Source organism: Bacillus sp. L_1B0_5 (genome assembly GCF_000836715.1).
GTDB lineage: Bacteria > Bacillota > Bacilli > Bacillales > Bacillaceae_G > Bacillus_A > Bacillus_A thuringiensis_S.
Window position 1 is genome coordinate 1 of sequence record NZ_JXIS01000116.1, and the last position, 57,671, is coordinate 57,671.

Consider the following 57,671-nt stretch of genomic DNA (forward strand, 5'->3'; position numbering starts at 1 on the left):
AGTAAAGGTTATAAATTTTGTTCATAAGGATACTTGAAGAAAAAGTGATATTCTTCATACCTTGATGAGAAGGATATTTGAATTGAAAAATGTAATAAAAGAACCCGTTTGTTATAAACGGATTCTTCTCACAAGATTTGCAAGAAATTCAAGGTAACTAGACCGGAGCACTTATTGAATTTCTTGTGATAATACTGTATGCAAAGGAATCAATAAGGTTAAAAAAATTTAAACAAAATCCTTATTTGCTAATAAATAAAAAGAGCGCACTTTTATATGCACTCTTAGTAAGATAGGCGAATGTCTCATGAAATGCAAATCTAAAAAGTTGTAATCAGATTTTCACGAGTGAATTTTTAATATTGTATGCTTTTCTTGGAGTTATGGAGGCTGTCATTAAAGGAAAGAGACAAGTTGGATTAGATGAAATTGGTATACATACATGAAGAAAGACGTACGGGTATCTTATGTACATGCAAACAAAAAACATAGCATTATTCAATCACTCGTGAGAGAAGGTCACCTTACGTTATATAGGTGTAAACCAAGATGCAATGGATAAAGCGATGACTAGGTTTAAAATCTAATCATTGCTTATTTCGTTTTAAATTTAGGAGTATCGTCAGCATTAAAAAAACGCTATGGGCATGCAAGATTTTATGCAGTTTTTCGGCTAACCCAGTAACAAACGAGAAACCTAAGCTGTGTCAGAATAGAAATGTTTAAAAAACGCATAGATTGATAAAAGGGAAAGGCTAGTCCCTTATGAGAATAAGGAATAATAACATTTCCATTACTATTTTCTTCTATATTTATATATAATTAATCTATATTTTATATATAAATAGGAGGGAATTTATGACTACAAATAAGGACTACATTCGTTATATTCGGGGAAAAGTAGGGCACGATTTAATAATTCTTAATTTTGCTGGAGGTATTGTTTATAACGAACGAAATGAAATTCTTTTACAAAAACGGGGAGATAGAAATGAGTGGGGTCTACCAGGTGGTGCTATGGAACTTGGGGAATCTCTTGAAGAAACCGCTAAACGAGAAATATTTGAGGAGACAGGATTAAATGTTGAGGTTGAACATCTTATAGGTGTCTACTCTAAATATTCTGGTGAGTTTCCGAACGGAGATAAAGCTCAGACTATCACTCATTGTTTTCAATGTAAGCCAATTAGCGGAGAACTTACCGTAGATGGTATTGAGACTTTGGATTTAAAATATTTTCCAATAGACCAAATACCAAAATTATTCACAAAACTACACGAAGATGCCTTAGAAGATTGGCTTTCCAAAAGAAAAGGTGTATTTAGATAAAACACTTTCAAATTAATTATCCATAATCTTTAACTAACGGGCGCTTTAATTGAGTAAGAAAATAAAAACTTTTAACTGCCGCTAAAGATAATTATGTTAATGATCTAGTGATGGCGGTTCTGGTAAGGACAAGAAGAGGAACGTATAAAAATAGAGTTGTAGAAATAGAAAGGGTGGATTCCTTGAGAGAGAGTAAGGGTCCACCTATTTTTTGCTATCGATAATGAGACGTATGTAAACTTCAGATGAATATGTTATACAATAGATTTAAAAAGAGATGGGGAGAACAATGTGTATAAACTATCCATTTAAACCAAAATCAAATTACTATTTAGTACCAGGACAATTTTGGACTATCCCTTTAGATAACAGGAAATTTGCATGTGGTAGAGTAATTGAAACAGCCCCAAATAATAGAAGGGGATTTTAATTTTTATGATATTTAAAATTTGCTTTTAGATAATGCTTTAAGTTAAGTCTTTACAATTAAGCCCATTAAACGAAAGCCTTTAAATATAGAGCGTACAACTTTCATGAAGATGCCCCCTAAAAGAAATATTAAGTATGTATTATTTCTTTTCTTTAACTTCGTATTTAGCTTCAATAAAATTTAATAATTTACCTTTTGGATCATCATTTTCTTATATTCCCTTATCGTATTGTATAATTGATTACGAGTTACTCTTTCTATTTTGATGTTCCTCTACTTTCTTATCATATACCTTAGAGAAATCATCCTTGTTTTCTTTAGCTAATTGGTAAACTGCTTCTTTCCACTGTTCTCTATCCATGCCTAACAGGTGGGGGAAACTATTCGCAATAACTACACTAACTTCTTTTACATCTTTACCTTTTGCTTCTAATATTGGTTTTGTACCTTTTCTTGCATCCTCTACCCCTTCTAAGATGAGTTTATGCGTGTCTTTATACTTATCAGGTACTTTTACGTTCTCCATTCGGTCTAAAGCTTCATCCAAAATACTTACTGTTTTGAATACCTCTTTATACTTTTCATCACCTTTTTGTGCATAACCTAAACCTATTATTATGTCATCCTTATTAAAGTTAAACTCTAGTAATTGCTCATAAATATAGCTTGGATACTGTGTCTCAGATATTGTAGTTTTTAACATTGCTTTACTAGTTTCTTCAGTCTTAGGAGTAGAATTTTTATCTCCTAGCCCACAACCGAACAATAATAGAACTGGTACTGTTAATGCTATGAGTTTCGTGGTTTTCATTATGTATTCCCCTTTCGGAAAGAATTGTAATTAATTAACATATTGTACCATGACATAAATTATGAATATTAGATATACATATTTCCTATCTTTACCGTGGAATTCATTTATTGTATTAATTAAGAATATGATACACATGCTTGAAAATGAAAATAAATTTATAGCTCGTGAACTGAACAAATACAAAGAAAAAGAAATATTTATATTTTCATCACCCTGTACCATCCATTTTGTCTAAAATATGGGTAGTCAAACCCACACATTAGTACACAATTGGGAACATAATCAGTATATTAAGAAAGAATGTGGGAATTATCTAAACAAACTTGCTAACACCTATAAGAAATAGACATAAATTATCGCTGATATGTCATCTTTAATAATAGCCATAAACAATTAGAACACACTAATACCAAGGAATCATAAAAACATTCTTAATATACATGATACTAGTATAAACTCTATATTTCTTTTAATAATTTAAGGTTATATCTTTTCTTCATTAGCCGCTTTTAACCACGCTTCGTAGAATTCTGTAACTGATGCATATCGTTCTGCTCGATTGTTATTTACAGCACGATACGCTACCTCATATAATTCCTTACTTGCTTCCCATTTTATAAAGGAACGATCTTTTTCACCGCCTAAAAGTGAGAACGCCATTGCTCCCATATTAAATACATTTGTTCTTTCATCAATTATAGCGTTTAGTTCAAATTCCTCTGGTGACATAAAACGGGAGGAACCCCAAAGCCGACCCATTTTATTTATGTAAGGTTTCTTACTGTATAAATCTATATCACAAATTTTTGTCTCGTTTGTATTGAAATTATATAAAATACTACCGTCATAAAAATCTATCGCTACATAGTTTTTCTTTTCTACATAAGTATGGAAAGAAAAAATGGAATGTAAGGAATGAATTCGTTCTATAGCAGATAAATGTCTAAATTTATAAAATGGAGAGTTTGGATTTTTATATTTTTCAGGAGGTGGGAAACGCCAATGCGAATGAAGACATTCACCATCAAACCAATCGAAAATTAATACATATCCAGATTGAACTGGCAAATGATCAATTAGTCCTATGAGCGAGTCATGCTTTAATTCTTCATAGATAGTAACTGAATTTTTTAGCCTTTCAATAGCATCACCCGATGTTCCTTCATATGCAATTGTTTGTGCTCCTGCGTATTTAATAAATTTCTTATGACCATCTTTTTCTATACCAAAACTTATATTACCTGAATCTTGTTGGTCAAAAACTGCAAATACGGTCCCTAATTTAATAAGCCAATCAAAATTATGATATTCTTTTAATTGGAATGTTACGTTATTTAACTGAATTTCCACGGAATTATCTTTCATAGATTACCTCACATTTCATATAATTAAGTTGTACATTCCACTATTCGACATATTTTATGGAAATCCTATGTTAATAATATAAAATTTTATAAATATAATGATAAACACTTATAAAGAGGTGAATACAATGAATCAACAAATTGTTATTAAAGCATATCAAAAAGACTGGGTTGAAGAGTATATAAAAGAAAAAGAGAAATTCTGTTCCTTGTTAGGACAAGAAATAATTGCTGTTGAACATATAGGAAGCACTGCAGTAGCAGGATTAGGAGCTAAACCTCTTATTGATATGATGATTGGCGTAACAGACTTGCAAATAACTGAAAACTGGATTGAAATTCTATCGGAAATTGGATATGAGTTTGTTCCAAAAGAAGCTACGAATTGGCGTTTTTTTAGAAAGGGAAAATGGAGAGCGGGTACTCATCATTTGCATGTTTATATTTATAATAGTTACGAGTGGAGAAACAATATTTTATTTCGTGACTTTCTAATAAGCCATGAATGGGCACGTAAAGAATATAGAGAATTAAAAGAGATGCTTGCTATTACATATGCTTTTGATCGTGTTTCATATACAAAGGCGAAAGCGCCGTTTATTCAAAATATAATAAAGTTAGCTAAAAAAAATCAATAGTAATTGATATTGAAATTCTCATTTTATTTTAATCTTTTTCTCATGTTCTTTTCTTTTTTATTTGATAGACTGCTTGTTACAAAGCCTTTAGTTAGTAAGGGGATTAAATAAAATGGAGAAGATATTAAGAAATAAATATTTGCATGTGTGTGTTAAAATTATAGGCATTACTATTATTATTTGTAGTGTAGAATTGCTATTTATTAATGTTATGTACGGCAATGCACTGAATGTAAAAGGATTAAATAAAAAATTAGGCTCTTTTGGTGAATATGGGGCGATTATCGCTGCTTCACTATGGTTTTTACGGCATATATGGTTGTTTTTAAAGAATAAAAATATACAAGGATTTAAAAAAGTTAAAGAAATATATCTATTCGCCAAAAAGTTTCATGTATTAATTGGTTACGCTGTAATAGCTGTTACGATTACTCACGGTGTTTATTTTTTAATAAAAGGGAGTCGTCATATTTTACTCATATACAGTGGTATATTTTCTCTATTAGCTATAATTGTACTAGGGATTGTTGGGTTTTATTTACAGCGAATAAATAATAAAGAAAAATTTGTGATGTATAAAAAAGTGCATCAAATCATTGTAATTATTTTTGGAATAGGATTATTTATTCATTTAATCGTCTAGGAGGAACTACTGTTGCAACACATTTTAATTATTGAGGATGAGGAAAGTTTAGCAGATTTTTTAGAATTAGAACTAAAATATGAAGGGTATCAAGTAGATATACAACTTGATGGGAGAAAAGGATTAAGCGCAGCACTTGAAAAGAATTACGATCTCATATTGCTGGATTTAATGCTGCCTGGATTAAATGGACTAGAGGTATGTCGTCGACTAAGAGCTACTAAAAATACACCTATTATTATGCTGACTGCTCGTGATAGTATTATGGACCGTGTGACAGGTTTAGATAGTGGAGCTGATGATTATCTTCCGAAACCATTTGCAATTGAAGAACTGTTAGCACGTATGAGAGTGATATTTAGACGAGAAGAACATAATGAAAACAAGCAGGTTTCATTTCTTACATTCAAAGATTTGCAACTTCAGATTGAATCTCGAACTATAACTAAAGGAAATGAAGAAATTGAACTTACAAATAAAGAATTCGAGTTATTGCTTATGTTTATGAAAAATATTAATCGCGTACTTACTCGTGATATTTTATTGGACCAAGTATGGGGATATGGTGCAATTGTTGAGACAAATATCGTTGATGTATATGTTCGTTATTTGCGAAACAAGTTACATAGTGTAGATAAGGAGGAGTATATCCAAACAGTCCGTGGTGCGGGATATATAATGAAATGATAAAAAATATTGTGTTTCGAATTCGAAATCTACCTATAAAGTGGAAACTAATACTTTGGTCCACTACACTAGTATTTATTTTATTCATTTTATATAGTGCATTACAGTTTATTGTAATTAATAAGTGGACTATAGATTATGAACAGAAACAAATAAATAGGCAAGTGACGGAAATAGCGGCATATTTCCAAGATAAAAATGATACCCTTTCGAGTAAAACATTTGAAAATAGTAAAGAGTTTCTAAACAATATGATTGATAAGCATCAAATGATTCGTATTATTGACATGAATGGGGAGCCGATTATTACTGTTTCACGAGATTTTAATGAAACGTGGATAAAACCGAAGCAGGTTATAAAAGATGAGTCATTTATAAAAAGGCATTTAGAAGATCGAATATTAGTTAAGCGCATACCAATAAAAACGAAAGACTTTACTGGCACTATTGAACTTACGAAAAACCTAGAGATATTTGATCATTTATTAAAAATTATTTTAGTGGTAATGGTTATTGCTGGAATATTCGGATTGATATTTAGTTTTTTAGGCGGGATACTTATAACGAAGAAACTATTATCAAGTGTCCAAAGTATAACAGATACGATGAAACGTATTAAGAAAAATGGACTAAATGAACGAGTTCCAGTACGAGAAAATAACGATGAGCTTGCAAAATTAGCACTTCTTTTTAACGAGATGATGGATGAAGTAGAAACTTCTTTTACACAACAGAAACAGTTTGTTGAAGACGCATCTCATGAATTAAGAACACCGTTAACAATTATTCATGGGCACTTAGCGATGTTAAATCGATGGGGGAAAAGTGATCCAGCAGTATTAGATAAATCTCTTCAATCTAGTTTAAAGGAAGTAGATCGTTTAAATAAATTAGTTTCAGAATTGCTAGAACTATCAAGAGCTGAATCTGAACAATTGCATCCAATAGCAGCTGAGCCAGTCCATGTAAATAGCGTATTAAAACATGTTACACAAAACTTTGTAGTACTTCAAAGTGATTTTCAATTTGATATGAAATTTGGGGATGATGCAGCTTATGTGTCAATGCCATCATCTTACTTAGAACAAATTATTATTATCATAATGGATAATGCAGTTAAGTATACAAAAGAGATTAATAAATATATTTGCATAGAATCTAGTTTACAATCAGGGAAAGTTAAAATTTGTGTAATAGATCATGGAGCGGGAATACCTGAATCCGATTTACCATTTGTTCTTAATCGGTTTTACCGAGTTGACAAAGCGAGAAGTCGAAAACAAGGTGGTAACGGGCTAGGCTTGTCTATTGCCAAACGACTTGTAGAAAAATATAACGGAGCTATTCAAATAGAGAGTAAAGAAAATGAAGGAACAATCGTTACGATTACATTACCTTGTATAATAAAATAAGCAATCAAAGAAGGGATGCTTTTTGCATTCCTTCTTTTTTTACGATCAAATCATTTTGTTTATTTCGAAATTTCTAGTACATTAAAATTATTAAGGGGGAATAATAATGAAAGCTATCGTACATCAATATAAAACTGGATTTGACGGTGTAGAATATAAAATATCACCTGGGAGAACACTTAATGATGGGGAAGTTAAAGTGAAATTAAAATCAGCAGGTTTAAATCATCGGGATTTATTTATTATGAATAATAGAAAAGAAATGCGATTACCTTTAATCTTAGGATCAGATGGTGCAGGTATTGTTACGGAAATTGGAAATGGTGTTTCTGATAACATACTACATACAGAAGTTATTATTAATCCTAGTATTGGATGGGAACATGCTACTGAAGTACCGGAGTTACCGGAAGTGCTAGGTGGACCAAAAGATGGAACGTTTGCTGAATATGTAATTGTACCAGCTGAAAATGTAGTAGAAAAGCCGTCATATCTTACTTGGGAAGAATCAGGTGTTTTATCTTTATCCGCATTAACTGCATATAGAGCGCTTTTTACAAAAGGTAGATTGAAGTGCGGCGAACACGTTTTAATTCCGGGAATAGGCGGTGGTGTTGCTACTTTTTCCATGTTATTCGCGAAAGCAATCGGCGCAAAAGTGAGTGTTACTTCAAGGGTAGAGAATAAAATGGAACTTGCTGAAAAATATGGTGCAGATATTTCGTTTCATAGTGCCGGAAATTGGGGAGAGAGCTTACAAGGTGAAAAAGTAGATTTAATAATAGATAGTATAGGTCCGGCAACTTTTTTGAAATATTTTGATGTATTAAAACCAAATGGAAGAATCGTGAATTTTGGTGCAAGCTCAGGAGATAAAATTGAATTACCATTACGCGCATTATTTTATAATCAAATTGATATTATGGGAACATCCATGGGTAGCCGTGAGGAATTTAATGAGATGATAAAGTTTATAGAAAAACATCAAATTAAACCAATTATTGATAAAGTTTACTCGTTAGAAGAAGCAATTAGTGCGCTAAGCCGTATGGAGATTGGAGAACAATTCGGAAATATTGTACTTCAAATGAATTAAAAAATATGATTTTGCAATTAGTATATTTAAATGAACATGTTATGTATCCAAAACAAGAAAAAATACGAACCGCCTTATTATAAAGGCTTACCGGCTTTATACATAAATAGCGTATAAAATTTGTTTTATAATTGTCACATGAGTAATAGTAAAATGAGAATTAGATGAAAAAAGTTTAAGCCTATTTTCATAATGGTATTGTATACTGTGTAAATCAAGAACACTTGTATGTAAGGAGAGAGTTTAATGAATTACACAGTATTTCAGTGGTTTAATAATTTTGCTGGTTCATCCAAACTATTAGATACGCTAATGGTTGCTATTACAAATAGCGCTGCATACGTAGCCATTCTATTTATGCTTATCTTATGGTTTAATAATGGAAAGAAAGAGAAAGCAATTAGAAAACAATATACAGTTTTATATACGACGCTTTCGGTTATTATTGCATTATTAGTAAATGTTCTTATACACGCGGTATATTACCATCCGCGTCCGTTCGTATCACATGATGTACATCAATTAGTACCACATGCAGCAGATTCATCATTCGTTAGTGATCATTCTGTACTTGTATTTTCAATCGCCTTCGTATTTATTCTTAGAGGAGAAAAACTGAAATACATCGCGCTATTATGGGCAGTGCTAGTCGGTATATCACGTATGTACGTAGGTGTTCATTATCCTTTAGATATACTTGGCGCAGCATTCTTAACACTTATTACGAGCGCTTTAGTAATGCAAAGTACACGTATGTTTGAACCAATAGCGAAACTTGTATTCAAAATGTATGCATTAGTAGCGAGACGAATTCCTTTCTTAGCGAAATATAATCATATCGCGTAATTTTCTTATAAAAAGTTCCCCTTTGGACATCCGGAGGGGAACTTTTTTATAGTAAATACGAAAAGAGTGTAGAGTGCTATACATTCAAGTTTTATTAATGAATATTCAGAAATTTCACGCACCGTATTTTAAATAAAAAAATAAAGACACAAAATAGCAATAGTCAGTTTCGCATTGTTTTAAAGGAATTAAAAAGAAAACTTCGAAACATATAGTATTGCAAACAAAAACTACAAATTTCAAACCATATCTTCGTATAAATCAATCCAAAAAGAAAGGAGATAAATATGCAAAAACTTCAAACGAATAAAGGCGCTCGATATATGATGATTGCTTTTATTGCTTTGTTTCTTATTATGATTTTGCGTATATTCTATATCCAGGCAGTAGGAGTCGTGCATAATGTGAATGTAAAGGATCTTGCGGATGAACAACATAATAAAAAAGGTGTTTTAGAAGCGAATCGTGGCACTATCTATGATCAAACCGGAAAGGTGTTAGTACAAGATTCTACAACGTATCGAGTTGTTGTGAATTTAAAAGGAAAAGATAAAGTGAAAAATAAAGATGAAACCGCACAACAATTAGCTGATGCGCTTGAAATTGATAAAGAAGAAGTATTAAAAAACTTTCATGAAGGACGTACGCAAGTTGAAATTGGAAAAATCGGTCGGAACTTATCTAGGGAAACGAAAGAAAAAATTAATAATTTAAAAATACCAGGTGTATCTTTTATGTCGGAAAAAGCAAGAGTGTATCCAAATGAAGACTTTGCATCCTATATACTTGGTTTTGCTAGACCAGATAATAAAGGGAATACGGAAGGGAAATTTGGACTCGAAAAGAGCTTGGATAAATATTTGCGCTCTACAAACGGGAAAATAGAATATGTGGGTACACGAAGGGGGATTCCGCTTACGAATGATATAGGTAAAGTAGAACCTGCTAAAAATGGGAATAACGTATATTTAACGCTTGATAAACAAATTAATAGCTTTTTAGAAGAAGCGATGAACAAAGCGCAAGAACATTATGATCCTTCTATGTTAATTGGAATTATTGCTGATCCAAAAACAGGAAAGGTTTTAGCGATGTCTAGTAAACCTAGTTACAATCCTAATGTAGGTGATATCGAATACTTTTTAAATGATCCGATTGCAAATGCATATGAACCAGGTTCAACAATGAAAGTTTTTACGTTAGCAGCTGCCATTAATGAAGGTGTATATAACGGAAAAGAATATTTTCAATCTGGAAAATATTCCGTTGGTTCATCTGATATAAAAGACCATAATGGTGGATTTGGATGGGGATCAATTACATTTGATGAAGGTTTTGAAAGGTCATCAAACGTAGCTTTTTCTATTTTAGAAGATCAGTTACTGAAACCAAATAAATTTAAGCAATATATAAATAAATTTGGATTCAATCAAAAAACAGGAATAGATTTACCTGGTGAAAGTAAAAATACTTTATTATTAAATACGCAAATTCAACAAGTTACAACTTCTTTCGGTCAAGGTTCTACAGTTACTCCGATTCAATTAGTCCAAGCGGCTACTGCTATAGCAAATGACGGGAAAATGATGCAACCATATATCGTTGATAAAGTTGTAAATCCAACAAACAAAGAAGTTATTATGGAAAATCAACCGAAAGAAATTGGGAATCCGATAAAAAAAGAAACAGCGGACAAAGTTAGAAGCTTAATGGAGCGTGTCATAACATCTTCAAAAGGAACTGGTACAATGTATAAAGTGGATGGTTATCCAATTGGAGGTAAAACAGGAACAGCACAAATCCCGAATCCTGAAAACGGCCGATATATGGAAGGGAAAGAGAATTACATTTTCTCCTTTTTAGGAATGGCTCCAATTGATGATCCGGAGTTAATCGTATACTTAGCTATTAAGCAGCCAAAGTTAAAAGGAGATGAGTATGGAGCTCAGCCTCTTGCTGAAATATTTAAACCTGTTATAAAAAACAGCCTTGAATATTTAAAGGTGAAACCGTATACAGAAAAACAAATAGCTGATGCAACGAAGCAATCTCAATTAAAAGTACAAAATTATGTAAATCAATCGATGGGTACAGCAGAGAAAAGTGTAGAAAAAGAGAAGCTACAGCCAATAATTTTAGGAGAAGGAAAAATAATAAAACAATATCCACAGTCTGGCGAGGTCATGAGTGAAGGTGATCGTATATTTTTATTAGGGAATAACGCACAAATGCCAAATGTAAAAGGTTGGTCCATGCGTGATGTTATGTATTTCTCTAAGCTTTTAAAATTAGATTTGAAAACTTCTGGTACGGGTTATGTAACGAGCCAAAGTATTGAAAAAGGACAAGATTTACAAGAAGGAGATACACTAGAACTAGAATTAGAACCGCCGTTACAACCGTTAACAGAGGCGAATACGAATTAATCCAGGCATTTGGAAGGAGCTATATGAAAATAGCTCTTTCTTTAGAGTTGCAAGTAATTTCACGCACCGTAATTTTTAGAAAAAATAAAAAATAAACGAATTAACAATAATACGTTGTTAAATATCTGATTATTTTTTATTTACAGTTAAAATTATTTGTGATAATATGGAAAAAATCAAATGCAGTGAAGAGAATAGTAAATAAAATGAATTTTTCACAGAGAGCTCCATGTAGCTGAAAAGGAGTAAAAATTCTTTATTGAATCAAGCCTCTGAGCAGTACACCGGAACCTGATATGAAGGGGGTGGTGTGACGGGAGCTCCCGTTATAGAGCTATGGTATAAGCATGAATGAGAATGCAGTACCTGATAAGGTTAATATGGTGACATATTAACAAACTAGGGTGGCACCGCGATGATAAATCTCGTCCCTAAGATTAAAAGTCTTGGGGGTGGGGTTTTTTTATTGTTTTAAAACAATTTGGAAAGCGGGGGCCAAAAATGAAAAACTTACTTAAAGATTGGAAATATCCTTTATTACTACTGTCCGGAGTTGGTATTGCGAATTTAGGGGCATGGATTTACTTAATAGCACTGAATGTACTTGTCTATAATATGGGTGGCTCAGCCTTAGCTGTTGCTACTTTATATGTAATAAAACCATTAGCCACTTTATTTACAAACGCTTGGTCTGGGAGTATGATTGATCGTTTAAACAAACGGAAATTAATGATTCACCTCGATATATATCGTGCGTTATTTATCGCTATTTTACCTTTACTTCCGTCACTTTGGATTGTTTATGTATTCGTATTCTTTATAAGTATGGCCAGTGCAATTTATGAGCCAACTGCTATGACGTATATGACGAAATTAATTCCAGTAGAGCAAAGACAACGTTTCAACTCATTACGTACTTTAATAGGATCTGGTGCATCATTAATTGGACCAGCAGTAGCGGGGGGATTATTAATTGCAGGTACACCAGAGTTTGCTATATATATGAATGCTATAGCATTTCTCTTATCAGGATTCATTACATTACTTTTACCTAATCTTGATAAGAAAGAAGCTTCGGATACAACAAGTAATACATTATCTCTTACAGTATTAAAAAAAGATTGGAACACTGTTATAAATTTTAGTAGAAAACATGTGTATGTCGTATGCGTGTACTTCTTATTTCAAAGTATGTTCGTATTAGCAACCGCTACTGATTCACTTGAACTATCGTTTGCGAAAGAGGTATTACTACTAACAGATAGTGAATATGGTTTTCTAGTTAGTATAGCTGGTGCAGGATTTATTTTAGGTGCCATAACAAATACAATTTTGTCAAAGAAATTAGCACCTTCACTTCTAATTGGAATAGGATCATTATTCATTGCAATTGGTTATTTAATTTATGCTTTTTCAAATGTATTTTTAATAGCTGCTATTGGATTCTTTATTTTATCTTTCTCTATGGCATATGCAAATACAGGATTTTATACGTTTTACCAAAATAACGTTCCCGTTCATATAATGGGACGGATCGGAAGTATATATGGACTTGTTATTGCGTTAGTAACAATCTTTATTACAATAGTATCTGGTGTTGCGACTCAGTTCATTTCTATACAACTTGTAGTTATTGTAGGTTCATTGATCATGTTATTTATTACTATCGTCTTGTGTGTGTTTACGTTATTCCCATCACAATCTAAGTTGTATTCTACTGAATCAATAAAGTGAAACTTTAATCAGGGGGGCATCCCCCACTGATTATCATCCCTCACCAATCGGGCTTTTACGGGCAGCAGGGTCCCCACTTAACTTCTTTGCTTTCGCTAAATTTTGAGATGGGGGTCCTACTGCCCACAAATAGCGGAATACATTCGAAATGAACTTTGTGTTCTCATTAACAATTTATCGTATTTAATAAAAGGGTTCTTTCCCCTTTATATGGAAAAATTAATAAGGGTAAAGAACAATACCGAAAGACAAGGGTGGTTGTCGTGATAAAAACAAAAGATGAAATTAATAAAATTGTAAAAGAAATACAAAAGAAAATAGATTTCTCTGGGGTAGTTTTAGTAAAAAAAGAAAAAGACTTAATCTATGAAAAAGCAATGGAATTGTAAGAAATGTAGGCGGGAATATTTTATTATTAATGCCTTTAGGATTTTTAGCACCAATCTTATGGGATAAATATACGAAATTCAAAAATACTATTTTATTAGGATTTACTATATCAGTTAGTATTGAATTGCTACAATTAATTCAGTCTTTATTTAGTGGAGTGGGACGTATTACTGATATTGATGATGTAATCTGTAACGTTCTAGGTTCTATTTTGGGATATTGTATTTATAAAATCTTTTTAAAAATGGCTAATAAATGTAACATTCGAGTGTTAGATAAAACTAATTCTAAAGGTGTAAAATTAGTTGATAAATAGGAGTTTAAACTAGTTATTAAAGGCGTACGAGTAAAAAGTACGTCTTTTTATTTTTATAAATAATGCTTAAGGCTGATGAGGAATCACATTTCCCATCTTACAATTGAAAGTAGCTATCGTATTTCAAGTATGGAATGAAAAGGGGAGAATATAATTTTTAAAGATAAACAAGTTTATGGGAGGATTCTAAATGGATATTTTACTTGTTATTCTTATTATTGTTTTGATGCAAAGTAAAGAACGAAAAGTGAAAATAAACCGTATTTGGCTCATTCCGGCTTTGTTGTGCTTTGTAACAATCCAGTCCATTATTCATGCGGGACAAATAACTTTGTTGCAAGGACTACTGTTTGTTGTAATGCTTGGAATCGGCTTAGGTCTTGGAATTATACGAGGAAGAGCTTTAACATTTCGAGTAGATAGTGAAACAGGTCATGTACTACGAAAAGGAAATTGGGTAAGTACAATAATCCTTCTTGTTATTTTAGGAGCAAAAATTATAATTAAACAAAGTATGTTTTCTGGTAGTACACACCAGACATTAATGGTTGTAACAAACGCCTTTTTATGTATTACATTAGGCACCGTGATTAGTAGATGTTATTATATTTGGAAAAAATATAATGAATTAACACAAAAAGCGTAAATACATTCATCCCTTGTTTAACATTGCTAAGAACGGTAATACTAATTAACATTGAACTTTTATAACAAGGGATGATAATATGATATACATTTACACAGACTTCGGCGGCACACATACAACTTCACTTGCTGCAGCGTATCATTTAAATAAATTACCAACGGATCGTAAGTTAACGAAAGAAGAAATTTTGAATGTAGATTACTTTAATAAATTGAAAACAGAAGATATGGGAAAAATTATTTTTCATGGAATTGATGAACATGGTCATCCTGTATATACGATTGGATGTGGCGCATCAAAAGTTGTTGTACCTGCGATGAAGCATTTAGGAGAAATCTTGCAAAAACATTATCAAAGTCATGAAAAAATTATTTTTTCTAATACATCACCAACCGTACCTTTACCAATGACTTTTGGTGGTCTGTTTTCTAGAAGGTTCCATATCGATTTTATTGGCGTACCGTTACTCGTATGGGGAGCAAAAATTTGCTGTGATAATATACAAAGGCTTGTTAGTTATACAAAAGAAGCTGGACGATTAACGAATGATTATGTTGTAATTTTAGATAATGAAACTTTTAAATAGTATATGATAAGAAGAAAATCGAGCAAATTCCTTGATTTTCTTTTTTATTTGTGAAATAGACAAGAAATAGTCACATTTAATATGCATCTACTATAGCCAAAACAATAAAGTCCTGTTACTATTACAGGGATATTCTCTTTTTATAACATAAATATATAGAAAAATTAGAAAAGAGGAATTGAATTAAGGGAGGAACAACATGAAGCGTGTTGCTTGGATTACTGATAGTACAACTGCGAATTTTAAAACAGAAGGAGATAACTTTGTTATCCCAATCGAAGTTATTATTGATGGAATGTCGTACAAAGATTGTGAAGAAGGTGTACGTGAACGTGTTTATAATGCGTTAAACGAAGGTAAAACAGTCACTACTTCACAACCTAATATTGGGGAAATGGTAGAGTTATTTACGAAATGCAAAGAAGAATATGAAGAAGGATTTGCAGTTGCTATTAGCGGAAAAGTAAGTGGAACCTATCAAAATATGAAGCTAGCTGCAGAAATGGCAGGTTTTCCATTAACGGTATTAGATAGTGAAACAACAAGTTATCCAATGGATGAACTAATTAGAAAAGCGAAATCGTTATACAATGATGGTATGACTTTACAAGATATACACAAAACATTAGTAGATGAAAAAAGAAGACCTTTTCATGTATTCCCAAAAAGCTTAAAAGGTTTATATGCAAGTGGTCGTGTAAAGGGCATTCAATTTTTACTTGGAAGTTTATTAAGTGTTAACTTAATATTAGAAGTAAAAGGTGGAGAGCTTTTACTTGAAAAGAAAGTTCGTAAAATCCAAAAATGTCGAGAATATATTAAAAATGAACTTGAAAAAGAATTACCAAAAGTACTTCATATGTTCCATGCTAATGATAAAGATGGAGCCGAGGAATGGATTGCAGATATTAGACAAGCATTCCCTGAAATGGATTTCAAATTATATCCATTACCAATTTCATTTGCGGTTCATGCAGGTGAAGGAACAATAGCAATTAGTTATTAAAGTAAAACCCGTGAATTATTCACGGGTTTTTTATTTAATTAAAATGAAATTAGAATACAGAAGCTTAGGAATATTGGATATAAAATATGATAAATACGAGGCATAAGCAAGTTTACAATTTTCATGTCAACACTACAAACTTGACATGTTTATTAAGAAAGAGTGAGAATGAAAATATAACACTTATCCGATACATTCAGGGGATATTAGAATTGGATTTATTTTTAAGGGGGATGTTTAATGAAAGCGGAAATAATTATCAGAAATTTCTTTAAAGAAGTGCGTTCAGGGATTAATCCAGATTTTTCAAATCGATATATGGCAGATAAAGTATTGGCACATCAAGTTATATCTGAAGAGGAACAAACAGTATACAGATCGCCGAAAGACTACGCTGAGCATGTAAGAGAGATGATTGAAGTATATGGGAATTTTTCTTTAGAAATTCAAGAATTATTAGTACAAGATAGTAAAGTATATGTACGCTGGAAACAAGTAGGTACACACATAGGAGAAATAGATGGGTATGAACCTACAGGTCTCCCTATAATTCAAATAGCAAGTGCAGTGTATAGAATAGAAAACGGGAAAATTTCAGAGTATTGGATTCAAATTGATAGATCAGGAATTCAAAATCAATTAGAATACAATAAAAATATTCAATAAATTATCTTTAAGAATAATAGGAAAAAGCATAAAAACAAGATTTTTAAAACGATTATTTCTGTTACATAAAGGATACAAATCAATGTACTTTTTTACTGAAAGATTCATTCAAATTAATAAAAAGAGAGCTTTTTTTAATAAATCTTTTAAAATATGCTCTCTTTTATTGTTTCTATGTGTACTGACATCAGTTTGATGTAACATTATTATACAGTAACAAGAAATATAGGCATCTGTTTATGAACCAAAAAAAAAATAGCGACAATGGTTCATATGGTTTAAATTCGGTATACGCTAGTTAATAATGAAAATAATAGAATCAATTTGTAATGTCTATTTCGTTTTGCACTGTAAATCATTCATATTGAGTAATAGAATTGTAGAAATATATAATAGAATATTCGCACTAATATTTATACAGCTACAATCTATTTACATATAAGGTTATTAGGGTTATATTAAAAATGAAAGAGAAAACAATAGATGGAAGGGGATGTTTTTTATGTTTAAAAAAGCAGCACTAGGGATTTCATCGTTAGCAATCACAGCGTTCGTCGGATTAGGAATGGCAACAGAAGCTTCAGCTGGACCAGCAGCACCACTTACTTCACTAAACGTCGTACAAGTAGAGTCTGAGCTAGGCGGGGTAGAAACAATTAATCAGAACAGCTTCAGCACATCGCGTAACCACGGGGGAAAATACTTATATATTACAACGAAAGAAATGGGCTATGGCCAAAACCCATTTGCTAAAATGAATGGTTCTAATGTAAAAAGTATTGATTCCACTATAATTGGCGGAAGACCAATCGTTGGCTGGTATTATAAATGGGATGCTTCTGGACACCAACAAGGAACTTTTGAGTACCAAAAGACATCTATAAATGCACCATTTAATACAATGCGTACATCAATTTATATCCAATAATTTTGAAAGCGTTCGCACATATAGAATAGTAAAAAAGGTACTTCTAGGAGTACCTTTTTTGATTTGAATCACGTTCATCTATATTTACAATCCTGATTTCACAGCAAGAATACTACCCATAAAACAAAATCCTTAAACGTCTATAAAATTAATATGAACGCGTAGTACAAGTCCACTACAGTTAAAGTACGTAACTTTACATATTTCAACTCAATGAAGAAGGAAGAAACTGTAGTACTTACGCCGCAGTTTTTAAGTCACCCATGAACTCACAGTTTTTAGATATATAAACATAAACGTACTACCTGCTCCTCTTTTTTAAATTTAAAATTAAAAAAGAGGAGCTAAACTTATATAAGCTTAGCTTGATGGGTATGTGGCGTAACTTTAAAATTAATTACATCTTTTTCATAACATAAATAATTTTGTATAGGGAGATGAAAGGATTTTTTAAAATAATAAAGAAGTATGTATAAACAAATATATAAATGGTAGTTATATGGATCTCGGACTCGTTATTCCCGAGAAAAAAGGAAGTCACTATTTTTTTGACGAGTATTGTCAAAAGGATATAGAACTTATATTAGAGTACAAATGGCTAGGGTTTAGCTTGTATGAAATTAAAGAACTGTTTCTTTATAAAAATTTAGGGAAATCCTTAGACTATGAAAAGGATAATTTTTATCAATCTTTATTTAAAGTAAAATATGAAAAGATTGAACAAGAAATAAAAACTTTAGAGGAACGAAAATGCAAATTAAAGGAAGTGTTACATAATTTATCTATAGAAACTGAAATTTCGAGTTCAATTTTAGGGGTAGATTTAAAAGTACTTCATTTATTTAAATGTGTTAAGTGTAACGGAAATTTAATTCTTGAAGATGGCATTATTAATAAGAATAAAATTATTGAGGGAAAGTTAATTTGTAATTGTGGTGAAAAATACACGATTATTTCAGGGGTTTTAACAGCGGGTAACTCATTGAAAGCGTATGAAAAGAAATCACTTGAAGATTCTATTTCGGATTATATTCATGAAACTGATACTGCTTTTTTGGAAAATGTTCAAAGAGGAGGGGAATGGGCGAAAAAGAAACTAATGCAATTAGATTTAAATGAAAAAATACTACTTGATTTAGGGTCTGGTATTGGGTTCTTTTTACGAAATATTTATGAAGAACTACCGGAAGAGTGTTTATATATTGCTGTTGATCGAGATTTGAATAAACTTTTACTTTTAAAAGATGTAATTGAGAGAAGAAACGTGAAAAGAAATATGTTATTTATCTGTGCCGACTTTCTAAACATACCTATTCAGAATAATTCTGTTGATATTGTAATCGATCAATCAGGTACAAGTAATTATAGTTTTGAACATGAGGAGTTCTTATTGTGCGAATTAAATTCCCTTTTTAAACACAATTGTTATTTATTAAGTTCATTTATTTTATTTAATAAATTTAGTATAAATAGCCAAATTGCACCTAGACTCAGAGAGAATTTTACATCTGCAAAAGTAACAAAAGAAATCGAAAATTTACAGTTTCAATCTATTGATGAAAGTACTTCAAATTATTTGATACGAGGGGGAAGGTACGAGGATTTCTTTGTTCAAGGAGAAGAAATTTATACATATTCATTTTTCGGAAAAAGATGGGGTTAACCCCATCTTTTATTTATTTCCCCTTAAAACTTTTCAAATAGTACATATTGCTATTGGGTTGACCCAAGAACTTACAATGTACGTAACACAAAGTTAGGCAGGGGGAAAAGTGATGGGAAGTTTACGATTACATATAGAAAATAAAAAAAGAAACCAAGAACTAAGAAATATTTGTTTATATTCAATTGCAAAAACAGTATCACTATTTGGTAGCTCTATTTATAGTTTTGCATTAGGATTGTATATTTTACAAATAACCGGATCTGCGTTAAATTTTGCAATTTCGCTCATATTAGGAACGATTCCAATGATTGTTATGAATCCATTTGCCGGTGTCATTGCTGATAAGGTTGATAAAAAGAAACTGGTTATTTGTATGGATTTACTAAGCGGATGCTTATTAATAACTGTTTATATATTAAGCAGCTATTATGGATTAAACTTATTCATCATTTATACTACTACCTTTCTTATGACAGTATTTACAACTTTTTTTGGAATAGGTTTAGAGGCCGTAAAACCGAATATGGTCACTAAAGAGCGGTTAATGAGTATTAATTCTATAAGTAAAATTATCGATTCTATATCTTTAATTCTAGGGCCTATGTTAGGGGGGATTGTTTTTGCAGTCTTTGATATTAAAATTTTTATAATTATAAATGGTATTTCATTTATCCTTTCGGCTATTTCCATATTGTTTATTAACTTTAAATTGTTTGAGCAAAACATAAATGAGGAATGTTCAATTAGAGAAATTAATTTTATTGAAGATATAAAGGAGGGATACTCTTATTTATTGGAGCGGAAAAGCTTAAAAAATACTTTTAGTATTTTAATTTCTCTTAATTTCTTTTTAGGCTTTGCTGTAACTATTCCGTTGCCATACATTATTAACACAGTTCTCAATCTTAGTTCTAAGCAATTTGGTATGATTCAAGGGACTTTCCCGATAGGTATGATAGTTGGTGCAATATTAGTAAAAAAGATAACTGATTGTTTTTCTTATTCTTATCTATTGAAAAAAATAAGTTTTATGTTGGCAATTTTTATGATAGTCTCTGGAATACCTGTTTTATTTAAATCTATTGTAGTAAATAATTTGGTATATGTTACTACGTATTGCATGATTATGTTCTTTTTAGGATTTATGATAGCACAAATTGATATTCCTTTAATGTATTTCATGCAAAATGAGATTCCTGAAGAATATAGAGGAAGAGTTCTTAGTATTGGATTAAGCATAGGTAAAATAATGCAGCCAATAGCACTTGCAATATCAGGACTATTATTAAATTACATTCCAGCCTACACGCTTCCTATTGCAGGGGGGATTGTATTTTTTATTTTGAATAAAATTTTAGCAAATAAGTTAAATTTAGAAATTCATTCAAAAGATTATAGTGTTTAACGTAACTTAAAAAGCGCAGGATGCTAATCCTGCGCTTTTCTATCGTAATTCAGCGGTTTTTCTAATGACAATCTTATCAATATCATCTTCTTCATCACCAATAAATAATCCGCGTTCTTTTAAATATGCTTCAAAATATAAATCTGCTTCAGCGCGTTCGTCATATGGCTTTACAGAGAGAACGAAACCTAATTTGTTTTGTTCTTCTAAGTGAGAAGTGGAGATGTAAGCCGGTACATTATGGCGTAAAAAGAGTTCTTTAACCGGAATAATCATATCTTTCATTAATTTCGTTAGCATACCCATTTCAAACTCGAAATTAAAGCGATCTATACTAGATAAATCAGCGAATACTACACCGATAAAACCTGTATTAAATACTTCTTGATATTCTACATCTTCGTCATGGCCGCCGTAAAAATTCTTTTCGATTAAATAATTTACAAAATAAGCAACGCCATCACTTTGTTCAAATGGTTTCGTTGAAAGAACAAAACCAATTTTCTTTTGTTTATGTAAATACACACATGACATGTATGCTGAAATGTTATGTTCTTTAAATAAAGCACTTGTTGCTCCTGAGAGACCATCTAGTACGTGATGAACAATTTGAAGTTTTTTACGAGCGAAATAATAGGATTTCTTTTGTAACTCCAATGTATCAATAAAGACAGAGCCGATAAAGCCTGTATTTGAAATAATAGGTGCTTGCTTTTTTCTTCCTCTGCGCTTTAATGGAGCCATTGTTAAAATCATCCCTTCATGTACGTTTAAAATAAAAAAAGAACGTTTGTTCGTATATTTATATTTTACTATTAAAACGCTATAAAGTAAAGGGTTTTTGATGAAAATATAACAAAAAAGACACCTTATAAAAGGTGCCTTAAACGCTGTAAGGAATAGGGTTTACCCTAACTATTTATATTATGATACAGAAACAATCTCTTCTGTATCTTCTACATCTAAATGACAGTCCATAGTACGAACATCTTGATCTTCATGACTTCCGAAATAAATAGTAATTTTCATATGTATCGCTCCTTTATTCTAGGAATACCTAAAATAATTACTAGTAATGTTAATATTTATTATATACCACTTTTTTCATTCCGACAACGTTATATCATTTTTAATTATTTTAAACTATTGAGCACAATTTAAAGAGGTACTTTTTATAGAAAATGATAAATTTCTAATATGTTATATTTAATATAGAAGAATTCGAGTGTTACTTTTTATGAAAAGGAGAACTATTGATGAATTATAAACAACTACTAATAGATAACTTTGCATTTAAAACTTCATATGTCGCACAATTTGTGCCCGGAATGAGTATAAAAAAAACGAAAGATTATATTGCTGTTGATTGTGGATTACCTGCCGATACATTTAATATCATCACTCTACTAAACAATAATTTAACGGAAGGGATCGAGAAATTATATAAAGAGGTAGAATACTATTATCAAAGAAATTTTCCAATGAGTGTTTGGTTATGGGATGAGGAGAAAGAGCGGGATATAAAAAGCGAGTTAATTAAAATCGGTTTAAAAGAAGCGGAACAGAATATTGCGATGGTAGTAGACTTAAAAACAATTTCCCCAACAATAAACATGCCAGTAAGTTTTACTATTCAACAAGCATCTTCACCTGGACAAATAAATAAATTTGGAGAAACGTTAGCTGATCTATTCGGCACATCAGAAGAAGGTATACATGTACAAGCATTCTATAATCAAATTTCTAATCTTGATTTATGGAACAGTGAGAATATGAAATTATTTTTAGGATTTTATGAAGGTGAAGTCGTAACTGTTGGTTCATTGATATATTCAAAAGGTAGTATTGGTATTTATGACATAGCAACTAAAGAAGAAATGAGAGGACGAGGATTCGGATCTACTATGTTCAATTTCCTTCTGCAAGAAGCACAAAAATTTAAAAATACGTATTGTGTATTACAAGCTTCACCAGATGGAATCAATATTTATAAAAAATCAGGATTTCAAGCTATCGGCAAAATGACTGTATTGGAAAATCGACATTTAATTGAGTAAATCATTCAAGTTAAATCGTCTTTATATAGGAGCTTATAAATTGTTATGAAAAAGATATATCTCGTTACAATAATTTGTGCCTTTATAGTAATAAGTATCTTTGTTTTTCAGAAAATAAATGAACATAAGTATACTAAAGCTATTAATCAATCAAATCATATAAAAAATATCGCACATAGAGGTGCTTCTGCGTTCGCACCTGAACATACAATAGAGGCATATCAATTAGGCCAACAAATGAATGGAGATTATATAGAAATTGATCTCCAAATGACAAAAGATGGACATTTAGTGGCTATGCATGACGAAACCTTAAACCGTACAACAAATGGTACAGGGCTAGTGAAAGAGCATACATTAGAAGAAATAAAGCAACTAAATGCAGGTTCTTTTTTCAACGAAAAATATCCGAACTTAGAAAAGAAAGAATTTGAAAATGCTAAAGTTCCAACATTAAAAGAAATTATTGAAACGTTTGGGCATAACGCACACTATTATATTGAAACAAAATCACCTAATCAATATCCAGGAATGGAAGAAAAATTATTAGAAATTATTAATCACTACGAAATACAGGATAAAGTTATTATTCAATCGTTTAGTGAAGAAAGTCTGCAAAAGATTCATAGCTTAAATAGTAATATATCTTTAGTACAATTATTACCATATAAAAAAGCAGTTCAATTAACAGAATTAGAGATAGAAAAGTATAAAACGTACTGCATAGGTCTTGGTATGAATTACAAATATATTGATTCAGATTATGTAAATAAAATAAAGAAAAACGGATTAGAAGTTCATCCATTTACAGTAAATAATGAAAAAGATATGAAAAAGTTACTTTCATGGGGAGTCGACGGGATGTTTACTAATTATCCGGATCGTTTACATTCCATATTGGATTTGAAAAGTCATGAATAAGAAGTGTTATTCATAAAGGGAAAATTTACACAACCTATATATTAGGATTAATAATGCAAGATGGCATGTTGCATATAAAAAGAAAATACCAAAAACCGCAACTAGAAGACCTGGGTTGCGGTTTTTTTATTGCTTCGATTTCAGTTTACAAAGTTTGAAGCTAGAAATGAAAATCTTTTTAGATGAATTGGCTTCTTATGTATTTGTACTTCGTTTCGTTCTAGGTATATGTACAACCCATGAGACGAGTTTTGCATATGATAATAGAAAAGGAGATGTTGCATATTGAAATACCACACTAGAAATGTAAATAATCTGAATAACTTAGCGGATAATACGAAAGCTGCAGCTTTTAAGTGGTATCAGTACTGTATTGACAATGGAATTGAAGTATTAATTTATGAAACAATCCGTACGGTCGAGCAACAACGTGAATATGTTCGTAAAGGAGCATCACAAACGATGCGATCATATCACTTAGTAGGACAGGCATTAGATTTTGTTCCAATTCAGTCGAATGGTACAGAAGATTGGAATGGCTATAATAAAGAACCGTGGGCATCAGCAATTCGTTATGCTAAACAAATTGGTTTTGAATGGGGCGGTGACTGGAAAGGATTTGTGGATAGCCCGCATTTGCAATATAACTACAAAGGGTATGGAACGGATACTTTTGGAAAAGGTGCTCAAAACGTAGCAACTCCTCCCATGTCGAATGATAGTGTAGGGGTTGCTTATATTAACGGTAGTAATGTAAATTTACGAAAAGGACCCGGTACTGGATATGGCGTTATTCGTCAATTAGGGAAAGGAGAGTCCTACAAAGTATTTGGACAATCAAATGGCTGGTTAAATCTAGGTGGCGATCAGTGGATTTATAACGATCCATCATACATTCGTTATACGGGAGGAAATGTACCAGCAACTTCACAATCATCAAACGATGGTGTAGGTGTAGTTACTATAATCGCGGATGTATTGCGTGTTCGTACCGGCCCAGGAACAAATTACGGCATTGTGAAAAACGTGTACCAAGGTGAAAAATATCAATCGTTTGGATATAAAGATGGTTGGTATAATGTTGGTGGAAATCAATGGGTTTCTGGTGAATATGTTACGTTTGTAAAGTAAAAATAAGAGCCGTCCTGCTGGGCGGCATTTTATTTTAAATATTCATAGGACGAGCATTCATAATATCATTTGTGATACATAGAGTATAATTTTTCATTCTAATAATCAGAAAGTAATCAAAATGTAATTAATTTCAACTACGCTTTTTATATTTTTTTGATACACTGGCTACGAGGGGGATACCAATTAAGGTCGGTAAAAACCAAAACCATATAGGCGGAAGTAAATTTATAATGGGAATATGGATGCCGACATTTACTAAAAGTGCGGTGACTGCACCAATATAAGAACCTAACATGCCTCTAATGTGGTGATGGAGCCAATTTTTCCAACGTTTTTTTCGTGCAAGGTATCCATAAATTGCAAATGAATAAGAGAAGATTGCTACATAAAATAAATATGCGATTTTATCCCAGTTGATAATGGATAATATTATTGCCGTAAGGGTGATGACAACATAGGATGCATGATATATTTCGCCCCATTCGGTATGTTTTCCTTTCTTTTTTTTGGCAACCATCGCTACAATTCCAGTGATTAAGCATATTGTTCCAAATAGTATGTGTATGGTTAAAAGAATGTTAAAAATGCTCATAATAATTCCTCCTTTTTTATTTTTATAGTATTGCAGTATAGGAGAAAAGTTGAAAAATATAGTTAGTTCGGCTTAATATATTGAAATAAAGGTATTCCTAGAACAAAAACCAATGATTTAAATGTTTTCTCAAATTTAGTGAGATGATTATTATGTTAAATGAAGGAGAGACTTCTATGTTTACATCTATTACATATTTACAATCGGGCAATGACAAGCAACAAAAAATATATGATGTTTTGAATAGCCTAAACATAATGGAGGATTTAGCTTTATATAATCCCGTTCTTTGCGGGACAATCCCCATAAGAATTGATACTCCTCAATCTGACTTAGATATTGTAATGGAAGTATATAACTTTGATGTTTTTGAGCAGGAAATGAGATCTTTATATGGTTCTTATGGAGGGTTCAACATAAAAAAGAAAAAAATTAAAGGTACTGAATCGATAAAGGTGAATTTTGAATTCGAAGGTTTTGAATTTGAATTATTTGCTCAACCTAAGCCAGTGCGTAATCAAAATGCATATAGACACATGATAGTGGAGCACATGCTATTAATGCAGCATCCGCATATAAGGGAAGAAGTTATTCGCTTAAAGGAACAAGGTTTAAAAACAGAACCTGCTTTTGCTCAAGTATTAAATATTGACGGAGATCCTTATGAAAAACTTATTTTATTAGGGCAGGAAATGAAATTGTGGTAAATAAGATACGTAAAAAATCCTCCAAAAACAAAAGAGGATTTTTTTATGCTGTTAACTTACGAATTAATTCACTGAGCAATTTAATACCGTTAGTCATTTGTTCTGGTGAAGCATATCCATATGATAAACGAATGTACTGATCTGATTCTTCTTCATAAATACGTCCTGGGTTTAAAAGAATTCCTTTTGATAAAGCCTCTGAAAATAGTTTTTTCATCGGAATGTTATGTACAACCTTTAGCCATATAAAAAATCCACCACTAGGAATATCCCACGATGCAATATCTGCACAATATTTATTTAAAGCTCGTATCATTATTTGTCTTCGCTCTTTCAGGTGCATTCTTACGTTTGCTACATGTTCTTCATAAAAACCTTCATTTATCCATTCAGCAGCTACTCTTTGAGATAAAGAGCTGGATCCATAGTCTGTTTGCATTTTTATATCTGACAATCTATCAATAACGGGTTCTGGTCCGATTATCCATCCAATTCTAAGTCCTGGGCTAAGTGTTTTAGAGAGACTACCAATATATAATACATGTCCATGTTTATCCATCGACTTTAAAGGAGCTGGAGGTGATTCATCAATCCATAACTCTCGGTATATATCATCCTCGATGATAGGCAACTGCTCCTTTTCACATATTTTTAATATTTCTTTTCTTCGCTCTTTGGACATCAATATCCCCGTTGGATTTTGAAAACAAGGGATTGAATATAAAATATTATTCTTTTGACTATATTTAATTCGTTTTAATAAGTCGTTAGGTAAAATACCGTGATGGTCCATTGATATACCGGATAAATTTATATTTGCTGATTGATAAACATGAAGTGAATATAAGTAAGAAGGTTGTTCAAGTAAAACAGTTGATTTTCTATGTAATAGACCAATCGATATTAATTGTAATGCTTGGAGTGCACCAGAGACTATTAATATAGAATCCGGTGATGCATGTATTCCAAATGATCTTACATATTTGCTTATTGCTTCACGTAACGGATAAAAACCTTTTTGTTCTTCGTATCCGAAATAATCTAATTCCTCACTGACGTTTTTTATTATAGATTGCATAGTTTCGAGCGGGAAAAGATGAGGTGCAAGTTCACCTTTACTAAGATGGATAAGCGTTTTATTTGCTTCTGCTTCATTTATTTCTCGCACCATTAACTTACTTGGCTTATGAATACCGGCTTTTACATATTCACTCCAATCGGGCGGAGGATTAGTTGCTAATAATGACCATGTATTATTCATTACAATTGTTCCTGCTCCGATTTGTCCTTGAATTAAACCATCTGCCATAAGTTCATCTAGCGCAGTAATTACAGTACTTCGATTTACATTAAATAATTTTGCTAACTGCCGCTGACTAGGGATTTTACTTCCAATTGGCCATTCTCCGTTTTCTATTTTATCTTTCATATAGTCTATTATCTGCCGATATTTGGGCATTTTTTTATCGGTTGTCATATAAAAAACTCCTTCGTTAATTTAAAAGATCCAAAGTGGTTGGTTTTTCCGATAAATAACTGGTTGAAGACATTGTATCAACTATTAAATATGATGAAAAGAAATAATTGGTAATTTAAAAATGGTTGGTTTTTAGGGAAGGAGAGAAAATATGCATAATAAAAAATGGGATTTACGCATTATATGTGCTCACGCTTTTACAATTCTTATATGGGGAACTGCTTTTCCAGCAATTCGTATGGGGCTTGAATCTTATACGCCTGAACACCTTACTTTACTACGCTTATTAATCGCCTCATTTATACTTTTGTTATTTTCATTTATATACAAACTACGACTACCACATTTAAAGGATATCCCAGCAATTTTCATATTTGGTGCTCTAGGATTTACTATTTATCACATCGCATTAAACTACGGCGAAAAAACAGTAAATGCTGGATCTGCAAGTTTAATCATTTCAGTCACTCCAATAGTAACGGCAATTCTTGCTTCTGTTTTTTTGAATGAAAAAATGAAATTAAATGGCTGGATCAGTGGTGTAATGAGTTTTGCAGGAATTGCCTTAATTTCATTTAGCCAAGGCGACGCTATTCAATTGAATAGCGGGGGATTATTTATATTATTAGCGGCGATTTCAGAAAGTCTATTTTTCGTTTTTCAAACATCTTACTTAAAAAAATACGGCTTCTTACCATTTACCATATATACAATTTTGTCTAGTACTGTATGTATGCTTATTTTCTTACCCGGAGTTTATCAAAAAATACTAGCAGCTCCTCTTGAAGTTAACTTGAGCGTTATATATTTAGGTGTCTTTCCAACAGTACTCCCGTATATTGCATTGGCCTATATTATATCTCGTGCTGGTGCTTCTGAAGCAACAAGTTCTCTATATTTAACACCAATAACTGCGTGTTTCATTGCTTGGATATGGTTAGGAGAAGTGCCAACTTTAGTTTCGATAATTGGCGGAGGAATTACTATACTTGGAATTGTAATTGCTCATATACCAATATTAAGAAAAGAAAAACATAGGAATTTAGCAAATAATCAATCCGTATAATGTAATTCAATAATGATTTTATGATACTTTTTTATATAGTTTCTTTCTTATGTTGATAAATATAATATTTTGTATTTCAGTTAAATATTGTATGTTACATTTTATGTAGTAAGCATTTTAAAAGGAGCTGACAACATAATGAATGGAAAAAGAAAAATTTTCACATGTATTTCTATTGTAGGAATCGGACTAGCTAGTTTTTCTAATTCTAGTTTCGCAGCAAGTGTAACGGACAATTCAATACAAAATTCTATTCCCGTAGTTAATCAACAAGTAGCTGCTGCAAAGGAAATGAAACCATTTCCCCAGCAAGTTAATTATGCAGGTGTTATAAAACCGAATCATGTTACACAGGAAAGTTTAAATGCTTCTGTAAGAAGTTACTACGATAATTGGAAAAAGAAATATTTGAAAAATGATTTATCTTCTTTACCTGGTGGTTATTACGTAAAAGGAGAGATTACAGGTGATGCGGATGGGTTTAAGCCACTTGGAACTTCAGAAGGTCAAGGGTATGGGATGATAATTACAGTATTAATGGCTGGTTATGATTCGAATGCTCAAAAAATCTATGACGGTTTATTTAAAACAGCAAGAACTTTTAAAAGCTCTCAAAATCCTAATTTAATGGGATGGGTTGTCGCAGATAGTAAAAAAGCACAAGGTCATTTTGATTCTGCTACTGATGGAGATTTAGATATTGCGTATTCTCTTCTTCTTGCTCATAAGCAGTGGGGATCTAATGGAACAGTTAATTATTTGAAAGAAGCACAAGACATGATTACAAAAGGTATTAAAGCTAGTAATGTTACAAATAATAACCGACTAAATTTAGGAGATTGGGATTCTAAAAGTTCACTTGATACGAGACCATCTGATTGGATGATGTCACATCTTAGAGCTTTTTATGAATTTACAGGTGATAAAACTTGGCTTACTGTTATTAATAATTTGTACGATGTTTATACGCAATTTAGTAATAAGTACTCTCCAAATACAGGGCTTATTTCAGATTTTGTTGTAAAAAACCCACCACAACCCGCACCTAAAGATTTCTTAGATGAGTCAGAATATACAAATGCATATTATTACAATGCTAGTCGGGTACCATTGAGAATTGTAATGGACTATGCGATGTACGGCGAGAAAAGAAGTAAAGTCATTTCTGATAAAGTCTCTTCATGGATTCAAAATAAAACGAATGGAAATCCTTCAAAAATTGTGGATGGTTATCAATTAAACGGATCAAATATTGGTAGTTATCCAACTGCTGTATTTGTTTCACCGTTTATTGCTGCAAGTATAACGAGTAGCAATAATCAAAAGTGGGTAAATAGCGGTTGGGATTGGATGAAGAATAAGAGAGAAAGCTATTTTAGTGATAGTTATAATTTATTAACTATGTTATTTATTACAGGAAATTGGTGGAAACCTGTACCTGATGATAAAAAAATACAAAATCAAATAAATGATGCAATTTATGAAGGAAACGATAATTAATTAAATTTGAGAATGGTTACTTAAGAAAGGAATTAGCATACGCTAGTTCCTTTTTAATGTTTTGTAAAACATTATCCATTCTAAAATTCGCATAGATCTACTTGCTTTTTTCATATACATAGTTATTGATGACTCTATGTTTTTATGAAGGGAGAGTATTTCTTGGAAAAAGTATTATTTTTCGGAGACCCAGGTATTGATGACTCATTTGCCATTATGTATGGTTTACTGCATCCCGAAATTGAAATTGTAGGTATTGTAACTGGATACGGAAATGTTGAGCATATACATGCTGCACATAATGCAGCGTATATTTTACAGTTAGCAAATAGACAAGACATTCCTGTCATTAGTGGTGCAACAAAACCACTTACAGAAGAAATTACTACGTACTACCCTGAAATTCACGGGGCAGAAGGATTAGGGCCCATCCATGTTCCAGAAAGCGTATTATCTATTCCAATATACAATTTTGGTAGTATCGCTGCGATTCTTGTAAAGTACGGAAAAGATTTAACGATTGTCGATGTAGGAAGATCTACCTCGTTAGCAATTGCTTTTAATTTATGGAGTGACTTAATGCTGAATGTAAAAGGAATCTATTTCATGGGTGGCGTCTTTTTAGAAGTAGGAAATGTAACACCATTAGCGGAGGCAAACGTGTATGGAGATCCTATAGCAAGTAAAATTATTTTCCATCAAGCAAAGAATTTATTAATATTCCCTTTAAATGTAACAAACAAAGCTGTGTTAACACCAAATGTATTTAACTATATTCAAGCTAATACAAAGAATCCATTTCATATGATAATGAAACCAATGTATGATTACTATCTATCCGCATACCAAAAGCTTAATCCATCTATCGAAGGACCTTTGCTACATGATGTGGTTGCAATAAGTGGATTAGTAAATCCAAGTTTTTTTGAATTTGTGCATCGTACAGTAAATGTAGATACATACGGAGATACGAAAGGGCAAACATTTGCTGATTTTCGCCCTAGCTCTATATCTGATGGAGCACATATAGCACTAGAAATAGATGAACAAAAATTCATTCAAGATTTTATAAAAATCATGTTATAAGTTGCTGTCGAAAAAGGGAATTATTTCACTACGTTGAATATAAACATACATCCTCTATATAAGGGAGCTTACAATATTGAATGTCCAGTTAAAGGTTGTTACGAGAGAAAATTGGGAAGAGGCATTAAAGTTACAAGTTAAAGAAGATCAAAGAAAATTTGTCCCCGCTGTAGCAGTTTCACTTGCTAAAGTATATATAAAACCAGATGGTGACAATGTAGAGTACATACCATTTGCTATATACGATGGTGAGCTTATGGTTGGTTTTGTTATGCATGCTGTTGTAATAGAGACATCGGATATGTATTGGATTAACGGATTTATTATTGATCAATCGCAGCAAGGTAATGGTTATGGAAAAGCAGCATTACAAGAAAGTATTGATATAATAAAAAATACTTTTAAATCGTGTAAAGAAATAAGATTAACCGTACATAAAGATAATCTCTCTGCAAAGAAATTATATGAACGATATGGTTTCATATCATTAGGACAGGAGTATGATGGTGAGCAAGTGTATCGTTTATTTGTTTAACTATTATGAAGTAAAGGCGTGAAATTTGAACAAGTATAGATTGAATGACTAGGAGGAATATCAATTGAAAAGTAAATTCCATTATATTGTACGAGCAGTCATGATAAAGGATGAAAAATTATTAGTTGCTGAATATATCGGCCATCATTATTTTTTACCTGGTGGCCATGTTGAAATTGGAGAATCAGCAGAGAATGCATTAAAAAGAGAATTAAGAGAAGAACTTGGAGCAAACTGCAGTATAAAACGATTTTTAGGAGTTATAGAACATCAATGGCAAGATAAAGAAGTGCTTCATCATGAAATTAATCACATTTTTGAAGTAGAGTCACAAGATTTACATACGGACTTAACACCGAAATCTAGCGAGTCTCATTTAGCATTTCACTGGATAGATTATAATAAAGAAGCCTTAAATCATTATGAAATCATGCCAATGCCTTTAGTAAAGGAATTACTAGAAAGAAAGTTAAATGATGAACTACTAAATTGTTGGATTAGTAATTTTTAAATTACTTTATTTATAGTAAATACGTCTATCGAATGAATATAAAGAAAATAGGCTGAAAAACAAGGTACATCACCTAGTGTAAGTTCATATTTTGTTGATGTACGCATTTAGTCTATAGTCTTGTTTCTACTTTGTTTAAAAGAATTTATTAACTTTAATATTTGGACGGAATTTACATTTATAAATGGAGGGTTTCATAATGAATCAGTTTCAACATGAACTACAAACATTAAACCTTAATGATTATCAAACTGGTAATGTTGTGTATTGGGATCAACAACAAAGTCAATATCCATACTACTACATTCAAGACGATGCACGTCGTTGCGGCGGATGCGGAGGGTGTGGTGGACGCTGTGGCGGTTGTGGTGGTGGTAGATGTGGCGGTTGTGGTGGACGTTGCGTAGGTTGCGCTGGCTGTTTTGGTTGCTTTAATTGCTGGAACTGGTGGGTTATTTAAGTATAGAAAATCCAAGTTATTTTATATGAAAGAAAGGTGTAAATACTGTTTATACTTTTCTTTCATTTTGTAATTTTGTATTAGTGTTAAGGGGGATTTATTTGTATACATACGAAAAGTTGATTTCTTGGGTAGAGAATATAAAAGAAAAAAATTATAGTTCTGCTACAGCTCTTTGTATTATAAAAGATAATAAAATCGTACTAGAGCATTATAGTGGTTATCACTCAAATACATCTACAACCAAGAGAGTAACAGCATCTTCACAATTTAACGTTGCTTCTGCTCGAAAAAGTTATTTAGGATTAATGATAGCATATGCGCTTTACGAGGGGAAAATAAATTCTATCGATGATGAAGCGATAAAATATTTTAAAGACTTTGATCCTGTATTGCTTGGTAAAACGACGATAAGACATTTAGTAACACATTCGCACGGATTAGAAGAAACGAATGACGGGACAATTTTTCGTGAATTTGAACCGGGACAATCATGGGCGTATAGAGATATTAATGTAAGAATGATGACACGTCTTATTTATCAGCTATATAACAAAAGTTTTCCTGAATTGTTAAAGGAGCGTGTGTTTAAACCTGCTAATTTTCAAGAAACAGGTTGGAGAGTTCAGCGAGATGAAAATTTAGTTGACGTTGTTAATAATCCAAATGAAGACGCAATTAGTGAAATTGGTACGGTAGATGACGGTACTGAAAAAATTTATTTGTCTCAGCTAGAGAATTTGCGCAGTGGGGTAATCTTCATTTAAATCAAGGTATGATAGATGATAAACAAATCGTTCCAAAAGAAGTTATAAAAATCGCTACGAGTTTGCAAAGCCCAACATTTATAAACAAAGAGCTACCACAAAATGGGGTGTTTTGGTTCATCCAAAATGAGCCTGCACAATTAAGCGAACTTGGTGAACGTATTCCAAAAGGATCGTATCAAATATTAGGGATTACTGGACCGACTATTTTAGTAATACCTGAATATAATGTAGTTGTTGCAAAAATGTATAATAAAAGATATAACTACGGTGGTGATAATTACTTATATTATTTACGTGAATTTAGTAATTTAGTCGCTGATACATTTAGTAACGGTAATAGGGCATAATTACTCCTATAACAAAAAGGAGTGATTGAAAGTGAAAGATAAAGTGAACAAAAATAAAAAGCAAAATATAAAAGATGTAAATACAGAACAAAATGCAATTTATAGCGATCCTAAAGATGCAGCTAATATGCAAACTGTACCGCAGCCGAAAGATTTTGATGAAATCGAATATTAATTTTTCATCCGACTATATGATGAATAAAAAATACGTCTTAAGTCTCATCACATATAAGAAATTATTTGATAACATATATACATAAGCATTTGAAAATGTCTTATCTTAACAAAGCTTTCTTTAGAAATATCTGATATAACCTGCAAAAGGCACTTCTTTATGAAGTGTCTTTTTGTGTATATGAACTTAATTACCATTTTCCGTACAGTATCTTGCAATTTATGATGGATATACTAACTGTGAAAATTCATGTCAAGATAAAAGAAGGGGACAGTTAGTATGAAACAAACTTCTATAAATCCGTTACTAATTGTTCTAGGTACAATCATTGTTCAAATTGGCCTTGGAACAATTTATACATGGAGTTTATTTAATCAACCCCTTGTAAGTAAGTTTGGATGGAATCTTAATTCAGTAGCGATAACTTTCTCCATAACAAGTTTTTCTTTATCATTCTCAACTTTATTTGCAGCAAAGTTGCAGAAAAAATTAGGACTGCGGAAACTTATTGCTACTGCAGGACTTGTTTTAGGACTCGGCTTAATACTTAGTTCACAAGTTTCTTCCTTACCACTATTATATTTATTAGCTGGTGTCGTTGTTGGTTATGCGGATGGAACAGCTTATATTACATCACTATCTAATTTAATTAAATGGTTTCCAAATCGGAAAGGGCTTATTTCAGGTATATCTGTATCAGCGTATGGAATGGGCAGCTTAATCTTTAGATATATAAACGGAAATCTTATCGATAACCTTGGTGTATCACAAGCATTCTTATATTGGGGTATTATCGTGTTACTTTTAGTATTAATCGGATCGTTCTTCTTACGTGAGGCAATTGTAAGTAATGCTGTAACTGAAACATTACACAATGACTATACTCCGCGTGAAATGATGCGAACGAAACAAGTATATCTGCTATTTTTTATGTTATTCACCTCGTGTATGGGTGGTTTGTATTTAATAAGTATGGTAAAAGATATCGGCGTACAACTCGTTGGACTTAGCGCAGCAACTGCTGCAAACGCCGTTGCTATGATTGCAATCTTTAATACAGTAGGTAGAATCATTCTTGGGACGTTATCAGATAAAATCGGCCGAATGAAAATTGTCTCTGCAACATTTATTATTATAGGATTGTCAGTCTTTACTTTAAGTTTTATTCCGCTAAATTACGGAATCTATTTTGCTTGTGTAGCAAGTGTCGCCTTTTGCTTCGGCGGTAATATAACTATATTCCCAGCTATTGTCGGAGATTTCTTTGGATTAAAAAACCATAGTACAAATTACGGGATTGTCTACCAAGGTTTCGGATTTGGTGCGCTTGCAGGATCATTCATTGGAGCGATACTTGGAGGATTTCAACCAACTTTCATTATAATTGGTGTTTTAAGTATTATTTCCTTCATTATTTCAATATTAATCCGTCCACCAACTGCAGAAAAGACAAAGGAACTAAAACATCTACATCGGAAAGTGGCGTAATACTAAAAAGAGTCCTAATATAGGGCTCTTTTTAGTACAAAACATTTTTTTGTGTAGAGAGAATAGATTTATTTAATTTAAAATGAAATGAGTAGCAGATACTTAGAATATTCATATTGTTTTATAAAGGAACTAACATGTTGCTAAAAAATATTTAGAAAATTACAGTTAACCAACTTTGTGATGGAACGTGCACTTCATTCATAGACCATTATTTTCTTATAAGTTTACAATGAAAGTAGTTGGCTTTTATTGATTACAACCATAATTTCTTCTGTTGTGGCATTCGCTACAACAAATATTGATGACATTTTTATACTACTTGTTTTATTTTCACAAGTAAGAACAGAAGTAATTAGGAAAGAAGGAAGAGCTGTCCGCGAAAAAGCTACGAGAAAAAAACTTTATATTGTTATTGGACAATATTTAGGATTTAGTATGATTATTTTTCTAAGTATCATTGGGTCTTTAAGCTCTTTTTTTATTCCTGTTTCGTGGATTGGGTTATTAGGATTAGTGCCAATTTATATGGGGGTTAAAGGACTATTGTCACTTCGTTCTTATAAAAGTAATGAAGTTATCGATAACGTTACTGTTTCATTATTTAAAGTAGCTTCAATTACATTAGCTAATGGAGCTGACAATATTTCGATTTATATACCAATGTTTGCTAGTCAAACACTTGAAACAAATATCGTTACATTAGTTATCTTTTTTTCCATGATAGCGATATGGTGTTTTATTAGCTACAAATTGATAAAAGCTCCTATACTAGCTAAAGTACTTGAGGAAAACTGTCATATTATTGTTCCAATTGTTCTAATTGGTTTAGGAATGTTCATTCTTTTTCGTAGTGGTACAATTGGACTATTCTCCTAAGGTGTTGAAATAACGGAAGTTTTCATAAAAAAGAATTGAACAACTTTAATATTTTTTTGAGCAATTACATTCATTGAGATTAATTAGATTCTACACAACGTATATAAGTCTTATTACAGATGAAATGTAGTAGGGCTTTTTTTATTTTAGTGAAATGAAACAATTGTATTAGTGATCTACGACTATTATTTAAACAGGACATTAGAATTATGAAGTTGAATAGCTATCGTAAAAGGAGTGTGATACTTAAAATGAAAATAGTACAGCAGTGGGTACAAGAAGATAGTGATTACATAAGAGAGAAAGTAATTGAATACAATCAAAAATATCTCGCAGATGAAGAAAAAACACCTTCAGAAAAGGTTAGTTTCATAGTAAGAGATGAAAAAGAAGAAATCGTAGGCGGGGTAACAGCGATAACTTTTTGGCACCATATACACGTTGACTTTCTATGGGTTTCTGAAGAATATAGGAATGAAGGTTACGGAACCAAGTTAATAAAACTTATTGAAGAATTTGCAATTGAAAAAGAGTGCAGGTTAATCAATTTAGATACTTTTAGTTTTCAGGCACCTGATTTTTATAAGAAGCATGGATATAAAGTAATCGGAGTAAGTGAAGATCATCCGAAAGGACACAATCGATACTATTTAGAAAAAAGGTTATAAAGTATATAGAATTCAAAAATGAATCAATTAGAGCATAAAGAGCGTACATTGAATAATCAATTTCAAAATACGCTCTTTTTTATTTTGTAATGAAGGACTATCGATTATTAACTTTGCTAAGAGCAGATAAATGAAATACTCAATTAACTTTTTTATATTTTAAAACGAATAAATGGTAGAATGTAACAAAGATAGAAAATTCCCATTATTAGAGGTGGACTTAGATGAAAAAAGTAAATGTTACATATGCACTTTTATACGATAAAACAAACGAAAAGATCTTAATGGTAAAAAACAAAGGGGAAAATGGTTCTTATTATACATTACCAGGTGGCGCAGTTAAATTAGGAGAAACGTTAGAAGAAGCAGTAATTCGAGAAGTAAAAGAAGAAACAGGGTTACATATAAATGTAAACGGGATTTGTTCTATCAGCGAAGCCTTTTTTGAGGAAAGAGATCATCATGCAATTTTCTTTAATTTTCTAGGTGAAATAATTGGCGGAGAGACATATATATCAAGGCCAAAAGAAATTGAAGAGATCACTTGGATGGAATTACATATAGCAGCTCCATATTTACGCATACCAGAACATTTACTAGATTTATTACAAAGGAAAGAAACAGTACCGTACTTTTTTAACGGAACAATCGTTCATCAATCTTCATAAAAATATTATCTCATGTAAGGTGGGGAAAACATGGAGTTCATCGTTAATCACAAACAATTTACTCAAGCACTTTCAGAAGTTAACAAAGCGATATCAACAAAATCTTTAATTCCTATATTATCTGGTATAAAAATAACTGCAGATCAATCTGGAATTACTTTAATTGCAAGTAACTCGAATATTTTTATCGAAAAATTCATTCCTGTTTCAATTGAAGACGAAAAGATTGCAACTATTATAAAGGCAGGAACTATTGTTGTACCTGCAAAGTATTTCATTGAAATAATAAAGAAAATGCCAAGTGATATAGCAATAAAAAGTAAGAATGAGCAATTAATTACGATACAATCAGAAGAAATCACATTAAGTTTAAATGGATTTCCTGCAGATGAGTTTCCGAATGTACCGCTTATAGACAATCATGCAGAAATCAAAGTAGAGACAGAGCAATTGATTGAAGTATTTAAACAAACAGTCTTTGCGGTAGCGAAAAATGAATCTAGACCTGTTCTTACTGGGGTGCATATAGAGTTATCTAATAATAAGTTAATTTGTGCTGCAACTGACTCACATAGACTAGCGATACGTGAAACATTGCTTTCCTCAGATGTAAAAGCAAATTGTATTGTACCAAGCGCAACCATTAGTGAACTTCTAAAATTAATGAACAGCAATTCGGAATTCGTATATATCTACCTTTCAGAGAGTCATATTATATTTACGCTCGGAACAACTACATTATATTCAAGACTAATTGAAGGGGAATATCCTAATATTTCCAACCTTATTCCAAATGACTTTAAAACGATTATTAACATAGATAGAAAAAAGATATTACAAGGTGTAGACCGATCAAGTTTATTAGCAAGTGAATGGGCCAATAACAATGTTAACTTAGAAATCATAAACGAATCTACAATTAAAATTTCTTCAAACGCTTCTCAAATTGGGCAAATATCCGAAACGCAACAAATAGATGCAATTCAAGGCGAAAAACAATTAAATATATCTTTCGATGGGCGTTTTATGGTTGATGCTTTAAGAGCAATAAAAGAAGAAACGATTACTTTAAGCTTTGGCGGTTCTATGAGACCGATATTGATTGAAGCAGGAGAGCAATCTGCAGCAGTACATCTTATATCACCAGTAAGAGCTTATTAGGGATAGAGGAAGGGATTACATTATGTACAAGCAGACTTTTGTTTTATGAAATCATAAATTAATACATTATAAGAATGATGTATTAGTATAGCAAACAGTTTACTAATTCCTACATAATATAATTCATAGACAAAGCAGCAATGGTAATCTGAAATACAAAGCAAAATAATAATAACCTAAATATAAAAGCCATAGATTAATCGATATGGGGTGAGTACGATGAAGAAAATAATTGTTTTACTCATTGGTATAGTTTTAATTATTTTTGCTTTTTATCAATACAACAAAAAAGACTATGCAGCTAAAAGTGCTAACTTGTATGTAGAAGACTTTAAAGGGGCAAATGATTCAATAAAAATACAATCTGCTATTAATAAAGCAGCGTCTAGTAAAATAAAAACCGTATTGCTTGATGATAAAAAGTATAAAATCACGTCACCAATCACTGTTAAAAAAGGTGTGAAATTATTATTTGGTTATGGATCACAATTTGTGGTTGAGGGAAACTTTAGAGTTCTAGAACTAGAGAAAAACGCATCCATTGAAGGAGCGTATATAGCTATTGACGATCCTAAATTTAACTCTGAAGTTATTTATTTAGACGGTAAAAATAAGTATTATAACACTTGGAACAAAACACAAATAAAAGATATAAATATTATCAATTGGACGGAAACGAATAAAGGTACCGGAATTTCTTTATACTCTGCTGGAAAAGAAAATGAAATTTCGTTTGTTAACTTCGAAAACATTAAAATTGTAGGAATGGAAACCGGACTAAAATTAGTAGCAAAAAAACCGAGCACCGGACAAGCTTGGATAAATGCCAATCGTTTTATGAACTTTTCTTTAGAAGACTGTGTAAATATGATTTATATGGATAGTCAAGTAACTACGCCAAATGAAATTAGTGGGAATCAATTTACAAATCTTCAAATACAGCCTTCAAATAAAACAAAAAGCATTATACAGGTAAGTGGGCAGCATAATGAATTTCATGGGATGGTATGGGATTTAAATAAAATAAAACATGAAAACGAACTCGTTGAACTGACTGATAAGAGTATGAATACAGTGGTTGAAATGTCCAGTGTACCAGCAAATAGAGTTTTAGATAGTGGGAAATCCAATATAGTGAAATAAGTTTAAATACAGAAAACAGAGCGAATTCTTTATAAAAGGATTCGCTCTGTTTATATTTTAAAATTAAATTTCCTTCCACCAATCTGATGAAGGATAATTTGTAGATTTAAACGTAATAGATTCGCCAATTTGAGGCGTTGTAATTTTAACTCCTAAACGGTTAGCTTCTTTCGTAACACGTTCTATCGGGTCACTCCATTCGTGTAATGCTAACGTAAAAGCACCCCAATGAATCGGAAGAAGTAATTCTCCTTTAACATCAATATGAGCTTGTACCGTTTCTTCAGGCAACATATGAATCGCAGACCACCTCGGATCATATTGCCCGCATTCCATTAATGTAAGATCGAATGGACCGTATTTATCACCAATTTCCTTAAAGTGAGGGGCATAACCGCTATCACCACTAAAGAAAATTTTAGTCTCTTGACCAAGAATAAGCCATGAACACCATAATGAACGATCTCTATCTGTCATACCACGTCCAGAGAAATGCCTTGCAGGTGCACATACTAACTTAATATTATCAAACGTAATTTCGTCCCACCAATTATGCTCACTAATTTTATTAGGCGAAACACCCCATTTAATAAGATATTGTGCAACTCCAGTTGGAACATAAAAGTGCTTTGCGCGATCTTTTAACTGCATAATACTTTTGTAATTCAAATGATCATAGTGATTATGAGAAATGATAATCGCATCAATTTCTTGAAGGTCATCACGTTCTAAAGAAAAAGCACCACTATAGCGTTTACTATTAAACAAAGGAAATGGGGAAGAGGCATCTCCAAACATCGGGTCTAATAACAGTTTTTTACCTTCGATTTTCAAAAGAGAAGCAGAATGGCCAAACCATGTAACACTCTCTAACGATTCATTATCTTTATTTGATAAAACGATAGGCAAATCCTTTATAGGACGCAGCTTTGATTTTATTTTAAAGTAATCCGTCATTAAACTTATAATATCTTTCGGTTTAAAACTCAAATCAGTATGAATTTGATTTGTATATTTCTTATTCATTCGTTCTCCTTTTTACGATTAACAATTTACGTATGTTGTTATTGTAGCTATTTGTAGTTTAAACTATATTATTTTACCTTTCATCTAAAATGCCTTGTATTTCATAAATCCGTCAAATTCATTATTTGTATCTATAAAGTACAAATCGCACAGCAGCAGCTAAGACAAATATTAAGTACATGTAAATTGTTTTTATTTAGTAAATTCCTTCTTATACGCAACGAAGAACATACGTTTCGTTGTATGTTATAGAAGAAAATATGTCTCTAATAAAAGAAAGAAAGGAGAGGATGTAAGTGCACATAGAGCGAAAAAAGAAATCAAAATGTAAACTATCAAAATCTGAAATCATGCATTTGTATACTGAAGGGAAGAGCACCTTAGAAATCGCTATGCTTGCTAATGTGTCTGCAAGGTATATTCGTATGGTTTTATCAGACAATAACGTACCAAGGCGCGCTATAGGGAGTTGGAAAAGAAAGTATGACATAACAGAAGATTATTTTAAAACGTGGTCAAACAATATGGCTTATATTTTAGGGTTTATAGCAGCAGATGGTGTTATACAGAAAGAAAATCAATGTGTCAGTATATCTCAAAAAGAAAGTTATATTTTAGAAGATATAAAACAAGAACTAAACACCAACCAGCCACTATATCGAAATAAAAAAACAGGCGTATATATGCTAAATATTAATAGCAAAACAATAAAAGACGACCTTATGAACATACACGGAATTATGCCATGTAAATCATTTAACATCGAATTTCCTTTTGTACCAGAAGAATATTTGCATCATTTTGTTCGTGGGTATTTTGATGGGGATGGTCATGTTAACTCTCACAAATACTTTGTTAGTTTTGTTGGAGGATCATATAATTTTATGAATTCTTTTAAAGATATCCTTGAGAATAATAAATTCCAATTAAGTTTTGTTGACAAAGAAAAACAATATCGTATTTACCTAAGTGGTAAAAATAATGTTATTAAATTTTCACGGTGGATTTATAAAGATAAAGGTTTACATTTAAAGCGTAAATATAATATTTTTCAACAAAAAGAATAATGTCATGATGATCGACTAATCTACGAGCAAGTTCAATTATAAAAGCAAAATCTACGATGAATTATTAATCGAAATCAAATTAATTATAAATACAGTTTAGTTAATCTAAAAAGCAACTTGTTTAAAATTAATGATTAAACAAGTTGCTTTTATTTTGTTTATTAACGATTATATACAAGAATATAAATTACGAATTCCAAAGCTATCAAATCACATCAATTCAAAAACAATGAACTAATCACTAATAAAGAAAAGGGAAGTGTAAAACATTCAACTAATATATAATAAGTTTATTACTTTTTACTAGTTGACATAATATATATTATAGGCAGTTATAGAAACAAAGCAATATCAGGTATCAAAACCCAAGTAAACTATACTTAATGAGACGAAACGGAGATTTTTAGTGAGATTCACAAGAAATCTTATCTAAACAAATTTCTTCAGTTTTTATCGTTTTTATTTGTTATAAATTCATCACAGCAAATCTTAATCAATAATCACTTAAGATTTAACGAATTAAAAACATTTTTGATTGGTAAGAAATTTTTATACAGAAAAATTATTTCTATACAAAATATAAATTAGTAATTTTATTTTATGTTTTACTTAATGAATTTATTGCTATTTGCACATGTTTTACAACTTTACATTATTTGTTGTTATTTCTGTTATTTAGGCTTGACTTTCATTACACATTGTTTTTTATTCTAGTTAACATAACGCTTATTTTTAACATAAAAAAATCCTCCTCACCTTCAGGAAGATTTTTTGTTTGCTATTATTTTATTTATATCTTCTAGTAACAATCCCAATTGTAAATGACATTGGAAAAATCTAGATTTAACAAATCTTCCTTACGTATAAAGAAATTAGCAACCCCAGAATCGCCCCACATAATATTTAATGAATCGTCTGTATCGATTTGCAGCAATAATATGTCATGTTGCTGGTATTTTTCTTCCCATTCTCTCGGATCTGTCTGTGTGAAAAATGGATAACCACCAATTTTATGTCCTTGATCTTTACATAAATCATCATACAGTTCGCCTAATTCTGTATTATTTTCTTCATCAACAATTTCTTCCCAATCAATGTTATCACTAAAAATCATTTCAAATCGATAATCTCTTGGTGTTACTGGTTGATATGCCAACTCAAACTTTAGTTTTGCTGCTTCGGGTATGATAAAATTCTCTAAATCTAAAGTGTTTAAATAACTAAAATCAGTAATAACCTTATTTAAATCTTCTATAATTGTAGAATGATAAATAATTCGAAAGTCTTTTTGGACTGTTGGATGATCAAAATCTGCTCCAAAAAGATCTTCTTCAGCACTTATGAAAAACTGTAACATTCCATGTTGAGGCATATGTTCAATGTTTGGTATTTCTTCAAGGTTTAACTGCGCAAGTAGCATCATAGGTTGTCCGTTTGAGTCTTTAGGATGCTCTTGATCTATAGGTAAATACGGATATCCACCAAACTTACTTTCAAAAAGCGTTGTCTCTGCTTGAGTTCCAGACACTTTAACATACGGTTTCACACTTTCTTCTAAAATACTACGATACTGTTCTAGTTCTTTCGGAATTTGAAGTTGATACGTATTCTTCACTACATTTGCCTCCCTTTAGTAATGAAAATGAATTGAAAATGCCTAACTTAATTATATAGCAAGCGATAGCTTAATTGAAAATCGTTAAAAATCCATTTTCACCCTCATTTTTTGCGCGCTTGGTGGACAAAGTAGATTATGTTCTAATACCTTTTTATTAATAGTTCGAATTAAATCCGCTGCTTCTGCAGTATTTGTATTTTCTTTTAGCTTTTCTTTTAAATCGTCAATTTCTTTTGAAAGCTCAATCCACCTAGGTAAAACATGATTATTTGCTAAAGTTCTATAAAGTTGCTTTTCAGGATTGTAAGAAAGATCTTTATCAAGATTAAGAGGTTTCCCTTTACCAGGTAAATTATCAAAAGCTCCTTTCTGTTCTGCTTGTTTAACGATAGAACTAATATGATCCTCATACGTATAGGACCAAACTTTCTCATCTTTTACTAAAATCTCTTGTTTTTTTAGTTTTTTATCGAGTTCTTCCTGCTTCATAGATTTTCTCTCCTTTTTATTTTAAAGTGTGGTTTTTATCTATTTCAAAGCTTTCAATCCATCAAACAACTTTTTTCACCCTCACATGCTATCATGACCGTCTTGAAACTCTTCATAAGTGGTTTTTGTACCCTTTATCTTTTAAAGCTCTATACAAGTGATTATTGGCCGTTAAAAGAGGTTTATTTTCAAGTTGTCCTGCTACCATATAAAAGTGAAGTTGAGTTGCATTAGAATTTATAGATGAAATTTGATTTTCAATCCAAGGAATATCGTTTTCAAAAGTTAGTTCTTCTAGCTGATTAACATGATCACAGCAATACATGGCGGTATTCCATTTTCGTAAATTAAATAATTGAGTGTTTTTGCGATTGAAGATTACTTAATGCATGGATTTTTATTAAAGACAATGAAATGTTCTTGAAGATGTGAAGTTTGAGAATAATTATGAGGTAGATCAAGATGTTTTGCCCTTGCTGCAATGTGGCAGTAAGGATATTTAATTTTGATAGAATGATATAAGAGCCTTGCTACACTTTTGTAATAAGACTCTTTAAATGAGTTATTTACTAGAATAATTGTCTATTGCTTGAATAGAAAGTTCCAACGATTTTATTCTTCTTTCTAAAAGCGTTCTTTGAGGACTCCCAAGCTTTGACTTAACGTAAATCTTTTCAATTGATGGAAGCAAACCAATTAGAACATTACGAGCTTCTGCTAAATCTTCCTGAGTATAATGATGAGTTTCTTGCTTCCAAACACTTTCTAACATAGCTAAGCCGATACTAGCTGCTTTGAGTCTTTTTTTCACTAAAGTAGTATTTGATCCTTTTTGAGTCATCTGTGATAAGGCATTTTCAAGTTTACTAATTGTTGACTGTAAAGATTTTATTGATTCTACTTTATCTATATTTGATACGTTTTTCATGTTAATGTTATCCCTTCTACGTTGCTAACTTGTTTTGTTTAATGTTCAATGAAATCCTTAAAAGTTTGATTTCACTCGAAATATTTTAACATAAATAACTAACTGTATTCGAGTTGGACAATAACTTAAAGCAAAACAGCTATTCCTCTCTCCTCCCCTGTAGCATTCTATTATATGTACTTCTTTCTTCTCATTAGAATTCCTATATAAACTAGTTGTTAATATTGAATGTTTTATGAACAAAAAAACGTACAAGTAATGTAACCTGTACGTTTTCGCTTTTATTCAGTAAGGTAATAAAGTAATAGCTTCCTGGTCTTCTCATAACTTATGAAATCTCTATACAAAATGGGATAATTCACAATTTCTGTTTCTAGAAAACGATATTGCGGAAACCACTCAAAAAACGATTTTCTTAACCACTTTATTTGTTGAAACGTAATGTTCTGTTCGTTTCCATTTAGTACAGAATTTAAAGTAGCTGCTGTATGCATCCAATAATGATTAAAATCAGCGTTTATACAATCATCTTCGGTAAATTTACTTTTTAAGTCTCGCTGCAATTTTGCTGTAGCACGATAAGGAAACGGTTTATGCAGTGGACTATGCATTTTCTGCAATTCTTTAAAAATAATTTGTTTTCCTAACTTCAACTTTCTCCTCCTTTATTTCTCTATCCAATTTAATAAGTTTTCATAATGATATTGAGCATCTATATACCCAAGATTATATAGATTAACGAGCTTTTCCTTATTTCTTTCTATTCCGCTTATAGGAAGCTGTACACTTGGTTGAATTACATAAAAATTATCTTTTTGTTCTTCTCGATTCATATAAGATATCGTCTCATTATAAAAACGATAATGGTCTACTAAATTCTCTGCGATTTTCGGATATTTTCTATATAAAATTTTAGCCAGGCCTGAAAATTTATTTCGCTGCTTCTCATATCCTTCTGGCTTTGTCATAATGACAACGTTCTTTTCATAACCATCCTTTTGGGCTTTCAAAACTGGTATAGGGTCTATAATCCCTCCATCTAATAATTTTCGATTATTATATTCTACAGCAGGTGCTATAAACGGTACAGAGCTTGAGGCGCGAATGATTTTTAAAATATCGTTTCCGTGTTCTGCTTTATTATAATAAATGGCTTGTCCTGATTCGCAATCAGTCGTCCCTATGACAAACTGTTCATTACATTTTAAGAAAGTTTGAAAATCAAATGGTACAATTTTATTAGGTACTTCATCAAATAAAAAATCCATTCCGAATAATTCGCGTTTTTGAATCAAATTTCGATAAGATATATAACGGTGATCTGCTACTAGCTCTGTATTTACTTTCTTATTTCTCCCTTTTTGACGTGATAAATATGTTGCTCCCATACAGGCTCCAGCTGATACACCGACTACATACGGAAAGAATAAGTTCTTTTCCATGAAATATTCGAGTACACCTGCAGTATATAAACCTTTCATTCCTCCGCCTTCTAATACTAAACCTATATTCTTCATGCTATATCCCTCTGCTTCTTTTTTCTTAATTTCATATTAGCACAAGATTTTAAGATGAGGTTATATAAACTAATTACAACAATAACCAGAAACTACTAAAGTAATGTCATAATATCTTTGTGAGTAACATGTTACAATATAAGTAATTCATTCCACATATATTAAAGGAGGAATTTAATATGGGTTTATTTAGCGGTATTTTAGGAAATGCATCAAATACGAGTTCTGAAAGTGTAGAACGTGATTTAGAGAAGATTATGCTAGACGATGAAAAAGTAGAGCATGCTTATAAATTAATTCGTGATCTAATCGTATTTACAAATCGTCGTCTTATTTTAGTAGATAAACAAGGAGTAACTGGCAAAAAAACAGAATACCATTCTATTCCTTATAAAAGCATTACACAATATAGCATCGAAACGGCTGGGCATTTTGATTTAGATGCAGAACTTAAAATTTGGGTCTCTAGTATGGAGGATCCAATTACGAAAGAATTTAAAGGTGACGATAGTATTTTAAGCATTCAAAAAGCGTTAGTAACCTTTACGGCAAAGTAGTGGTTTTCGTATTTTTATTCATTTTTAAAATTACTAATCCGAGTATTTTGGAAGAACATACATTATTTTTGTATATTTAATCTAAAATAACATAAAAAGGTAAAGCGTATTTTATATGCTTTACCTTTCTTTTTTGTAATAAATAAGTGTAGTTTCATCATTTAATTTCTTTATAACTTCTGTTCTTTTATACTCCATCTTTTCATACAAAAAACAATTTTTCTCTTCTTCTAAAATAGTAGCAAGTTCCCAGCTCGTTGCTTCAGGAAACATTTCCTCAATTAATGTAAGTACCTTTTGGGCAATTGCTTTTCCTTGATAACTCGGATGAATAAACATTGGACTGATCCAAAATTTAGAGGGTGTTTCTTTTTGTGAAATGCATATCGCTCCAACAAGATTCATTGCCACTATTATTTTATAGAAGCCACCGTCTACATGATTTATTCTACAAATAGTTTTTTCGATAGTTTCATTTGCTGGATTAGTTTCATAGTCTTTATATTTATGTAATAAAGGGCTAAATGAGTCTATTTGCATTTGAAATATAACTTCTGCATCACTTTCTGTCGCCTTCTCTAATATAATCTCCATGTTACCAATTAAGTCGCTTTCTTAACGAGGTAATATGAGCGGTATGATGACGACCATGCCATGCGTATAGTCCTATTGCAACAGCAAGTTTTGTTTCACCAGTTTCAGGATGGTTAAATGTCTTTTCTAAATCTTCAATTTCTAGAGAATATAAAAGGTTAACCCATCTTTTATGTAATGAATCTAGCATTACTAGTGAAACATCTACCGGTAATTTTGAATCGGGTAACTCTGCCCACTTCTCTTCTTTATACGGCTTAATAGTTGGATTCTTTTCTGTCAGTGCTAATTTAAAGCGTATGTAGCTATTCATATGGCTATCAACAACGTGATGAACTACTTGACGTACAGTCCACCCTCCAACGCGATATGGTGTATCTAACTGCTTCTGATCTAAATCTTTAATTGCCTTTGTTAGTTCATGAGGTAAATCTTCAATTTCTTGAATCCATGTATCAATCATTTCTTCAGTTATAGGACGTTTGTATGTAAATTGGCCAATTGGATAACGTAAATCATTCATGAATAAGTCCTCCTTATTATAAGCGTGAAGTATTTCTCCAAATATAATGTACAAACTTCACATGTTCTCCATTTAATTCTACAGAAGTTGTATCTGATTCGTTTTGATAAGAAGAAAATCCGCTTTTTTCTAGTACAATTTTTGATGCGAGATTATTAGTAGTTGTTTTAGCATGAACCCCATGAATTTCATTATTTTTCGCTACGTCTAAAATTAATTTTACGGCTGCTGTTGCAACTCCTTTTTTAGTAAATTTTTCTCCGACCCGATACCCTAGCGAACTAATTCGAGTTTCTGTATCTATATCTACTAAATTTATTCGTCCTACAATTTCTTTTTCTTCATTACGAATTAAATAAAAATAAGAATCTCCATCCGCCTGTTCTATTAATAAATCGTCTAGTAGTTTTTGGAAATATTCAAATTCAAAATATTTCGAGCCGCGATTTGGTACCATTGTTTCAAAAAAAGATTTATTCGTAAGTTCAAACATAAATAAATCCTTAGCATCTTGTTTCTTTAGTTGCTCTATGTATATTTCCATCCCGTATTCTCCTTCTTGATTTACTAACTGTTATACATTCTTTTTTAATCAATTATATTCCTGCTATTTCTTTCGATTAAGCAATACAGATAGTAGCACTTTCGGATGAAAAAGATGAAATGGACTACGAATCAAATTCATCACTCGTACTAACCGAATATAAACATCAGAATTACTTGCGGATAGTCGATATATTTGTTTCGTATACCATAGCTGAAATTTTTGTTTTGTAGTTAATTCTCTCTTTAACTGCGGGTGACGTGATATTTCCGTTGTTGTCATATCCCATGGGGTTTCTATTATATTAGCTGCCTTTTTATAAAATTGTTGTGTAAATGTTTTATCAAGTTGTTTTCTACCTTGCAGAAGTAATTGCAATTGGTGAGCCTCCATAGCAGCAACTGATACACCTTGGCCGAAAACGGGATCAAAACGACATTGCGCATCTCCAACAACTAATAATCCTTCTGGTACATTATTCACTAAATCAAATCGCCGGCGTACTTGATAAGGAATTTTGTATGTCTTTATATCAGTAATTCCCTCAGCCTTGTTTAGGAAATCTGTAACATTAGAAATTGATAGGTTTTCAGCAAAATCATAAAACTCATCATCTGTTTGTGGTGCTTTCTCGTTTGCGTATCCACTGAAAGTAACAAAATAACGATTATCTTCTATCGTTTGAATAAGAACGCCATAAGGGTTATCAGGGAAACTCGGAGACATTAACATATTACAACAGTCTAACTCCTCATTTTCTTTAAGTTTGAACATTTTCGTTGCGTAAAATAAATCAATACGAACTTTCTCTTCTTGTACTTCAATTCCGTATTCTCGTAACCACTCTATACTTTTTGAGCCAAATCCACTCGCATCAACAACAAGATCTGCATGGACTTCTTCTTGTGTATCAGTCTCTAAATATTTAACTTTTACTCCACACACTTTGTTAAGCTTTTCATCTATCAATAACCCTTTAACCAATGTTTCATATTTAATAGTAATATTTGAAATTTGATGTATTCGTTTTTGAATATGCCATTCTAGCAAAGGACGACTTTGTTGAATCATATGTACTTCCCCTATGAACGGTTGTTTCCATAGACCGAATTGATGCCATTTCAAATCACGTGTAAAGTTGTTTATAATACTGCCCGCTTCTATTAATTCATGCGTAATAGTAGGAAACAATTCTTCAATTGCTTTTTCTCCACCTTTTAATAACACGTGAGGATGATTACTTTGTGTAACTCTTTTTCTTGAAGCTTTTCCATCCCATTTTTCACCGACTTCTAAAATGATTACTTCTTTAAAAGAAGTTGATAATGCTTTTGCTGCAAACTTTCCTGCCATACTTCCACCAATAACGATAGCCTTATTAAACATGTTTTCCCCCTTAATAAAAAGAGATCCTGCCTTGTATGAATGAAACAGGATCTTAAACTAATTAACTTCTTTTTCATTATACTTAAAATACATCAGTAAATTGCAACGTTAAAATTAAAATACCTAATCCCCATACGTAATACGCGAATACTTTTAAGGAGTGGCGTTTTAAATATTGAATCATCCATGAAACGGCTATGTATCCAAAAAACGATGCTGATAACGTTCCGACAATTAAAGATGTACTAGAAATAGATTCTGCTTTCCCTTGAAAAACGTCTACAAATTGCAAAATGATAGCTCCGGCGATTGCTGGTGTCGAAAGTAAAAAAGAAAAGTAAGCAGCTGTTTCACGGTCTAATTTTCTCCATAATGCAGCGACAATTGTCATTCCAGAACGGGAAATGGCTGGAAAAATAGCAGCCGCTTGAAATGAACCGATAATTAATGCGTCTTTATATGTTATGTCATCCATTTTTTTACGACCATTCTTTTGTTTATCTGCCATGTAGAGAAAGAATCCGGTCACTAAAAACTCCCAACCGATTGTGATTCCTGTTTTTGAAATATCTTCAAAGAAGTCTTTAAACAATAAACCAATTACAACTGCGGGTATTGTCCCAACGATAAGTAATAACATGAGCTTTGAAAATGGGTTTTTAATTAAATATATAAATTCTTTTTTGTAATAAATAAACACTGCAAGTAAAGTCCCAATATGCAACATCGTATCTAAAAATAAGCCTGCTTCATCTAATTGAAATAAATGTCTTCCTAAATAAAGATGTCCGGTACTACTGATTGGTAAAAATTCTGTTAAACCTTGAATTATACCTAATATGAAAGCTTCTAACCAATTCATGATGGTCTCCTTTCTCTTTTGCTTGTACCAATATATGAAGGTTAAATTTTCGATATGAAAAAAACTATATTTCTCTATGAATTTACTTTTAATTTATGGATATATATGTAAAGAGAATTAAGGAGGGTTATTATGTGGAAGCACACAAAATTCGGTAATGTATTACTTTGGATGGGCCCTATCCTTGTATTTTTAGGACTATGCATGACAAATGTTATTTCAGATATTCCTTTCTTTGAGGGAAAACATAAAACGCTTGGTATTGTACTTATATTTATAGGGATATTCTGTTTTATTGTGGCTAATCATTTAAAAAAAGGAGAAAGATATGAAGAATAAATCTAAATAAAAAACAATCCTGGCATATTAGCTAGGATTGTTTTTTATTAATGTTGATTATTTGTAGAATACTTTATCAACGTTATATTTCGCTTTGTATTCATTAATGATATATGTTTCGTAAATTTCTCTTTCTGTTGGATCTTCTACGATACATGCATCAATGCGGTATACTTCATCACGGTGATTTTTAATTGGTGATACATTATCTTCAAAATGCTTCTTAATACGTTGTCTAATTTTACGAGCTTTACCTACGAAAAGTAGTTCGTCATTAATATTGTAAAACATAAAAATGCCGCCTTTATCTCTAGGGAACAAGTGGAAATCGATAAATCCATTAATTGGAGTAATGATTGGCTCGTCTCCTTTAATAACTTGTTTACGTTCAGTAATTGTAACATCAACTTCAGGGATACTAATTTTAATCAAGTTCATTCACGTCCTCTTTTATTATAAAGATAAATAATAGCATACATAAGTAAGAAAAGCTATGTTCAGGGGCATATTTCATTTTATAATTCAAATATTATAGGTGTATCATGTAAACTTTTCTTCCAAATCATATGATCACTGGATTCTCCCCAGTAATCTTTCAATACATAGCTAGGTTTTCCGAACTTTTTCATCCATATACTTTGCGCATTTTTATATCCACTATCTAAACAATATTCTGTTATCCCTCTGCTAAGTAATGTAAGAAACATTGTATGTAGTAATAAACTCCCTATTCCCTTTCTTTGATACTCCGGAAGTATGAATACAGTTCCTATTTCATACAAATTTTTAAGTACACCACCTGTACAACTAGTAATCAATGTACTTGCTGGACCGGTTTCGATTGTTCCAATGATTTTATCATTACTTGTATCAATCGCTAATAAAAAGTAACGACTTTCTCCGTTACTTTCAAAATCACTTTTCAAATACTGCTTTTTTGAGTTAATTTCATTTTCTATATCATCCAATAATTGTGACAATCCTTCATTTTTGTATGTATTCGTAATAACGATACGGAAAAATAAATATAGTTCATCTACATCATTCAAATTCGGTCTTCTAACTGCAACGTTAGTCATGAATGCATTCTCCAATCTTCATTATGCCATTGTCAATACAACACTTTACATAATCTATTCATCATTATTCTGCAAAAACCTGCATAAATCCAGCAGTATAGAAAGCTCAGTATAAATATTGATAAAATAATTTTTATGTCCATAGTTGTATGAACAGTAGGACCAAGTACCGGAAAACGGAAAATATCGAGAACGATCATAATCCCTATAAGTAGACAAGTCGCTGAAAAGGAAACAATCCAAATTCTCCTCTTGAATTTTAAAAAGGCTAGTCCTAAGGCTAGACCTAATAAGCCTGTAGTAAAAGGAAAGACAATTAGTTCACTTGGCTCAATAATAAATAATAGAAAAATAGTAAGAATATAAGAAAGTATTCCCTCACGAATAGAATAGAAAATAGCAAAAAAAATTGGCAATGTCGAAAATGGACTAATGAGTAAACCTATACCAGGAACTAAGTTTCCTGCTGCTTGAAACATGGTGGCCAATGCACTCATTAAAGCTGTAAGTACTAACTTATTCGCAAGGGACAATTTTCTTTTATGAACAAAGTTCGTATCATGTTCTATCATCAATTGATACCAATAACGTACAAACCAATTCATTAAAATACCCCCTAAAGATACCTCATTCATTACTTTCTATATTATTCATACACTAGTGGTTTATGAGCTGCTTTCTACTTGTTATGAATTACTAGACAATAAAAGACTTTTAGGGGGATAAATTGTGCGTTTTGAAACAAAATGAATTCCCTGGATTATTAAACTGCGAGTGTATATCGTATCAAGGAACAATTTCGAAAATGGTACCTTTGTTAAAATCAGTTACTTTCATAGAACCGTAAACTCCTAAATATAATCTAGTTTGATTCAAATTTGTTCCTAAACTCATATAATAAGCTTCTTGCGTACCAAAATCATAATTGGTTTCAATAGCATGAAACTCAGCATGTTTACCGTCTGTACCTGCTCTAGTATAGGCTAAAACCCCCTTAACTGGAGACTGTGATTCTTCTTTCTGGGCAAGGTCAGTAAATACGACGCTACTTGTTAAATTCGGGATTGCAGTTCCCATATACGGCTGAACTCCTGTAAGTGAAGTTCCTCCAAATTTATCGGGTCTGGAATCTTTATGAAAATAACTAAGTAGAGGCAGAATACGCTTCACTGAAGTTTGTATCGTTTCATCATAATAAGCCATTGTTCTCTCATCCAAAGTCTGATTCTCAGAACAATGTCGTATAAAAGAAGTAGGTAAATCCCCTTCCCATCCTCGCCACCCAAAATTGATAAACCCATCTTGAGTGGGAGTTAGCCTCATAAAATGCATTTGAACAAGTTCTGTAACCGGTATAGGTTTATATTGAATAAATGAAAAAATAGACTCTACAATATCCTGTCCGACATTTCCGGTGTATTTGATATATTGATTATAAAACCTTTGAAATGAAATGCCAGTTATATTACGTACTCCTTTTGCAATTACTGTAAGTGTTTCTTGTATAGATAAAGGAAGTTCATCGAAGCGTGTAACTACAGGAGGGTTATTTATAAATGTATTTTTACTTACATCGATTTCAATTATTTTACCTGCTATTTCTAAATCATCTTGGCTTAAATTAAATGGATCATAACCTGATCCGCCATCTCCATTTGTAAAAACAAGTTTTCCAGTCTCAGGTGAAAAGTTTAAACTATTGACTCCGTTATGATTAAAAAATGGTCTTCTTACATTCAGTAATGTTCGTCGCTTTTGAGCTTGACCATTAGATTGTAAATTCCATTCTTCCACAGTATCAATGTGATCATATTGCGTATTTCTATTAACCCACTTTAAATTTAACGTTTTAGGGTCACAAGGATTCGGTTTAAATTGTTCAGAAAGTGCACCTAGCCCTTGAGTTCCGGCTACTGAATAATGAAGATAAAATAACCCATTTTGATAAAATTTTGGATGGAACGCAAGTCCTAGCAATCCGCGTTCATCATAACCGCTACTAGAAACACCTTCTTCAAATGTACCTAATTTAATAATTTGTTGACGAATATCTAAAAATGTCTTTATAACGCCGTCCCCTATGTAAAAAATCTCTCCTAATTGGGTTGCGATAAATAGTCTTTCAGTCGATTCACCTGGAAGTATCGTTGTTTTCAATACGGTTGGTAAATTTATATTATGAATAATGGGTCGTAAACTAACTTTAACTTTTGTCAATTAACTGTACACCCCTTTTTCTTCTTTTTTATAGAAGAATATGATTAGAGTAGTTCTGTTAGTATCGAATAAGTCGTATTCCTTTTTATTACAATTTTGTATATAATATAATTATAAATACTCTGGGGGACGAACTATGATAATCGTACTACAAATCATCTTACCAATAATTTTCGCAGTCTATTTATTTACCCTCTATCGTAATACGACTATTGGAAAAGCCGCTTTTCTTTTAGCGATCATTATAGGGATTTTCGGTTTGGAGAATATTTTTCAATATACTAGTCTAACAGATCATGCTATTTATCCATATTGGGGAAGTTTGAAGGCTGTTGTTATCGTTTTATCAGTCGTATTTCTATTTAAAAAAGGTGGTTTAACAGGAAAATATTGATTTGTAATGCGTTACATATTTTCTTGTTAAATTGCTTTTATTTTATAAAAGAAGAAATATTTATGTGAAAATAAGAAGGGATGTGTTACATATGTCTATAAATATTATTTCAATAATCTCTATCATAATATGGATTGTGTTAATTACAGAACTTATAAAACCTTCAAAAGAACAGAATGGACGAAAAATAGTAACTTTAGTAACTGCTGGTTCCGTATCAACACTTATTTTGACGGTTTCATTTATTCAAAATATCCCGTTTTGGAATTGATAGTGATATAACTAACAAAAATATGTATAAATAAAAAGATTAGGATTCACTCCTAATCTTTTTATATTTTGGGATAGCACCACATGCCCAGCAAGCTAAGGTCTTGAAGTAGCCCCTAAACAAAATTTTAAATTTTTCTAAAGTTATTTATGTGAATTCAAATCATTTTTAGGAACAATGCATTTCTTAAGTTTATGGCGATGTAGCGGGATAACCATTTGTTCAACTGGATACTACATGAAATTATAAAATTAGTACCGTACATATTAGACATATCTAAAATGTACGGTACTTTTGTTTACTATTGGTACACTTATCTACTTAAAGGTAAGTATGTGGTCCTTTTACAATTTGAATTTCTTTTTAAGTTTCTTATATTTTCTGTACGAACGTCTAACAATGTTTAACATAAAATACGGTATTTTAACGGGGAGAGGCAATTTATAAATGAAAGGAAAATAAAAGGTGAAATATGCCTTTTCTAGGTCTCTCCACTTACTATCTTCTTTTGTTTTTAAGAAATCAGATACATCGACTACATATCCCCTTCCTTTTTCCATCATCACATTTTTCCCGTGAACATCACAAGGAGTTAACCCTTGTTCCCTCGCATACTCTAAAGCCTCATTAATATCAAGTATTACTTGCTTAGGAATTTTAATCCCCTTATGAATAGCATCGTATAAGGTAATTTCTTTTAAACGTTTCAATACTATGAAATTTTCTCCTTTATATATAAGCTTTGAATAAGAAGGATGATCTCCAATTCTTCGGTATACTTCTGACTCTTTTTCAATTCCTTCTCCTTCTCGCACGTAAACTTTCACTACCCAATCTTTGTATTCTTTGTGCATGAATACTGCGGCATAATTACCTGTTCCTAAACACTTCCAAAGTCTAGGAATATCTTTAACTACTACAGGCTCGAATTCATCCTCACTTCTTATACTTACCTCTTTTAATAATTCATCCTTTATCAATCCCACAAAACTATTTATACTCATCATTCCCACTCCGGTTTTGCTAAAAGGGGGCCCACCCACATTTTAACGAAAATATACACTAAGCGAATTTTAGCATAAAACGAGTCATCTTTCTTCTTAAAATAAAAAGCTAACTCGTTTTATTTAAACTGTTGAATACTTAATATTTATTCCGTTATTCATAGCCAAAAACCGTACGATATAAAAATATTTCTAACTATTTTCATTTTTTCAGAGTCAACTGTATAGGGCTTTTCTTAGTACAAGTTCTCTTAGTAAATTACCTATACAAAATCTATATTACTCTATTTTATAATCTAAAACATTGTTTAGAAGTGTAGCAAAGGTTTGTTAATGGTTCAATTCTTGTTCCACTACTATCTTTGTTAGCTAACACTTTTATTGTTTTAATAATCTTTTGTTTAATTCCCACAATGCTGTTTTGTTACTATCCCATTTCAAAAGCGTTACTGCTTCCTCAAAGCATAACCATTTATAATGGAAGTGTTCTTTAGATAATGATATGTTTTTTGTAGGGACTTTAACTCCAAAAGAAAATTCTTTTATTACATAAATCTCTTCTCCCCAAAGGAATCCTCCAACTACATCCTCTACTGGTAGTGAAGACACAGAATCTAATTGTATATATGGACATTCTCTTGTAATACCAGCCTCTTCAAACGCTTCCAGTTTTGCTGATTCAATAGGAATCTCACCGTCTTATCCGCCACCAGCTATTCCTTGCCAATAACCATAATCACTTCGGTTAAAAATAGCATATTGAATAGAATCGTCAGTTTTTATATAAGGAAATATCAATACTTGATATGGTGCTCTCATTACTTAACCTCCTCTCGAAAATAAGTTTTAAATCAATATGAATAAAGAGCCGACATCACAATTC

At 31.7% G+C, this 57,671-nt stretch carries 59 protein-coding genes, 6 pseudogenes and 1 other annotated feature; of the genes and pseudogenes, 43 read left to right on the forward strand and 22 right to left on the reverse strand.

The genetic code is table 11. The features are described 5' to 3' along the window. Positions 1-410: 410 nt before the first annotated feature. From RT27_RS34405 to RT27_RS34960, 3 genes and pseudogenes are all read left to right on the forward strand, one after another. Positions 411-587: pseudogene (locus RT27_RS34405) on the forward strand (site-specific integrase); the annotation flags it as partial. 271 nt (positions 588-858) lie between these two features. After that, on the forward strand, positions 859-1,329 hold the full coding sequence (locus tag RT27_RS27640; protein ID WP_016081425.1) for an NUDIX hydrolase: 471 nt from the start codon (positions 859-861) through the stop codon (positions 1,327-1,329). Between the two features lie 289 nt (positions 1,330-1,618). Beyond that, a complete protein-coding gene (locus RT27_RS34960) occupies positions 1,619-1,759 on the forward strand; it encodes an Imm26 family immunity protein (protein WP_162200714.1) in 141 nt (46 codons plus the stop codon). A 241-nt stretch (positions 1,760-2,000) separates the two neighbouring features. On the opposite strand, the gene RT27_RS27645 is transcribed toward RT27_RS34960, so the two are convergent. Next, positions 2,001-2,570 (reverse strand): hypothetical protein, encoded by a 570-nt coding sequence (locus RT27_RS27645; protein ID WP_016081423.1) that lies wholly within the window; start codon positions 2,568-2,570, stop codon positions 2,001-2,003. 486 nt (positions 2,571-3,056) lie between these two features. Continuing rightward, positions 3,057-3,938 (reverse strand): serine/threonine protein kinase, encoded by an 882-nt coding sequence (locus tag RT27_RS27650; RefSeq protein WP_016081422.1) that lies wholly within the window; start codon positions 3,936-3,938, stop codon positions 3,057-3,059. Between the two features lie 127 nt (positions 3,939-4,065). Here RT27_RS27650 and RT27_RS27655 point away from each other — a divergent pair, with 127 nt between their 5' ends. The 17 genes and pseudogenes from RT27_RS27655 to RT27_RS27730 all read left to right on the forward strand — a co-directional run bounded on the left by RT27_RS27655 (position 4,066) and on the right by RT27_RS27730 (position 21,028). Beyond that, positions 4,066-4,575, forward strand: coding sequence for a GrpB family protein (locus RT27_RS27655; protein WP_043938397.1), 510 nt, complete (start codon positions 4,066-4,068; stop codon positions 4,573-4,575). Positions 4,576-4,687: 112 nt separating this feature from the next. Beyond that, positions 4,688-5,218, forward strand: a complete 531-nt coding sequence (locus RT27_RS27660; protein WP_016081420.1) for a hypothetical protein — start codon at positions 4,688-4,690, stop codon at positions 5,216-5,218. Positions 5,219-5,230: 12 nt separating this feature from the next. Further along, positions 5,231-5,905 (forward strand): response regulator transcription factor, encoded by a 675-nt coding sequence (locus RT27_RS27665; RefSeq protein ID WP_016081419.1) that lies wholly within the window; start codon positions 5,231-5,233, stop codon positions 5,903-5,905. Beyond that, positions 5,902-7,317 (forward strand): HAMP domain-containing histidine kinase, encoded by a 1,416-nt coding sequence (locus RT27_RS27670; RefSeq protein WP_043938398.1) that lies wholly within the window; start codon positions 5,902-5,904, stop codon positions 7,315-7,317. Before RT27_RS27665 ends, RT27_RS27670 begins: the two co-directional genes overlap by 4 nt. A 106-nt stretch (positions 7,318-7,423) precedes the next feature. Then, the gene (locus RT27_RS27675) at positions 7,424-8,413 is read left to right on the forward strand and encodes a zinc-binding dehydrogenase (RefSeq protein WP_043938399.1); all 990 of its coding nucleotides are present in this window, start codon (positions 7,424-7,426) and stop codon (positions 8,411-8,413) included. Positions 8,414-8,659: 246 nt separating this feature from the next. Continuing rightward, positions 8,660-9,259: an undecaprenyl-diphosphatase gene (locus RT27_RS27680; protein WP_016081416.1), complete on the forward strand. Its 600-nt coding sequence runs from the start codon at positions 8,660-8,662 to the stop codon at positions 9,257-9,259. Positions 9,260-9,546: 287 nt separating this feature from the next. Beyond that, entirely contained in the window at positions 9,547-11,685 is a 2,139-nt protein-coding gene (locus tag RT27_RS27685) for a penicillin-binding protein (RefSeq protein WP_043938400.1), read from the forward strand. Positions 11,686-11,861: 176 nt separating this feature from the next. Then, positions 11,862-12,121, forward strand: a binding site (T-box leader). Positions 12,122-12,186: 65 nt separating this feature from the next. After that, on the forward strand, positions 12,187-13,419 hold the full coding sequence (locus tag RT27_RS27690) for an MFS transporter (RefSeq protein ID WP_043938401.1): 1,233 nt from the start codon (positions 12,187-12,189) through the stop codon (positions 13,417-13,419). A 263-nt stretch (positions 13,420-13,682) separates the two neighbouring features. Continuing rightward, positions 13,683-13,799, forward strand: a pseudogene (locus RT27_RS35920) (penicillin-binding protein); the annotation flags it as partial. A gap of 2 nt (positions 13,800-13,801) precedes the next feature. Beyond that, positions 13,802-14,125: pseudogene (locus RT27_RS27695) on the forward strand (VanZ family protein); the annotation flags it as partial. A 190-nt stretch (positions 14,126-14,315) separates the two neighbouring features. Next, positions 14,316-14,771, forward strand: coding sequence for a hypothetical protein (locus tag RT27_RS27700; RefSeq protein ID WP_016081410.1), 456 nt, complete (start codon positions 14,316-14,318; stop codon positions 14,769-14,771). Positions 14,772-14,850: 79 nt separating this feature from the next. Then, positions 14,851-15,357 (forward strand): DUF3189 family protein, encoded by a 507-nt coding sequence (locus tag RT27_RS27705; RefSeq protein WP_000639421.1) that lies wholly within the window; start codon positions 14,851-14,853, stop codon positions 15,355-15,357. A 199-nt stretch (positions 15,358-15,556) separates the two neighbouring features. Beyond that, positions 15,557-16,363, forward strand: a complete 807-nt coding sequence (locus RT27_RS27710; RefSeq protein WP_000831923.1) for a DegV family protein — start codon at positions 15,557-15,559, stop codon at positions 16,361-16,363. Positions 16,364-16,603: 240 nt separating this feature from the next. Beyond that, positions 16,604-17,029 (forward strand): ester cyclase, encoded by a 426-nt coding sequence (locus tag RT27_RS27715; protein WP_043938402.1) that lies wholly within the window; start codon positions 16,604-16,606, stop codon positions 17,027-17,029. Positions 17,030-17,531: 502 nt separating this feature from the next. Further along, a complete protein-coding gene (locus RT27_RS27720) occupies positions 17,532-17,957 on the forward strand; it encodes a DUF4879 domain-containing protein (protein WP_000472916.1) in 426 nt (141 codons plus the stop codon). 499 nt (positions 17,958-18,456) lie between these two features. Beyond that, a complete protein-coding gene (locus tag RT27_RS27725; protein ID WP_043938403.1) occupies positions 18,457-19,620 on the forward strand; it encodes a MerR family transcriptional regulator in 1,164 nt (387 codons plus the stop codon). A gap of 112 nt (positions 19,621-19,732) precedes the next feature. Then, positions 19,733-21,028: an MFS transporter gene (locus RT27_RS27730; protein WP_029442464.1), complete on the forward strand. Its 1,296-nt coding sequence runs from the start codon at positions 19,733-19,735 to the stop codon at positions 21,026-21,028. 39 nt (positions 21,029-21,067) lie between these two features. Here RT27_RS27730 and RT27_RS27735 read toward each other — a convergent pair whose 3' ends face one another. Then, on the reverse strand, positions 21,068-21,772 hold the full coding sequence (locus tag RT27_RS27735) for a hypothetical protein (protein WP_000035355.1): 705 nt from the start codon (positions 21,770-21,772) through the stop codon (positions 21,068-21,070). 512 nt (positions 21,773-22,284) lie between these two features. Here RT27_RS27735 and RT27_RS27740 point away from each other — a divergent pair. The 3 genes from RT27_RS27740 to RT27_RS27750 all read left to right on the forward strand — a co-directional run bounded on the left by RT27_RS27740 (position 22,285) and on the right by RT27_RS27750 (position 25,137). Then, positions 22,285-23,085 (forward strand): GNAT family N-acetyltransferase, encoded by an 801-nt coding sequence (locus tag RT27_RS27740; protein WP_029442465.1) that lies wholly within the window; start codon positions 22,285-22,287, stop codon positions 23,083-23,085. Positions 23,086-23,130: 45 nt separating this feature from the next. Then, positions 23,131-24,006 (forward strand): glycerophosphodiester phosphodiesterase, encoded by an 876-nt coding sequence (locus RT27_RS27745; protein WP_043938404.1) that lies wholly within the window; start codon positions 23,131-23,133, stop codon positions 24,004-24,006. A 285-nt stretch (positions 24,007-24,291) separates the two neighbouring features. After that, on the forward strand, positions 24,292-25,137 hold the full coding sequence (locus RT27_RS27750) for a M15 family metallopeptidase (RefSeq protein ID WP_029442468.1): 846 nt from the start codon (positions 24,292-24,294) through the stop codon (positions 25,135-25,137). Between the two features lie 133 nt (positions 25,138-25,270). On the opposite strand, the gene RT27_RS27755 is transcribed toward RT27_RS27750, so the two are convergent. After that, positions 25,271-25,732 (reverse strand): DUF2306 domain-containing protein, encoded by a 462-nt coding sequence (locus RT27_RS27755; protein WP_016081401.1) that lies wholly within the window; start codon positions 25,730-25,732, stop codon positions 25,271-25,273. 176 nt (positions 25,733-25,908) lie between these two features. Between RT27_RS27755 and RT27_RS27760 the strand changes: the two genes are divergently transcribed. Then, positions 25,909-26,439, forward strand: a complete 531-nt coding sequence (locus tag RT27_RS27760) for a DUF4269 domain-containing protein (RefSeq protein WP_029442469.1) — start codon at positions 25,909-25,911, stop codon at positions 26,437-26,439. Positions 26,440-26,482: 43 nt separating this feature from the next. Here RT27_RS27760 and RT27_RS27765 read toward each other — a convergent pair whose 3' ends face one another. After that, complete coding sequence (locus RT27_RS27765; protein ID WP_043938405.1) at positions 26,483-27,916, reverse strand: PLP-dependent aminotransferase family protein; 1,434 nt, start codon at positions 27,914-27,916, stop codon at positions 26,483-26,485. Positions 27,917-28,067: 151 nt separating this feature from the next. On the opposite strand from RT27_RS27765, the gene RT27_RS27770 reads away from it, so the two are divergent. The 14 genes and pseudogenes from RT27_RS27770 (at position 28,068) to RT27_RS27835 (ending at position 40,373) form a co-directional block, all read left to right on the forward strand. Further along, a complete protein-coding gene (locus tag RT27_RS27770; protein ID WP_043938406.1) occupies positions 28,068-28,982 on the forward strand; it encodes a DMT family transporter in 915 nt (304 codons plus the stop codon). Between the two features lie 138 nt (positions 28,983-29,120). Next, positions 29,121-30,482, forward strand: coding sequence for a glycosyl hydrolase family 8 (locus tag RT27_RS27775; protein ID WP_043938407.1), 1,362 nt, complete (start codon positions 29,121-29,123; stop codon positions 30,480-30,482). Between the two features lie 162 nt (positions 30,483-30,644). After that, the gene (locus RT27_RS27780) at positions 30,645-31,568 is read left to right on the forward strand and encodes a nucleoside hydrolase (protein ID WP_043938408.1); all 924 of its coding nucleotides are present in this window, start codon (positions 30,645-30,647) and stop codon (positions 31,566-31,568) included. A gap of 76 nt (positions 31,569-31,644) precedes the next feature. Continuing rightward, positions 31,645-32,103: a GNAT family N-acetyltransferase gene (locus RT27_RS27785; protein ID WP_029442474.1), complete on the forward strand. Its 459-nt coding sequence runs from the start codon at positions 31,645-31,647 to the stop codon at positions 32,101-32,103. A 64-nt stretch (positions 32,104-32,167) separates the two neighbouring features. Beyond that, the gene (locus RT27_RS27790; RefSeq protein WP_029442475.1) at positions 32,168-32,614 is read left to right on the forward strand and encodes an NUDIX domain-containing protein; all 447 of its coding nucleotides are present in this window, start codon (positions 32,168-32,170) and stop codon (positions 32,612-32,614) included. 199 nt (positions 32,615-32,813) lie between these two features. Beyond that, complete coding sequence (locus RT27_RS27795; RefSeq protein ID WP_001071343.1) at positions 32,814-33,074, forward strand: heterocycloanthracin/sonorensin family bacteriocin; 261 nt, start codon at positions 32,814-32,816, stop codon at positions 33,072-33,074. A gap of 101 nt (positions 33,075-33,175) precedes the next feature. Further along, positions 33,176-34,191, forward strand: a pseudogene (locus RT27_RS27800) (serine hydrolase domain-containing protein). 31 nt (positions 34,192-34,222) lie between these two features. Next, on the forward strand, positions 34,223-34,366 hold the full coding sequence (locus RT27_RS35455; RefSeq protein WP_000653680.1) for a hypothetical protein: 144 nt from the start codon (positions 34,223-34,225) through the stop codon (positions 34,364-34,366). A 279-nt stretch (positions 34,367-34,645) separates the two neighbouring features. Continuing rightward, entirely contained in the window at positions 34,646-35,854 is a 1,209-nt protein-coding gene (locus tag RT27_RS27810; RefSeq protein ID WP_043938409.1) for an OFA family MFS transporter, read from the forward strand. A 252-nt stretch (positions 35,855-36,106) separates the two neighbouring features. Further along, positions 36,107-36,733, forward strand: a complete 627-nt coding sequence (locus RT27_RS27815; protein ID WP_000633410.1) for a cadmium resistance transporter — start codon at positions 36,107-36,109, stop codon at positions 36,731-36,733. Positions 36,734-36,984: 251 nt separating this feature from the next. Next, a complete protein-coding gene (locus tag RT27_RS27820; RefSeq protein ID WP_029442478.1) occupies positions 36,985-37,401 on the forward strand; it encodes a GNAT family N-acetyltransferase in 417 nt (138 codons plus the stop codon). 224 nt (positions 37,402-37,625) lie between these two features. Beyond that, positions 37,626-38,069 carry an NUDIX hydrolase gene (locus RT27_RS27825; protein ID WP_029442479.1) on the forward strand — a complete coding sequence of 148 codons (444 nt, stop codon included), beginning with the start codon at positions 37,626-37,628 and terminating at the stop codon, positions 38,067-38,069. A gap of 30 nt (positions 38,070-38,099) precedes the next feature. After that, the gene (gene dnaN / locus RT27_RS27830) at positions 38,100-39,230 is read left to right on the forward strand and encodes a DNA polymerase III subunit beta (RefSeq protein WP_043938410.1); all 1,131 of its coding nucleotides are present in this window, start codon (positions 38,100-38,102) and stop codon (positions 39,228-39,230) included. A 219-nt stretch (positions 39,231-39,449) separates the two neighbouring features. Continuing rightward, complete coding sequence (locus tag RT27_RS27835; RefSeq protein ID WP_043938411.1) at positions 39,450-40,373, forward strand: hypothetical protein; 924 nt, start codon at positions 39,450-39,452, stop codon at positions 40,371-40,373. 63 nt (positions 40,374-40,436) lie between these two features. On the opposite strand, the gene RT27_RS27840 is transcribed toward RT27_RS27835, so the two are convergent. Then, on the reverse strand, positions 40,437-41,399 hold the full coding sequence (locus tag RT27_RS27840; protein ID WP_043938412.1) for an MBL fold metallo-hydrolase: 963 nt from the start codon (positions 41,397-41,399) through the stop codon (positions 40,437-40,439). 296 nt (positions 41,400-41,695) lie between these two features. Here RT27_RS27840 and RT27_RS27845 point away from each other — a divergent pair, with 296 nt between their 5' ends. Next, positions 41,696-42,466: an LAGLIDADG family homing endonuclease gene (locus tag RT27_RS27845; RefSeq protein ID WP_043938413.1), complete on the forward strand. Its 771-nt coding sequence runs from the start codon at positions 41,696-41,698 to the stop codon at positions 42,464-42,466. Between the two features lie 799 nt (positions 42,467-43,265). On the opposite strand, the gene RT27_RS27850 is transcribed toward RT27_RS27845, so the two are convergent. From RT27_RS27850 to RT27_RS27875, 5 genes and pseudogenes are all read right to left on the reverse strand, one after another. After that, on the reverse strand, positions 43,266-44,081 hold the full coding sequence (locus RT27_RS27850; RefSeq protein ID WP_006929708.1) for a YwqG family protein: 816 nt from the start codon (positions 44,079-44,081) through the stop codon (positions 43,266-43,268). Between the two features lie 84 nt (positions 44,082-44,165). Next, positions 44,166-45,038 (reverse strand): annotated as a pseudogene (locus RT27_RS36290) (DnaJ family domain-containing protein); the annotation flags it as partial. Positions 45,039-45,135: 97 nt separating this feature from the next. Then, complete coding sequence (locus tag RT27_RS27865) at positions 45,136-45,501, reverse strand: hypothetical protein (RefSeq protein ID WP_029442483.1); 366 nt, start codon at positions 45,499-45,501, stop codon at positions 45,136-45,138. Between the two features lie 281 nt (positions 45,502-45,782). After that, on the reverse strand, positions 45,783-46,154 hold the full coding sequence (locus RT27_RS27870; protein ID WP_029442484.1) for a YxiJ-like family protein: 372 nt from the start codon (positions 46,152-46,154) through the stop codon (positions 45,783-45,785). A gap of 12 nt (positions 46,155-46,166) precedes the next feature. After that, on the reverse strand, positions 46,167-47,018 hold the full coding sequence (locus tag RT27_RS27875; protein ID WP_043938414.1) for a patatin family protein: 852 nt from the start codon (positions 47,016-47,018) through the stop codon (positions 46,167-46,169). Between the two features lie 179 nt (positions 47,019-47,197). Here RT27_RS27875 and RT27_RS27880 point away from each other — a divergent pair, with 179 nt between their 5' ends. After that, complete coding sequence (locus RT27_RS27880) at positions 47,198-47,575, forward strand: PH domain-containing protein (RefSeq protein WP_043938415.1); 378 nt, start codon at positions 47,198-47,200, stop codon at positions 47,573-47,575. A gap of 120 nt (positions 47,576-47,695) precedes the next feature. Here RT27_RS27880 and RT27_RS27885 read toward each other — a convergent pair whose 3' ends face one another. From RT27_RS27885 to RT27_RS27905, 5 genes are all read right to left on the reverse strand, one after another. Further along, positions 47,696-48,169, reverse strand: coding sequence for a GNAT family N-acetyltransferase (locus RT27_RS27885; RefSeq protein ID WP_043938416.1), 474 nt, complete (start codon positions 48,167-48,169; stop codon positions 47,696-47,698). 1 nt (position 48,170) lies between these two features. Beyond that, complete coding sequence (locus RT27_RS27890) at positions 48,171-48,692, reverse strand: YfiT family bacillithiol transferase (RefSeq protein ID WP_000999062.1); 522 nt, start codon at positions 48,690-48,692, stop codon at positions 48,171-48,173. Positions 48,693-48,708: 16 nt separating this feature from the next. Beyond that, positions 48,709-49,236, reverse strand: a complete 528-nt coding sequence (locus RT27_RS27895) for a GNAT family N-acetyltransferase (protein ID WP_043938417.1) — start codon at positions 49,234-49,236, stop codon at positions 48,709-48,711. Between the two features lie 63 nt (positions 49,237-49,299). Next, on the reverse strand, positions 49,300-50,622 hold the full coding sequence (locus RT27_RS27900; protein ID WP_043938418.1) for an FAD-dependent monooxygenase: 1,323 nt from the start codon (positions 50,620-50,622) through the stop codon (positions 49,300-49,302). A gap of 82 nt (positions 50,623-50,704) precedes the next feature. Continuing rightward, positions 50,705-51,484, reverse strand: a complete 780-nt coding sequence (locus tag RT27_RS27905; RefSeq protein WP_016081372.1) for an undecaprenyl-diphosphate phosphatase — start codon at positions 51,482-51,484, stop codon at positions 50,705-50,707. A gap of 132 nt (positions 51,485-51,616) precedes the next feature. On the opposite strand from RT27_RS27905, the gene RT27_RS27910 reads away from it, so the two are divergent. Further along, positions 51,617-51,823: a hypothetical protein gene (locus RT27_RS27910; RefSeq protein WP_000265470.1), complete on the forward strand. Its 207-nt coding sequence runs from the start codon at positions 51,617-51,619 to the stop codon at positions 51,821-51,823. Positions 51,824-51,880: 57 nt separating this feature from the next. Here RT27_RS27910 and RT27_RS27915 read toward each other — a convergent pair whose 3' ends face one another. From RT27_RS27915 to RT27_RS27930, 4 genes are all read right to left on the reverse strand, one after another. After that, on the reverse strand, positions 51,881-52,261 hold the full coding sequence (locus tag RT27_RS27915) for a nucleotide excision repair endonuclease (protein ID WP_001048947.1): 381 nt from the start codon (positions 52,259-52,261) through the stop codon (positions 51,881-51,883). Positions 52,262-52,338: 77 nt separating this feature from the next. Then, positions 52,339-52,902, reverse strand: coding sequence for a GNAT family N-acetyltransferase (locus tag RT27_RS27920; RefSeq protein WP_016081371.1), 564 nt, complete (start codon positions 52,900-52,902; stop codon positions 52,339-52,341). 32 nt (positions 52,903-52,934) lie between these two features. Next, positions 52,935-53,507, reverse strand: a complete 573-nt coding sequence (locus RT27_RS27925) for a hypothetical protein (RefSeq protein WP_043938419.1) — start codon at positions 53,505-53,507, stop codon at positions 52,935-52,937. A 181-nt stretch (positions 53,508-53,688) separates the two neighbouring features. Next, the gene (locus tag RT27_RS27930; protein ID WP_043938420.1) at positions 53,689-55,119 is read right to left on the reverse strand and encodes a PQQ-dependent sugar dehydrogenase; all 1,431 of its coding nucleotides are present in this window, start codon (positions 55,117-55,119) and stop codon (positions 53,689-53,691) included. A gap of 136 nt (positions 55,120-55,255) precedes the next feature. Between RT27_RS27930 and RT27_RS27935 the strand changes: the two genes are divergently transcribed. Next, positions 55,256-55,513 (forward strand): hypothetical protein, encoded by a 258-nt coding sequence (locus tag RT27_RS27935; RefSeq protein ID WP_043938421.1) that lies wholly within the window; start codon positions 55,256-55,258, stop codon positions 55,511-55,513. A gap of 91 nt (positions 55,514-55,604) precedes the next feature. After that, on the forward strand, positions 55,605-55,784 hold the full coding sequence (locus RT27_RS27940) for a hypothetical protein (RefSeq protein ID WP_000026312.1): 180 nt from the start codon (positions 55,605-55,607) through the stop codon (positions 55,782-55,784). Positions 55,785-56,128: 344 nt separating this feature from the next. On the opposite strand, the gene RT27_RS27945 is transcribed toward RT27_RS27940, so the two are convergent. Beyond that, a complete protein-coding gene (locus tag RT27_RS27945; protein WP_016081367.1) occupies positions 56,129-56,788 on the reverse strand; it encodes a serine/threonine protein kinase in 660 nt (219 codons plus the stop codon). Between the two features lie 378 nt (positions 56,789-57,166). Further along, positions 57,167-57,607: pseudogene (locus RT27_RS27950) on the reverse strand (NUDIX pyrophosphatase). Between the last annotated feature and the right edge of the window lie 64 nt (positions 57,608-57,671).

What these genes read in the sequence shown, in the direction of transcription:
- RT27_RS27890 (WP_000999062.1), bottom strand. Translation starts at nt 48,692, where the DNA reads ATGAATGATTTACGTTATCCAATTGGCCAATTTACATACAAACGTCCT.
- RT27_RS27895 (WP_043938417.1), bottom strand. Translation starts at nt 49,236, where the DNA reads ATGGAAATATACATAGAGCAACTAAAGAAACAAGATGCTAAGGATTTA.
- RT27_RS27650 (WP_016081422.1), bottom strand. Translation starts at nt 3,938, where the DNA reads ATGAAAGATAATTCCGTGGAAATTCAGTTAAATAACGTAACATTCCAA.
- RT27_RS27945 (WP_016081367.1), bottom strand. Translation starts at nt 56,788, where the DNA reads ATGAGTATAAATAGTTTTGTGGGATTGATAAAGGATGAATTATTAAAA.
- RT27_RS27735 (WP_000035355.1), bottom strand. Translation starts at nt 21,772, where the DNA reads ATGGCTCCATTAAAGCGCAGAGGAAGAAAAAAGCAAGCACCTATTATT.
- RT27_RS27840 (WP_043938412.1), bottom strand. Translation starts at nt 41,399, where the DNA reads ATGAATAAGAAATATACAAATCAAATTCATACTGATTTGAGTTTTAAA.
- RT27_RS27765 (WP_043938405.1), bottom strand. Translation starts at nt 27,916, where the DNA reads ATGACAACCGATAAAAAAATGCCCAAATATCGGCAGATAATAGACTAT.
- RT27_RS27920 (WP_016081371.1), bottom strand. Translation starts at nt 52,902, where the DNA reads ATGACTAACGTTGCAGTTAGAAGACCGAATTTGAATGATGTAGATGAA.
- RT27_RS27875 (WP_043938414.1), bottom strand. Translation starts at nt 47,018, where the DNA reads ATGAAGAATATAGGTTTAGTATTAGAAGGCGGAGGAATGAAAGGTTTA.
- RT27_RS27880 (WP_043938415.1), top strand. Translation starts at nt 47,198, where the DNA reads ATGGGTTTATTTAGCGGTATTTTAGGAAATGCATCAAATACGAGTTCT.
- RT27_RS27810 (WP_043938409.1), top strand. Translation starts at nt 34,646, where the DNA reads ATGAAACAAACTTCTATAAATCCGTTACTAATTGTTCTAGGTACAATC.
- RT27_RS27760 (WP_029442469.1), top strand. Translation starts at nt 25,909, where the DNA reads ATGTTTACATCTATTACATATTTACAATCGGGCAATGACAAGCAACAA.
- RT27_RS27885 (WP_043938416.1), bottom strand. Translation starts at nt 48,169, where the DNA reads ATGGAGATTATATTAGAGAAGGCGACAGAAAGTGATGCAGAAGTTATA.
- RT27_RS27715 (WP_043938402.1), top strand. Translation starts at nt 16,604, where the DNA reads ATGAAAGCGGAAATAATTATCAGAAATTTCTTTAAAGAAGTGCGTTCA.
- RT27_RS27740 (WP_029442465.1), top strand. Translation starts at nt 22,285, where the DNA reads ATGAATTATAAACAACTACTAATAGATAACTTTGCATTTAAAACTTCA.
- RT27_RS27865 (WP_029442483.1), bottom strand. Translation starts at nt 45,501, where the DNA reads ATGAAAAACGTATCAAATATAGATAAAGTAGAATCAATAAAATCTTTA.
- RT27_RS27775 (WP_043938407.1), top strand. Translation starts at nt 29,121, where the DNA reads ATGAATGGAAAAAGAAAAATTTTCACATGTATTTCTATTGTAGGAATC.
- RT27_RS27680 (WP_016081416.1), top strand. Translation starts at nt 8,660, where the DNA reads ATGAATTACACAGTATTTCAGTGGTTTAATAATTTTGCTGGTTCATCC.
- RT27_RS27770 (WP_043938406.1), top strand. Translation starts at nt 28,068, where the DNA reads ATGCATAATAAAAAATGGGATTTACGCATTATATGTGCTCACGCTTTT.
- RT27_RS27900 (WP_043938418.1), bottom strand. Translation starts at nt 50,622, where the DNA reads ATGTTTAATAAGGCTATCGTTATTGGTGGAAGTATGGCAGGAAAGTTT.
- RT27_RS27690 (WP_043938401.1), top strand. Translation starts at nt 12,187, where the DNA reads ATGAAAAACTTACTTAAAGATTGGAAATATCCTTTATTACTACTGTCC.
- RT27_RS34960 (WP_162200714.1), top strand. Translation starts at nt 1,619, where the DNA reads ATGTGTATAAACTATCCATTTAAACCAAAATCAAATTACTATTTAGTA.
- RT27_RS27910 (WP_000265470.1), top strand. Translation starts at nt 51,617, where the DNA reads ATGTGGAAGCACACAAAATTCGGTAATGTATTACTTTGGATGGGCCCT.
- RT27_RS27725 (WP_043938403.1), top strand. Translation starts at nt 18,457, where the DNA reads ATGGATCTCGGACTCGTTATTCCCGAGAAAAAAGGAAGTCACTATTTT.
- RT27_RS27705 (WP_000639421.1), top strand. Translation starts at nt 14,851, where the DNA reads ATGATATACATTTACACAGACTTCGGCGGCACACATACAACTTCACTT.
- RT27_RS27835 (WP_043938411.1), top strand. Translation starts at nt 39,450, where the DNA reads ATGAAGAAAATAATTGTTTTACTCATTGGTATAGTTTTAATTATTTTT.
- RT27_RS27720 (WP_000472916.1), top strand. Translation starts at nt 17,532, where the DNA reads ATGTTTAAAAAAGCAGCACTAGGGATTTCATCGTTAGCAATCACAGCG.
- RT27_RS27640 (WP_016081425.1), top strand. Translation starts at nt 859, where the DNA reads ATGACTACAAATAAGGACTACATTCGTTATATTCGGGGAAAAGTAGGG.
- RT27_RS27730 (WP_029442464.1), top strand. Translation starts at nt 19,733, where the DNA reads ATGGGAAGTTTACGATTACATATAGAAAATAAAAAAAGAAACCAAGAA.
- RT27_RS27935 (WP_043938421.1), top strand. Translation starts at nt 55,256, where the DNA reads ATGATAATCGTACTACAAATCATCTTACCAATAATTTTCGCAGTCTAT.
- RT27_RS27685 (WP_043938400.1), top strand. Translation starts at nt 9,547, where the DNA reads ATGCAAAAACTTCAAACGAATAAAGGCGCTCGATATATGATGATTGCT.
- RT27_RS27925 (WP_043938419.1), bottom strand. Translation starts at nt 53,507, where the DNA reads ATGAATTGGTTTGTACGTTATTGGTATCAATTGATGATAGAACATGAT.
- RT27_RS27755 (WP_016081401.1), bottom strand. Translation starts at nt 25,732, where the DNA reads ATGAGCATTTTTAACATTCTTTTAACCATACACATACTATTTGGAACA.
- RT27_RS27820 (WP_029442478.1), top strand. Translation starts at nt 36,985, where the DNA reads ATGAAAATAGTACAGCAGTGGGTACAAGAAGATAGTGATTACATAAGA.
- RT27_RS27700 (WP_016081410.1), top strand. Translation starts at nt 14,316, where the DNA reads ATGGATATTTTACTTGTTATTCTTATTATTGTTTTGATGCAAAGTAAA.
- RT27_RS27825 (WP_029442479.1), top strand. Translation starts at nt 37,626, where the DNA reads ATGAAAAAAGTAAATGTTACATATGCACTTTTATACGATAAAACAAAC.
- RT27_RS27675 (WP_043938399.1), top strand. Translation starts at nt 7,424, where the DNA reads ATGAAAGCTATCGTACATCAATATAAAACTGGATTTGACGGTGTAGAA.
- RT27_RS27795 (WP_001071343.1), top strand. Translation starts at nt 32,814, where the DNA reads ATGAATCAGTTTCAACATGAACTACAAACATTAAACCTTAATGATTAT.
- RT27_RS27670 (WP_043938398.1), top strand. Translation starts at nt 5,902, where the DNA reads ATGATAAAAAATATTGTGTTTCGAATTCGAAATCTACCTATAAAGTGG.
- RT27_RS27660 (WP_016081420.1), top strand. Translation starts at nt 4,688, where the DNA reads ATGGAGAAGATATTAAGAAATAAATATTTGCATGTGTGTGTTAAAATT.
- RT27_RS27745 (WP_043938404.1), top strand. Translation starts at nt 23,131, where the DNA reads ATGAAAAAGATATATCTCGTTACAATAATTTGTGCCTTTATAGTAATA.
- RT27_RS27905 (WP_016081372.1), bottom strand. Translation starts at nt 51,484, where the DNA reads ATGAATTGGTTAGAAGCTTTCATATTAGGTATAATTCAAGGTTTAACA.
- RT27_RS27655 (WP_043938397.1), top strand. Translation starts at nt 4,066, where the DNA reads ATGAATCAACAAATTGTTATTAAAGCATATCAAAAAGACTGGGTTGAA.
- RT27_RS27710 (WP_000831923.1), top strand. Translation starts at nt 15,557, where the DNA reads ATGAAGCGTGTTGCTTGGATTACTGATAGTACAACTGCGAATTTTAAA.
- dnaN (WP_043938410.1), top strand. Translation starts at nt 38,100, where the DNA reads ATGGAGTTCATCGTTAATCACAAACAATTTACTCAAGCACTTTCAGAA.
- RT27_RS27645 (WP_016081423.1), bottom strand. Translation starts at nt 2,570, where the DNA reads ATGAAAACCACGAAACTCATAGCATTAACAGTACCAGTTCTATTATTG.
- RT27_RS27915 (WP_001048947.1), bottom strand. Translation starts at nt 52,261, where the DNA reads ATGAACTTGATTAAAATTAGTATCCCTGAAGTTGATGTTACAATTACT.
- RT27_RS27940 (WP_000026312.1), top strand. Translation starts at nt 55,605, where the DNA reads ATGTCTATAAATATTATTTCAATAATCTCTATCATAATATGGATTGTG.